Annotated in this window: 57 protein-coding genes (1 of these 57 only partly in view); 27 read left to right on the top strand and 30 right to left on the bottom strand. The window is 63.6% G+C overall.

All coding sequences use genetic code 11. The annotated features are described in order from the left end of the window. Positions 1-1,289, bottom strand: the 5' portion of a protein-coding gene (locus ACPXCG_RS17845) for a restriction endonuclease (RefSeq protein WP_425793357.1). It extends 100 nt beyond the left edge of the window; only the first 1,289 of its 1,389 coding nucleotides appear in the window; the start codon lies at positions 1,287-1,289; its stop codon lies off the left edge, out of view. A 195-nt stretch (positions 1,290-1,484) separates the two neighbouring features. On the opposite strand from ACPXCG_RS17845, the gene ACPXCG_RS17840 reads away from it, so the two are divergent. Further along, the gene (locus tag ACPXCG_RS17840) at positions 1,485-5,495 is read left to right on the top strand and encodes a DEAD/DEAH box helicase (RefSeq protein WP_425793356.1); all 4,011 of its coding nucleotides are present in this window, start codon (positions 1,485-1,487) and stop codon (positions 5,493-5,495) included. Between the two features lie 2 nt (positions 5,496-5,497). Next, positions 5,498-6,346: a DNA-processing protein DprA gene (locus tag ACPXCG_RS17835; RefSeq protein WP_425793354.1), complete on the top strand. Its 849-nt coding sequence runs from the start codon at positions 5,498-5,500 to the stop codon at positions 6,344-6,346. Between the two features lie 152 nt (positions 6,347-6,498). On the opposite strand, the gene ACPXCG_RS17830 is transcribed toward ACPXCG_RS17835, so the two are convergent. Continuing rightward, complete coding sequence (locus tag ACPXCG_RS17830; protein ID WP_425793352.1) at positions 6,499-8,493, bottom strand: SIR2 family protein; 1,995 nt, start codon at positions 8,491-8,493, stop codon at positions 6,499-6,501. 620 nt (positions 8,494-9,113) lie between these two features. After that, entirely contained in the window at positions 9,114-10,415 is a 1,302-nt protein-coding gene (locus ACPXCG_RS17825) for a hypothetical protein (protein WP_425793351.1), read from the bottom strand. A 469-nt stretch (positions 10,416-10,884) separates the two neighbouring features. Here ACPXCG_RS17825 and ACPXCG_RS17820 point away from each other — a divergent pair, with 469 nt between their 5' ends. The 3 genes from ACPXCG_RS17820 (at position 10,885) to ACPXCG_RS17810 (ending at position 13,789) form a co-directional block, all read left to right on the top strand. Further along, complete coding sequence (locus ACPXCG_RS17820) at positions 10,885-12,651, top strand: ATP-dependent nuclease (protein ID WP_425793349.1); 1,767 nt, start codon at positions 10,885-10,887, stop codon at positions 12,649-12,651. Between the two features lie 116 nt (positions 12,652-12,767). After that, positions 12,768-13,118, top strand: a complete 351-nt coding sequence (locus ACPXCG_RS17815) for a transposase (RefSeq protein WP_425793347.1) — start codon at positions 12,768-12,770, stop codon at positions 13,116-13,118. A gap of 50 nt (positions 13,119-13,168) precedes the next feature. Then, a complete protein-coding gene (locus tag ACPXCG_RS17810) occupies positions 13,169-13,789 on the top strand; it encodes an IS3 family transposase (protein WP_425793345.1) in 621 nt (206 codons plus the stop codon). A gap of 358 nt (positions 13,790-14,147) precedes the next feature. On the opposite strand, the gene ACPXCG_RS17805 is transcribed toward ACPXCG_RS17810, so the two are convergent. Together ACPXCG_RS17805 and ACPXCG_RS17800 are read right to left on the bottom strand one after the other, a co-directional pair. Further along, positions 14,148-15,365, bottom strand: coding sequence for a TY-Chap domain-containing protein (locus ACPXCG_RS17805; protein ID WP_425793343.1), 1,218 nt, complete (start codon positions 15,363-15,365; stop codon positions 14,148-14,150). 136 nt (positions 15,366-15,501) lie between these two features. After that, positions 15,502-16,374, bottom strand: a complete 873-nt coding sequence (locus ACPXCG_RS17800) for a hypothetical protein (RefSeq protein ID WP_425793341.1) — start codon at positions 16,372-16,374, stop codon at positions 15,502-15,504. A 149-nt stretch (positions 16,375-16,523) separates the two neighbouring features. Here ACPXCG_RS17800 and ACPXCG_RS17795 point away from each other — a divergent pair, with 149 nt between their 5' ends. After that, positions 16,524-17,459 (top strand): hypothetical protein, encoded by a 936-nt coding sequence (locus ACPXCG_RS17795; RefSeq protein WP_425793339.1) that lies wholly within the window; start codon positions 16,524-16,526, stop codon positions 17,457-17,459. A gap of 28 nt (positions 17,460-17,487) precedes the next feature. Continuing rightward, positions 17,488-17,886: a hypothetical protein gene (locus tag ACPXCG_RS17790; RefSeq protein WP_425793337.1), complete on the top strand. Its 399-nt coding sequence runs from the start codon at positions 17,488-17,490 to the stop codon at positions 17,884-17,886. An 18-nt stretch (positions 17,887-17,904) separates the two neighbouring features. On the opposite strand, the gene ACPXCG_RS17785 is transcribed toward ACPXCG_RS17790, so the two are convergent. Beyond that, positions 17,905-18,876, bottom strand: coding sequence for a DUF808 domain-containing protein (locus ACPXCG_RS17785; RefSeq protein ID WP_425793484.1), 972 nt, complete (start codon positions 18,874-18,876; stop codon positions 17,905-17,907). Between the two features lie 188 nt (positions 18,877-19,064). Between ACPXCG_RS17785 and ACPXCG_RS17780 the strand changes: the two genes are divergently transcribed. The 8 genes from ACPXCG_RS17780 (at position 19,065) to ACPXCG_RS17745 (ending at position 25,127) form a co-directional block, all read left to right on the top strand. Next, positions 19,065-19,526: a TY-Chap domain-containing protein gene (locus tag ACPXCG_RS17780; RefSeq protein WP_425793336.1), complete on the top strand. Its 462-nt coding sequence runs from the start codon at positions 19,065-19,067 to the stop codon at positions 19,524-19,526. A gap of 299 nt (positions 19,527-19,825) precedes the next feature. Continuing rightward, the gene (locus ACPXCG_RS17775) at positions 19,826-20,188 is read left to right on the top strand and encodes a hypothetical protein (RefSeq protein ID WP_425793335.1); all 363 of its coding nucleotides are present in this window, start codon (positions 19,826-19,828) and stop codon (positions 20,186-20,188) included. Between the two features lie 403 nt (positions 20,189-20,591). Next, positions 20,592-21,170: an Ltp family lipoprotein gene (locus ACPXCG_RS17770; protein ID WP_425793334.1), complete on the top strand. Its 579-nt coding sequence runs from the start codon at positions 20,592-20,594 to the stop codon at positions 21,168-21,170. A 301-nt stretch (positions 21,171-21,471) separates the two neighbouring features. After that, entirely contained in the window at positions 21,472-22,656 is a 1,185-nt protein-coding gene (locus ACPXCG_RS17765; protein WP_425793333.1) for a TY-Chap domain-containing protein, read from the top strand. An 85-nt stretch (positions 22,657-22,741) separates the two neighbouring features. Continuing rightward, positions 22,742-23,809, top strand: a complete 1,068-nt coding sequence (locus tag ACPXCG_RS17760; RefSeq protein ID WP_425793331.1) for an HNH endonuclease — start codon at positions 22,742-22,744, stop codon at positions 23,807-23,809. A gap of 321 nt (positions 23,810-24,130) precedes the next feature. Continuing rightward, the gene (locus ACPXCG_RS17755; protein WP_425793330.1) at positions 24,131-24,595 is read left to right on the top strand and encodes a hypothetical protein; all 465 of its coding nucleotides are present in this window, start codon (positions 24,131-24,133) and stop codon (positions 24,593-24,595) included. A 22-nt stretch (positions 24,596-24,617) separates the two neighbouring features. Continuing rightward, entirely contained in the window at positions 24,618-24,911 is a 294-nt protein-coding gene (locus ACPXCG_RS17750; RefSeq protein ID WP_425793329.1) for a hypothetical protein, read from the top strand. A gap of 69 nt (positions 24,912-24,980) precedes the next feature. Then, positions 24,981-25,127 carry a hypothetical protein gene (locus ACPXCG_RS17745; RefSeq protein WP_425793328.1) on the top strand — a complete coding sequence of 49 codons (147 nt, stop codon included), beginning with the start codon at positions 24,981-24,983 and terminating at the stop codon, positions 25,125-25,127. A 147-nt stretch (positions 25,128-25,274) separates the two neighbouring features. Here the strand turns inward: ACPXCG_RS17745 and ACPXCG_RS17740 are convergent, their stop codons facing one another. The 8 genes from ACPXCG_RS17740 to ACPXCG_RS17705 form a co-directional block, all read right to left on the bottom strand. Beyond that, positions 25,275-25,739: a hypothetical protein gene (locus tag ACPXCG_RS17740; protein ID WP_425793327.1), complete on the bottom strand. Its 465-nt coding sequence runs from the start codon at positions 25,737-25,739 to the stop codon at positions 25,275-25,277. A gap of 321 nt (positions 25,740-26,060) precedes the next feature. After that, positions 26,061-26,489: a hypothetical protein gene (locus ACPXCG_RS17735; RefSeq protein WP_425793326.1), complete on the bottom strand. Its 429-nt coding sequence runs from the start codon at positions 26,487-26,489 to the stop codon at positions 26,061-26,063. Positions 26,490-26,577: 88 nt separating this feature from the next. Next, positions 26,578-26,934: a hypothetical protein gene (locus tag ACPXCG_RS17730; protein WP_425793325.1), complete on the bottom strand. Its 357-nt coding sequence runs from the start codon at positions 26,932-26,934 to the stop codon at positions 26,578-26,580. Between the two features lie 7 nt (positions 26,935-26,941). Next, complete coding sequence (locus tag ACPXCG_RS17725) at positions 26,942-27,535, bottom strand: DUF3558 family protein (protein WP_425793324.1); 594 nt, start codon at positions 27,533-27,535, stop codon at positions 26,942-26,944. Continuing rightward, positions 27,517-28,770 carry a hypothetical protein gene (locus tag ACPXCG_RS17720; protein ID WP_425793323.1) on the bottom strand — a complete coding sequence of 418 codons (1,254 nt, stop codon included), beginning with the start codon at positions 28,768-28,770 and terminating at the stop codon, positions 27,517-27,519. Before ACPXCG_RS17720 ends, ACPXCG_RS17725 begins: the two co-directional genes overlap by 19 nt. Before the next feature lie 340 nt (positions 28,771-29,110). After that, a complete protein-coding gene (locus ACPXCG_RS17715) occupies positions 29,111-29,509 on the bottom strand; it encodes a DUF3558 family protein (protein WP_425793322.1) in 399 nt (132 codons plus the stop codon). A gap of 164 nt (positions 29,510-29,673) precedes the next feature. Further along, positions 29,674-30,324: a hypothetical protein gene (locus ACPXCG_RS17710; RefSeq protein ID WP_425793321.1), complete on the bottom strand. Its 651-nt coding sequence runs from the start codon at positions 30,322-30,324 to the stop codon at positions 29,674-29,676. Between the two features lie 204 nt (positions 30,325-30,528). Then, positions 30,529-30,786 carry a hypothetical protein gene (locus tag ACPXCG_RS17705; RefSeq protein ID WP_425793320.1) on the bottom strand — a complete coding sequence of 86 codons (258 nt, stop codon included), beginning with the start codon at positions 30,784-30,786 and terminating at the stop codon, positions 30,529-30,531. 507 nt (positions 30,787-31,293) lie between these two features. Between ACPXCG_RS17705 and ACPXCG_RS17700 the strand changes: the two genes are divergently transcribed. Beyond that, a complete protein-coding gene (locus ACPXCG_RS17700) occupies positions 31,294-32,160 on the top strand; it encodes a hypothetical protein (RefSeq protein ID WP_425793319.1) in 867 nt (288 codons plus the stop codon). A gap of 13 nt (positions 32,161-32,173) precedes the next feature. Here ACPXCG_RS17700 and ACPXCG_RS17695 read toward each other — a convergent pair whose 3' ends face one another. From ACPXCG_RS17695 to ACPXCG_RS17680, 4 genes are read right to left on the bottom strand one after another with little or no spacing between them, the layout of a single operon-like run. Beyond that, positions 32,174-32,683, bottom strand: coding sequence for a DUF2247 family protein (locus tag ACPXCG_RS17695; protein WP_425793318.1), 510 nt, complete (start codon positions 32,681-32,683; stop codon positions 32,174-32,176). Continuing rightward, positions 32,680-34,011, bottom strand: coding sequence for a hypothetical protein (locus ACPXCG_RS17690; protein ID WP_425793317.1), 1,332 nt, complete (start codon positions 34,009-34,011; stop codon positions 32,680-32,682). The genes ACPXCG_RS17695 and ACPXCG_RS17690 overlap by 4 nt, the downstream gene beginning before the upstream one ends. Continuing rightward, positions 34,011-34,310: a WXG100 family type VII secretion target gene (locus tag ACPXCG_RS17685; protein ID WP_425793316.1), complete on the bottom strand. Its 300-nt coding sequence runs from the start codon at positions 34,308-34,310 to the stop codon at positions 34,011-34,013. The genes ACPXCG_RS17690 and ACPXCG_RS17685 overlap by 1 nt, the downstream gene beginning before the upstream one ends. Further along, a complete protein-coding gene (locus tag ACPXCG_RS17680) occupies positions 34,310-34,630 on the bottom strand; it encodes a WXG100 family type VII secretion target (RefSeq protein ID WP_425793315.1) in 321 nt (106 codons plus the stop codon). The genes ACPXCG_RS17685 and ACPXCG_RS17680 overlap by 1 nt, the downstream gene beginning before the upstream one ends. Before the next feature lie 350 nt (positions 34,631-34,980). Here ACPXCG_RS17680 and ACPXCG_RS17675 point away from each other — a divergent pair, with 350 nt between their 5' ends. Next, entirely contained in the window at positions 34,981-35,946 is a 966-nt protein-coding gene (locus tag ACPXCG_RS17675; RefSeq protein ID WP_425793314.1) for an alpha/beta fold hydrolase, read from the top strand. Between the two features lie 5 nt (positions 35,947-35,951). Here ACPXCG_RS17675 and ACPXCG_RS17670 read toward each other — a convergent pair whose 3' ends face one another. The 4 genes from ACPXCG_RS17670 to ACPXCG_RS17655 are packed head-to-tail and all read right to left on the bottom strand — an operon-like array spanning position 35,952 to position 39,984. Continuing rightward, positions 35,952-36,260, bottom strand: coding sequence for a DUF202 domain-containing protein (locus tag ACPXCG_RS17670; RefSeq protein WP_425793313.1), 309 nt, complete (start codon positions 36,258-36,260; stop codon positions 35,952-35,954). Beyond that, complete coding sequence (locus ACPXCG_RS17665) at positions 36,257-36,655, bottom strand: YidH family protein (RefSeq protein ID WP_425793312.1); 399 nt, start codon at positions 36,653-36,655, stop codon at positions 36,257-36,259. The genes ACPXCG_RS17670 and ACPXCG_RS17665 overlap by 4 nt, the downstream gene beginning before the upstream one ends. Beyond that, positions 36,652-38,547 carry an alkyl/aryl-sulfatase gene (locus ACPXCG_RS17660; RefSeq protein WP_425793311.1) on the bottom strand — a complete coding sequence of 632 codons (1,896 nt, stop codon included), beginning with the start codon at positions 38,545-38,547 and terminating at the stop codon, positions 36,652-36,654. Before ACPXCG_RS17660 ends, ACPXCG_RS17665 begins: the two co-directional genes overlap by 4 nt. Before the next feature lie 48 nt (positions 38,548-38,595). Beyond that, entirely contained in the window at positions 38,596-39,984 is a 1,389-nt protein-coding gene (locus ACPXCG_RS17655; protein ID WP_425793310.1) for an MFS transporter, read from the bottom strand. A gap of 204 nt (positions 39,985-40,188) precedes the next feature. Between ACPXCG_RS17655 and ACPXCG_RS17650 the strand changes: the two genes are divergently transcribed. From ACPXCG_RS17650 to ACPXCG_RS17640, 3 genes are read left to right on the top strand one after another with little or no spacing between them, the layout of a single operon-like run. Further along, positions 40,189-41,514, top strand: a complete 1,326-nt coding sequence (locus ACPXCG_RS17650; protein WP_425793309.1) for a PucR family transcriptional regulator — start codon at positions 40,189-40,191, stop codon at positions 41,512-41,514. Positions 41,515-41,571: 57 nt separating this feature from the next. Continuing rightward, positions 41,572-43,191 (top strand): long-chain fatty acid--CoA ligase, encoded by a 1,620-nt coding sequence (locus ACPXCG_RS17645; protein ID WP_425793308.1) that lies wholly within the window; start codon positions 41,572-41,574, stop codon positions 43,189-43,191. A gap of 29 nt (positions 43,192-43,220) precedes the next feature. Continuing rightward, positions 43,221-43,703, top strand: a complete 483-nt coding sequence (locus tag ACPXCG_RS17640) for a hypothetical protein (RefSeq protein WP_425793307.1) — start codon at positions 43,221-43,223, stop codon at positions 43,701-43,703. Between the two features lie 21 nt (positions 43,704-43,724). On the opposite strand, the gene ACPXCG_RS17635 is transcribed toward ACPXCG_RS17640, so the two are convergent. Next, entirely contained in the window at positions 43,725-45,023 is a 1,299-nt protein-coding gene (locus ACPXCG_RS17635; RefSeq protein ID WP_425793306.1) for a lipase family protein, read from the bottom strand. A 204-nt stretch (positions 45,024-45,227) separates the two neighbouring features. Between ACPXCG_RS17635 and ACPXCG_RS17630 the strand changes: the two genes are divergently transcribed. From ACPXCG_RS17630 to ACPXCG_RS17620, 3 genes are all read left to right on the top strand, one after another. Continuing rightward, positions 45,228-45,512 (top strand): hypothetical protein, encoded by a 285-nt coding sequence (locus ACPXCG_RS17630; RefSeq protein ID WP_425793305.1) that lies wholly within the window; start codon positions 45,228-45,230, stop codon positions 45,510-45,512. A 78-nt stretch (positions 45,513-45,590) separates the two neighbouring features. Continuing rightward, entirely contained in the window at positions 45,591-46,049 is a 459-nt protein-coding gene (locus ACPXCG_RS17625; protein WP_425793304.1) for a PASTA domain-containing protein, read from the top strand. Between the two features lie 27 nt (positions 46,050-46,076). Then, positions 46,077-46,394: a hypothetical protein gene (locus ACPXCG_RS17620; RefSeq protein ID WP_425793302.1), complete on the top strand. Its 318-nt coding sequence runs from the start codon at positions 46,077-46,079 to the stop codon at positions 46,392-46,394. 20 nt (positions 46,395-46,414) lie between these two features. On the opposite strand, the gene ACPXCG_RS17615 is transcribed toward ACPXCG_RS17620, so the two are convergent. Continuing rightward, complete coding sequence (locus ACPXCG_RS17615) at positions 46,415-46,951, bottom strand: helix-turn-helix domain-containing protein (RefSeq protein WP_425793301.1); 537 nt, start codon at positions 46,949-46,951, stop codon at positions 46,415-46,417. Between the two features lie 94 nt (positions 46,952-47,045). On the opposite strand from ACPXCG_RS17615, the gene ACPXCG_RS17610 reads away from it, so the two are divergent. Both ACPXCG_RS17610 and ACPXCG_RS17605 read left to right on the top strand, forming a co-directional pair. Then, positions 47,046-48,203 carry an aminotransferase class V-fold PLP-dependent enzyme gene (locus tag ACPXCG_RS17610; RefSeq protein ID WP_425793300.1) on the top strand — a complete coding sequence of 386 codons (1,158 nt, stop codon included), beginning with the start codon at positions 47,046-47,048 and terminating at the stop codon, positions 48,201-48,203. A 15-nt stretch (positions 48,204-48,218) separates the two neighbouring features. Continuing rightward, positions 48,219-49,766, top strand: coding sequence for a Na+/H+ antiporter NhaC family protein (locus tag ACPXCG_RS17605; RefSeq protein ID WP_425793299.1), 1,548 nt, complete (start codon positions 48,219-48,221; stop codon positions 49,764-49,766). 122 nt (positions 49,767-49,888) lie between these two features. On the opposite strand, the gene ACPXCG_RS17600 is transcribed toward ACPXCG_RS17605, so the two are convergent. The 5 genes from ACPXCG_RS17600 to ACPXCG_RS17580 all read right to left on the bottom strand — a co-directional run bounded on the left by ACPXCG_RS17600 (position 49,889) and on the right by ACPXCG_RS17580 (position 54,150). Further along, the gene (locus ACPXCG_RS17600) at positions 49,889-50,377 is read right to left on the bottom strand and encodes an enoyl-CoA hydratase (RefSeq protein WP_425793298.1); all 489 of its coding nucleotides are present in this window, start codon (positions 50,375-50,377) and stop codon (positions 49,889-49,891) included. Positions 50,378-51,149: 772 nt separating this feature from the next. After that, positions 51,150-51,692: an enoyl-CoA hydratase gene (locus ACPXCG_RS17595; RefSeq protein ID WP_425793297.1), complete on the bottom strand. Its 543-nt coding sequence runs from the start codon at positions 51,690-51,692 to the stop codon at positions 51,150-51,152. A 146-nt stretch (positions 51,693-51,838) separates the two neighbouring features. Next, positions 51,839-52,324 carry an enoyl-CoA hydratase gene (locus ACPXCG_RS17590; RefSeq protein ID WP_425793296.1) on the bottom strand — a complete coding sequence of 162 codons (486 nt, stop codon included), beginning with the start codon at positions 52,322-52,324 and terminating at the stop codon, positions 51,839-51,841. Between the two features lie 305 nt (positions 52,325-52,629). Then, complete coding sequence (locus ACPXCG_RS17585; protein WP_425793295.1) at positions 52,630-53,112, bottom strand: enoyl-CoA hydratase; 483 nt, start codon at positions 53,110-53,112, stop codon at positions 52,630-52,632. Between the two features lie 105 nt (positions 53,113-53,217). Continuing rightward, positions 53,218-54,150: a hypothetical protein gene (locus tag ACPXCG_RS17580; protein WP_425793294.1), complete on the bottom strand. Its 933-nt coding sequence runs from the start codon at positions 54,148-54,150 to the stop codon at positions 53,218-53,220. A 992-nt stretch (positions 54,151-55,142) separates the two neighbouring features. On the opposite strand from ACPXCG_RS17580, the gene ACPXCG_RS17575 reads away from it, so the two are divergent. Beyond that, on the top strand, positions 55,143-56,096 hold the full coding sequence (locus tag ACPXCG_RS17575) for an esterase/lipase family protein (protein ID WP_425793293.1): 954 nt from the start codon (positions 55,143-55,145) through the stop codon (positions 56,094-56,096). A 347-nt stretch (positions 56,097-56,443) separates the two neighbouring features. Beyond that, positions 56,444-57,145, top strand: coding sequence for a GNAT family N-acetyltransferase (locus ACPXCG_RS17570; protein WP_425793292.1), 702 nt, complete (start codon positions 56,444-56,446; stop codon positions 57,143-57,145). Here the strand turns inward: ACPXCG_RS17570 and ACPXCG_RS17565 are convergent. Further along, positions 57,127-57,528 carry a hypothetical protein gene (locus ACPXCG_RS17565; RefSeq protein WP_425793291.1) on the bottom strand — a complete coding sequence of 134 codons (402 nt, stop codon included), beginning with the start codon at positions 57,526-57,528 and terminating at the stop codon, positions 57,127-57,129. The genes ACPXCG_RS17570 and ACPXCG_RS17565 overlap by 19 nt on opposite strands. Between the last annotated feature and the right edge of the window lie 143 nt (positions 57,529-57,671).

The raw sequence follows: 57,671 nt of genomic DNA, 5'->3' as shown, positions 1-57,671 counted from the left end.
TTGGCCTCGATCATCCTGACCACGGTTTCAGCCAACAGACCACCTGCGATCAGGATGACAGGGTACTGGTCATCGATGATCCCGATCTGGGCCTGCCTGGAGAAGGAACCTGTCGTGACGTAAACGCCGATCCAGCCACGTCGTAGGCGAGCCACGACTCGCGCCACCTGCTCGGGCGAAACGGTAGAACTCGGGATAATGCACTTGGCCTGCCCGAGGACGACCACGGGGGTGCTTGCGCTGATTGATCCCATATCGATGCGGCCGATGAAGTCAACCCCTCCATCGCCCGACGGACGAGATAACCAGCCTTCCTTGTATTGAGCCCCCGACTTGCGGAGAACCTCGGCGGCGACCCAAGATGCGAGCAACTCGAATGCGTGCTTCTGTCCGTCATAGAACCTGTACAGGGTTTTGAGGACTTCGGCCTCCTTGCTCCCCGGATCAGGCTGCTGCTCTGGCGCGCTTCGCACTGTGCTGGCCAGCACCCGACGCCTGATGCGCGGGATTGCAATCGCGCCCTCGCGCACCCACCGTTTCCACGCGGCCGGCGCGTATCGGAGAGAGTCCGCCGAAGTCATCGATACGTTTCGTCTGTCGTCAATCCACCGGAGGTCGATTCCATCTATGTCGGTCTCGGCGACGACAGCGAGATCGAGGACGAGATTCGGGAAACTCCGGCCCGACTGAGGATCGCGTTGAACGACGTGCTCCAGGCGTTCGATGATCGACGCGCCACAAAACTCGACATGGCCCTTCACCACAGCACGTCCAGCGCGGTAGACAGTGATCGCCCGAAATATCAATATCGGCGGCGCCAGAAGCCGCTCCTCCATCGTTGTTCCCGAATGAAGCCTGGCCGCTTCGAGCAGAAGTCGATTCCCTTTTGTGGCACCAGGTAGCCCGATGGTCGACGGTTTGTGATCACCGTAATAGCGAACGTGCCCGTGATCGAGGTCGAAGTCGTCGTGCCAGGGGTTCGACTCGTGTCCCGCCTTCCATGGGCTGCTTCTGATCGCAACCAGTGGGCGTCGGTTTCCGTCTGGCGCGACCAGGTCGGCCGGGGCGTTTATACCGGCTTCGAGCATGACCTTCGGCAAATCGAGGGCTGACGGGCTCATCAGCCAGTGGTAATTCGGCAATCCGTCTATCGACAGATCGCTCTGGTCAGCGCCTTGTGCGTAACGCAGTTTGTCGTGCACAGCCACCACCCGAGGGGCCGCCAGAGCCATCTCGGGCGGACTCCAGACGACGTCTGGGCGCTGCTTTTCCTCGAACTCGTCAGGCACGTGCATTCTCCGACCTTCTCGTGAGCGACGAGCACATCCTACGAGCAATCCGACTGACGGCGAGCCTGTCAGTCTCCGCATCTTGACCGCGGCCACTCCCGCGAGGACGAGCAGGTCCCTCACGCGAAATCTTCGAGCTCGCAGTCGTAGCCCGTATTGTTCGACACGACGACTATTGCTCATCGGGGAGGCAACATGACGCCCTTGTTCCGCGACCGAGATCGACGCGGCGGCAAGCCTGAGAACATCCTCGGCTACTGGAGGGCGATAGAACTCTTCACGCCGAACTCGATCCCCAAGATCGAGCGACATAGTCCGGTACGCCAAACCCACCTGCTACAAGACGGCCTGCCATGGGGGCCCGATGCAATTCGGCGCACGATACGCATACCGAAGAAGCACCATGTGCGCCATGCGATCTACCTCGGGGTCTACTCGGTGCCCGAGGCCTACGAGATTCTCGATAGGGTCTTCGCTCCCGACGATGAAGGGCTGGATAGCCACCCCGGAGGCGAAAGCGCCTGTGCAGCAATGCTCGTCGACGACGACGGCTATGCCGACCTGAACTCACTGGTGGTCTCCGGGTGCTCCTGGGCCGTCGGCGCCGTGAACTCGTTCGGCCAACGACAGAGCAACCGTCTGACAGGCCTCGATTGGGTAGATGGCTACGAGGAGGCCGCCGAGCAGGCCTTCCAGCTATCGGATCGAATCCTGTCCCATACTGCCTCAGCGGCCGGATCGGATACCGGCCCGGTACCTCTCACGGAGCAGACGATCCACAAACTGCGCGCAGCTGTCGGCCAGGTCTTGCAGCTGAACTCCGGCGTACTTGATCACAACGAGATACGGATCGAGACGTTTACGATCCCGACTGCGCAAACGGGGCAGGACAACCACGACCTGCTGAACAGCTTCTACGTGACGGATCTCGGTACAACGCGTGCTGCTGCCAGGGCCGGAGACATCGGTGATGGACTGCGGCAATACCTGGCTGCGGATCGAGCCGACTCGGATGAACGCATCGATGTACGCCACGACCTGGATCGTGTGTTCGACGCCGTAGCGCCCAAAATGCTGCCAGCGGGCCGCTGGCCCTCTCCAGCCGACCATCCGGCCGCGCTGAGTCAACAACTCGCGATCAACCTTGCTCGGGCCGAATTAACCGCCGGTGCGGGCCTGTTTTCGATCAACGGCCCCCCGGGGACCGGCAAGACGACCCTCCTGCGCGATGTGATCGCCTCCGTCATCGTGGACCGAGCGGACGCGCTGGCCGAGCTGCCGCGGCCGACCGCAGCGTTCGATGGCAGCCTTACGTGGCAAAGCGATGGGTTTCGAAAAACTGCTCCTCGGTGGATCCCGTCACTCACCGGTCACGAGATGGTAGTTGCTTCGTCGAACAACGCTGCGGTAGAGAACATCTCCGAAGAGATCCCCGGGGCAGCGGTAGCCGACACCCAGTTTGTCGATGGCCTCGACCACTTCGTCGACATCGCCACCGCGATGCTCAATCGAAGCGATGTCGTCGACGAATCAACGCGACCGGCCTGGGGGTTGATCGCAGCTCGACTCGGAAACAAGGACAATCGCTCGAAGTTCCTCACGCACTTCTTCTTTGATTCCGTGTCCAACCGCTTCCGTGAGGACGGCGCCCGCGACCGCGAAGGTATGAACACACTCTTGAAGCGCATGGCGGAGTCCAGCGCTGACAAGTCGTGGGAGGAAGCTGTCGCTGACTATCAAACAGCGCGTGAAAGCGTCAGTCAGATTCTGGCGAAACGGCAGCGTGCTGCGGATGACCTTCTCCAGCTTACTGCTCTCCACTCACGTCTACAGGCCGCCACGGTGGAGCTCGATAGCTCATCATCGATTGCCCACGACATGGACCTGCAGCTGGACAGGCTGCGCGACCGTATCACTGAGCTCGACAACCAACGCGCGGAATTGGAGGCCCAGGTACAGGTACACGACAAACAGCGACCCGGCTTGGTCGCTCGTGCAATTCGCAGGCAGGCGTTCATTGACTGGCGAAAAGTGCGATCTGGAATCGACGACGAAATCGCGATACGAATCGGGTACCTGACCGACGCTGCCGCCGAAGCCGACGCAATCGGAAATTCCTGCCCTGACCTCGAGTCACTCCGTGCCGAGATCATGGAGCTGGACAGCAAGATTGCCGAGCTGCGTCGGAGGGCGACCCGCGATGCAGAAAGATGGGGAGTATTCGCCGTAGACCGCACGTGGTGGAAGGACACAACTCGCCGGGAACTCCAATCGCTCTGGCTCGACCCAGAATGTTGCGCTGCCCGCAGTCGGCTCTTTGTGGCCGCAATCGAACTCCATCGCCACTTCTCAGCCCACGTCCCAATGCAGCTCCGCTCCGGTCTACTCGCAGTCAACGACATACTCGCCGGTACCGCACCAAGCGATCTCCCCGTCGAGAAGGCAAGAGCCGCATGGCAAACCTTGTTCTTCTTCGTTCCGGTTGTGTCGACAACGTTCGCTTCCTTCGCACGAATGTTCAGCCACCTGGGACGCGAGGACATCGGATGGCTGCTCATCGATGAAGCCGGCCAAGCCACGCCCCAAGCCGCCGCGGGCGCGATCTGGCGCTCCCGTCGATCGATCATCGTCGGCGACCCCCTCCAACTCGAGCCGGTCCTCACCATTCCGGTCCGGCTACAGAAGGCGATTTCGAACACCTTCGGAACCGACGACAAGTGGGTACCGGCCCGGAGTTCTGTACAGACACTCGCCGACTCAACCAACCACTGGGGAACTCTACTTCCCCAGGGCGACAGCGATATTTGGGTCGGTGCACCCCTACGGGTGCACCGGCGATGCGAAAGCCCAATGTTCGACATCAGCAACGGAGTCGCTTACGACGGCATGATGATCAGTGCGGTGGCAACGCGTCCACCGGTCACACTTCCCGAAAGTATGTGGATCGACATCAGTGGGCCTTCGCGCGGCCACTTGGTCCCATCTCAGATCGATGAGCTTCGCCGAATTCTCGACGCGCTGGTGGATGCCAAGATCGATCCCGACGAGATCTTTGTCATCAGCCCTTTTCGGGCTGTTGCTCAAGTCGTCCAGCGTATCTGCGGGCAGGCGATCCGCGCCGGCACCATCCACACTGCGCAAGGACGCGAAGCCGATGTAGTCATACTGGTTCTCGGTGGCGATCCGAACCGGCCGGGGGCAAAATCGTGGGCATCCAAGACTCCGAACCTGCTCAACGTCGCGGTGAGTCGCGCGAAGCGACGCGTATATGCCGTCGGTGACCGGGAGAGTTGGCGCACCTACCCCTATTTCGACACTCTCGCAGCGTCACTTCCAGTTGTCGCTGCATTCCCCGATCCGGTGGCCAGCGATGCCGCAGGGGGCTTCACCTACAGCATCCAGCAATCGGCAAATCCTCGCGGACGGATCGCTCTCGTCGAAGCCCGGCCAATTGAACCAGGCGCTATCGCAAGCCGACTATCGCTACGTGGGAGCGACTCCGCCATCGCCCAGATCACCTCGCTGTTCCGTGAGCAGTTCAACTATCCGCCAGATTCTTACACCGCGGAGGGCGACGAACTTCGACTTGACTGGCCGTGTGGGGTGTCAACGGGATGCCGACACCTTGCCAAGATCCTGACGGAATACGTTGCGTTGGAGACTCGCCAGATGAGTCACGTGGATCTGGCCGTCGCAATTGATTGGTACAAAGTTCTCGATCCATTACTCGAGCCGGACGAGTGGGAGAACACAATCACAGGCGAGCGGATCAACATCTTGAAATACCGGAAGCCTGACTCCCGAGCGGCCGAACACTCACCCGAGTTTCTCGCGTTGAGCACATCCCTCACCGCCGTAGCCCGGCGGCACCCGGCTTTCGCATCCGCTGAGGTGATCCTAAGTGTGCCGGGCTCCAGTGGAATTGGAAGGAGTCTGGGCGAACAGCTGGCAAAATCGGTGGCGACGAATACGGGCAAGCATCTGGTGCAGACATGGGGTCCAACCCGTCCACAAAGCAAAGGATTGAATCGTCCCAACCTAGATGGTCTGTTCAGAGTCAACGAACCACTGACCGGAAGCTGCATCGTCGTCGACGATGTGTTCTTGTCCGGTCAGACGCTCGACGAGACCGCCCGCGCAGCATGCGCCGCGGGAGCCGGCCGAGTGGTCGGCCTTGTGGCAGCAAAGACGATGCGTAGCAACTGAGTATGGAAGACGCCGCTGGCACAACCTTCCGTGTACTCGCCGCATTTCACCGTTTCCGCACCCCCGCCCGGGTGCGCGATGCGCTTCTCGATCACCTAGTAGTCGACAGTCTCGTCGCTGGTCTGAGCGCCGACGGCCGAGCTGCCATCGAGGCCGAGGTTGGTAGTCTCACATCGGCAGGCGTACGGACGCTCGCTGTGGATGAAGCAGGCTTTCCGGCCAGACTGTTCCATCGCGGGCGAGCGATGGTTCCCGCACTGTTCTATAGCGGAAACATCGAACTGCTTCGCGAACCGTGCGTGTCAGTCAGCGGTTCGAGAGACGTCAGCGACGCAGGTGCCTCCGCCGCTACGAGACTGGGCGAGATCATGGCGGCAGAACGTGTGTGTCTCGTGGCAGGCAACGCCCGGGGTGTCGATTCACTCGCCGCCCGGTCGGCACTGATGCATGGAGGTCGATCGATTCTTGTACTGCCGGAAGGGATTACATGTTTCCGTCCGAGCCCCACCCTGGAGCGAATGTTCACTGCGACCAACCACCTCATCGTTTCCCAGTTCCCGCCGGGTCAGAAATGGGCTACCCGCAACGCGATGGCACGCAATCGCGTCATCTGTGGGTTAGGTGAGCAGCTGATCGTCGTGGAGGCCCGCGAGCGGGGGGGTTCCCTCGCCGCTGGGCGCGAGGCCTTGAAGCTCAACAAGCCCGTGCTCGCGCTCACTTACGGGCGCGATGAACCGCGGGGTAATGCGATGCTGATCGAAGACGGCGCAGCTCCGATCGACACTCCTCAGCAGCTCCGATACGAACTGGCGAAGCCGTGGCAGCCTCCCGAGCAAGGCACCTTGCTCTAGGGGGACCCTGCGGGCCAGGTCGGCTGTTAAGTTGTTCAGGTCGAGCAAACAGACGCAGACAAACTGCCACGGCTGCTCCCGAGCCTTTGGACCACGAGACTCGGCGCTCGCAAACGGCCACGATGCGAATGCACCAACGGTCGATGTCGCGGCTACGCCTCGCTGCTGACTGATGAGATAGTAGTTCCGTCCGGAACCGGACGATCAATTGGTAGGCAACAGCTTCGCAAGAGTTGTTCCACGCCACTGGAGTCACCCACTTCCTCGATGACCAATCTGGCCAGTTCCTCGATAGCTTCGTTGGCAAACGCGTCATCTTTGGTGACTTCGCTCCACGCCTCTCGTGATAGACCTGCCTTCGAGTAGTTGGCGATCACGACACCCGCTTCGTCGGTGACACGGAACTCCCACCACATCGAGCTATTCAGACGTTCCCACGGGTCGCTCGGCTTGGGCGCCGCTTCTTCGCCAACCCTGAAGGGCAATAGTAAGTCTGCGAGTTCAGAGCGCACTTCGCTAAACACCGCCAGCCTCTCATTCCCCTGCTGTGCCCTCGTGATCGCCCACACGAGCAGGACATGCTTGTATGGCGCACGGCGCCCTTGGCTTGTGGCCCACGGCAACTCGCGGAGCTCCGTCAAGAGAAGTGCGCGCGGGTCCTTCGAGCGATCAGCACCGAAGGTCGCCAGGCCATCCCTCAGCGGCAGGAGGAGCCGACTGTCGCTTCTATGCGCGGACTGGTACGCGCGGAGCGCCGTCTCCGTACAGTCACTCTCTTCAGGAGTGAGCAGCCCGGCAAATCGGTCGTCGAGCAGCCACGACGCGTCGCGGGCGGCGAAGGTGGCCACAGCGTCAAGGAAGATCTCCATCTGCCGGACACGTTCGGCAGGCTTTTCACCGGCACAAACGTGCCAGCGAAAGCGGCCTGCCCACAACTGGGCTCGAACCGGAGCGCCGGACACATCGATAAAGGTGCCGAACTGCTTCGCCCGTGAAATGAAGTCGTCGACCTCGACCGCCAGACGGATAACGTTGTCATCGGTCATCGACGTGCCGATCACGAGCAGATGCCGGGTCATCATCAAGGCTTGCAGCAGCGAGCCAGCGGGTCGAAACGTCGCATCGTAACGGACGAAGCTCCTCCTGGTGAGGACTATCGAGTCCGGCCGCTCGACATCCCCATGCATCTTCAGAATCCAGGAACGGTTTCCCTCCACGGGTTCCCACGGCAGCAAGGAGGGCCGGCTTCGGCCTGCGAACTCCACGGCATCCTCGTACAGACGATCATAGTTTGTCGTCACGGCTTCCTGGCAGTCCATGCCGGCAACCAACGCGTGCGCAAGAGAGACTCGATCGGCTCGACGCGCAATCTCGGCTACGAGACTTCCGAGTCGGGAACCGAGCTTCTGCGCGATCAACTCGGCCTGGTCGAGTGGGCTACCGTTGAGGCTATTGAAAGTCTCCTCACCGAGATCCGCATGGCGCGCCAATTCCGTCAGCAGTTCGCCCCAGCTCGGTAGGCCGGCAGCAATACTCACTCCGGCACCGAGGAGGACGGCCAATTGGCCTTGCTGGGCTTGGTCGCCGACATCGCGAGCGACGTCCAGCTCGGCGTCACTCAGCTCCCACCCTTGTCCGTTACCCGCGCGTCGCAAATGCTGAACTGCACTGAAGGCGGCCTGCTCGTTCGTTACTAGCACTACATCGATGCAATGTTCTCGGGCGACCTTCCGCAATGTCTCAACGAGAAGCCGGATGACCTCGCCCCGCTCGTCACTCTGCCCACCCTTGCCGATACCGAGAACCGGTACGGCAATTAGTGGTAACGCACGGTCGTCAGGGCGTTCGGCGACGTCGGCGATATCGGCTACAAGCTTCCTGACCCGGGCAGTCAGACGAGGGCCTCTCACCGGTTGCCCATCATTCACGCTGACAAACCACACCGAGCTTCGTTCATTGGCTCGCTGATATCCGCCGGTCCAATTTACGGGCTTCGCGGGCGCAACGCCGCCGAACAGCGGATGCCAGTATGACTTGACGTTGAACCAGTCGTCGGTCGGCACCACCACTGCATCGAATCGAATCTTCTGAATCAACCCTTGAACGACGAAGAGATGGCCGGGAACTCGGTTGCCAGTGTTGGTCACAAGTCCACTGTAGGAGCGGAGTCGTACAGCCACATTGGATCCGTCGAGAGAGATCGCGCACCCGATAACGTGATCACACCATGGTTCGCCATGCGCCACATTTTGTCTCTGGTCCGGCCGCCTTCCGTGCCAGGGCGTCACTCCAGCCGTCTTGAGTCCCGCTCTTACCACCGTCAACAGACGGGTGACCCCGATGACTTGTTCCGTGCTCACGTTGCCAACGGCAAGAATGACCGGGGCTTGTTGGCGCCAGCCACGCCGTCGCCCCCCAGGGAGTACCTCGCCACCACTAACGTCGCTGTGGCGCAGCATTTGTCGCCGCTTTCGATTCGTTGAATCAGACCTCAGCGAGCAACACCGCGGAGTGACGACGAACCAAGCTTTCGACAACAGCAGGTCGCTGGCCCCAAGTCGAGGCTCGGCCTACCAGCGGCGCGAGTTCGTCTGACCGCGCATCCTCGGTTCCGGCGCCATGGTGACCTGCCGGCGGTGAGTTCGTGCGGGACCGCTGCGAGCCGCTGATATCAGTCATACCGGTGAGCCCACTGAACCAGCTTGCGCTCGTAATCGTCCATCATGGCAGCTGCTTGTCAGACACAGAAGGGCGAGCAGATCCATGCCTAGTCGCTCTGGCCCCACACCGAGCTATCGATACCCTCGTCGTCACCCTTGGCAGACTCACGTGAGGCCGCGACGCCCTGCATCCATTTACCCGCCCTACCCATACCGACGAAGCCGAAGTCCACCGCTTTGGCCCCGAGGGCTTTCGCATTTCCGGCGGCAAGCTTTGCGCGATCACCGATCTCGGCCATTGCCTCCTGAATCCCCGGATCTTCGGCGTCGGTCCAACCGATCACTTGGCTCCGCCTCGCTGTGGCGAACTCGTCCAGATCGTCGCGCAGGGAAACCATGTTGGTCTTCAGCTGATCAGCGGACATGAACCGAACGATCTCGAGCGGTCGAATACGAGCAAAGTCGGCTAGGTTCTCGCGAGCATGTGCCAGGACCTGGCCGTCGTGCTCGACATGGCTTCGGAGCAATTCCCGTGCGGATTGGACGACATTGTCGAGATGCTGAGGCTCAGTGGCCTCCACGCGCGCGATCCGCAGTCGCTGCCACTGGTACAGGGTGTCCTCCGCGATCACGAGGAGCTGCAGCGTTTCGCCGAGCCGGTTCGACGTCACCACCTTGTCCAGGTACTTCGCGCGGTCCTGAATCGGTTTGTCAGGCTCGAACCCACTCAAGGCGTCCTTGATGTGAGCACGCAATCTTTCGATGGTGACCTCGAGCTCTGGGCCCAGGGACGCAACAGCGTCCCAATCGGCGGTGGGGAGCGAGCCGTGTCGATCCAGGTACTGAACCAGACGCGCCACGGACGCGTTTTGCCCCACCACGTCGCCCGCGCGGTCGGCCTTGGCCAGCGCGAGGACCTCGTCAACCTTTCCTTCCACGCGCTCGACGGCCTGTTCGACTGAGGCAATTGCCGACTTCAAGGCCATCTGAACAGCGAACATCTGCAATGCCATCGCCTGCGAAGGGCCCATGCCCACACGCTGCCATTGCAGTTGGCCTGCGAACTTGCCCTTCGAGTTCACGACCATCATGCGGTTGAAGCCGTCGGTACCCGGAATGACCTTGTGCGCCTTCAGAAGATTCATACTCGCGGGAGAAAGGCGTACGAACTCTCCGCGCTGTGCCGTCACCCCGGCGATCCCCGCGGCGGCGGCCGCTGCGTTGGCTGCCTTGCTCGAAGAGAGCTCGACGACATCCGCGGCGTCGCCGGCCACGGTTCGAAGCCGATCGATGTAACGCTGGACAGATTCCCGGTCGCCGGCCAGCACGAGGCCTTTCTCATCAACGAGCACTGCGAGCTCGGCCCCGTCCTTCGAAGCGGCCTCGAGCATTCGCTGATCGTCATTCACAACCGGAATGTTGGCAGACTATTGCGTGACGCGCGACGTGGTCGCGGATTTGCGGCCTTACCTCGTACTTGCCGGCTGGGGCTGAACAGTTTCTCGCCGAGGCCCCGTGCAGCCTGGGACTCTCGGCGGCGAACCCGACAACCGGTCCCGTTCGCGGCAAACACCCCTGCGAGTTTCTCCGCCTGGCGGTGGGGCGGACAAAGGCTCCGAGGTACGTCAGCACCCGCCGCGATATTGGGCGCCCGTGGTAGCTGTCACGATTAATCGAGATCATCAACGCAAATCTGCCCAGTACTGTCGTCGGAGTTGCTTAGACTGCCCTAAGTCGATCGATGGGACAGGAGAAAAGGACGTGATAGGGCATCACTGAACTCGGTTGAATCTCGACCGCTCCGCAAGCCGGACCCGGACTGATCGCCATTGACGTCATCACCGTCTTTGTCGACGAGGTAATGGAAGCTGACCTGGTATGAAACTGACCCACATCCGCATCAAGGATCTTCGAAGTTTCTCCGGCGAACACGAGTTCGATGTGTCATCCGGAGTGAATTACGTAGTTGGGCCGAATAACTGCGGCAAGTCGAATTTGATCCGGGCACTTGAGTTGGCACTCGACCCCGAATCCACCTATTCGCCAGCGCGAGACAGACCCAGCAGAGACGCGGTCGCGGTCGGCGCCCCTCCTGCAACCCGCATAACTCTCGCGTTTCAGGCAGGGAGCTCATCCCCCGAGGAGACGCTGCTTCGGCGCGCCCAGTCGTACGAGATCGCAGTTCGGAAGTCGCGCAATGCGTCAACCAAAGGTTCGGTAAAGACGTACGCGGCAGATCGCGAGGTTCGCATCGTCACAACATTTGCCGGAGGCGGCGCACGCCAGACTTCATTCCAGGCAAAGGGTTTTGGCGCTGCATCGCTGCCAGTACAAAGCAACGAGCACACCAAACTTGAGTCGCAGTTTCGTTCGGTCGTTCGGTTTGCTGTCATCCACAGTGGGCAGGACCTCGAGTCTCTCCTGAAGGGCAAGTTCCTCGAGATCCTTCAGCTGGTGATCGCCGATCACCTAAGTGAAGAAGTCATCAAGGCCGAAGCCGCTCGAGCCTCTTATCTGTCTTCGCTACAAACGGAGCTGCTCGAGCCCCTTCGCGGTCTGATCCAACAGCGAGTCGGGGGGATGTTCCCTGAGATCTCCAATGCTGAACTAATTCCCGCAGTTCCAACTGTGGACGATACACTCTCCTCAGTTGACATCCGCCTCGGCGATGCAGTGACGACTCCTCTCTCAGAGAAGGGGACAGGCATTCGTGGAGCCGTACTTGTGGCGATGCTCCAGTACTTGGCCGAGCAGAGTAAGCGGTCCCTTGTGCTGGCCGTGGAAGAGCCCGAGGCCTTTCTTCACCCAGCCGGGCAAGAAGGAATCAAACACCAACTTGAGGAATTAGCAACACGTTCCGATGTCTCACTCCTGGTGACGACCCACTCTCCGTACGTAATCTCACGGGGAGTGACTTCTAGAATCAGTGAGCTTCGCAAGCGGTCAGACGGTTTCACGGAGAAAGCCGCGAGTGTCCGCGGAGACGAGAAGAGGGCCGCTCTGCTTGGCTCGCTCTATCGCGACGCTGGGCTCGCATATGTTCTCGAACGTAGTCTTGAAATCCCAGCGGGCACGGAGGTCGTCGTTGTGACCGAGGGCTACACCGACGGCCGTTTCATCACGCAATGTTGCGCCGCTGCAGCCCGGTCAGACCTTGCAACAGGGATACATTTCATCCCCGCAGGCAAAGCAGCCAATGTTGTCCCGCAAGCCTTGCTCGCAGAGGCCGCAACAGAGGTTCCTGTGATTGCGCTTCTCGACTTCGACGAGCACGGGCAGGCTGCGGTCAAGAAACTCAAGAGCTTCAATTGGGAGCCGGCAAGACGCGTGCTCAGCCTGAGTCAGTGGGACCACGCTTGCAATAAGCACGATGTGGAGATCGAGGACCTACTTCCACAAGCCGCAGTTGGGCAGCTCGTCGAACAGCTCGGCGAGGACGTCGCGCTTGACAGCAAAGAGAAATGCGGATCCGGTTGGCACCTGCGGGTCAGCAAGGTTTGGAAGGAACACGCCATCGCGACGCTGGAAACCGTTCTGACGAACGACGCCGGCGGAATGGTCTGGCTCGCGGAGGAAATCAGGGCGCGCGCAGCCAAGATCGCGGCCGCCAAAGCGGCCGCGGCGAAGGCGGCGGCAGCAACATGAGGGAGAGCGGCTACCCACCTGGCGTAATCAAAGCAAATAGACGACAATCCAGCTGGTTTGATGGTGTGCTTGTTGGCCTCGGAGACCATCCCGGCGTCGGCTGAGGCCCCCAGGTAGTGGACACCGAGATAGCGGGATTGAAGGTCCCGCTGGGAGGAGGTTCACATGTCGCGGAAGCGTCGGTCGTTCACGACCGAGCACAAAGTCGATGCAGCGCATCGAGTGATCGATTCAGGTCGATCGCCGAGGTCGCCCGCGACCTCGGCCTCAACGACGGCTTGCTCGGCCGCTGGGTGGCCGATGAACGCCGGCGCCTCGGCGCTGCCAGTCAGACCGGCCAGGAGCCACTCACAGCCGCCGAGCGAGACGAGCTGGCCCGGTTGCGCCGGCAGGTCGCCGAGCAGGAGAAAGACATCGCTTTCTTGAAAAAGGCGTCGGCGTACTTCGCGGCGAACCATCAACGGTAGAGAAATACGCGTTGATGGCCGCGGAGTGCGCCACCACAGCAATCGGTCGCATGGCCACCCTGCTGGGTGTGTCGGTGTTGGGCTATTACAAGCACCTCAAGTCAACGGTAACAACAGATTTGAGCCCCAACAAACAGCGCCGCGAGGAGTTGGGTGTGCAGATCACGTCCATCCACAAAGACTCGCACGGAGTGTACGGATCGCCCCGCATCACTGCCGAGCTGCGCGCCGAAGGCCACCTGGTGACCGAGAAGACTGTTGCCAAGATGATGGCCGAGCGAGGGATCGCCGGGACCAGCCCGCGCACGTTCTCACCGCCGACCACGGTCGTCGATCCGTTCGCCACGTTCCCGCCTGATTTGGTCAACCGTGCCATCGTCATCGCGTGGCCATGGATGATTGGCACGCATCTTGCGGTCCCACTCGGCGCAGGCAGCCCCTCGCCGGCCCGCTCAGTGGTTGGCTGGGCGTTGGAGGTCCCATGGATCGTGCTCCTTCTGTGCGGCGCCTACCGCGCGGTTCGCGTCACGGGCGCGCGGAAAGCCCAGCTCGCAGAGTTCCACGCGGTCCGCGAGGAAACAGATGCGAGGGGCGCCACGTCGTTTCATCACGGTGCCTGCACAATCAGACATCGGAGCCCAGAGGCAGCATCGAGGTGTCGTCACGGTTGACACTCAAACGGTGCTTAAGATGCCAGATGGAAACGTAGGTCTGCGATCGCACTGCTGATAAAAAAACCACTCATCCAACTGCAGACTCATCCTATTCCGTCGGCCGGGTGCCGTCCGACACGCGAACCGATGCGGGCGACGAGGTGGCCTGGCTCCCGCGTAGTTCTTCACGTAGGTGATATCGGAGGACCGATCGTGAGTCAGTGGGGGACGCGATGGAGATCGAGGATTGCGAAGTCGACAAGCTCCGTGTCCAGGCACACGACTCTGTACCCGGCACAACCACAGTCGGCGCCAACGACTGACGCGTCACCACGACGTCGATCATGCATGACAGCATGCGCCTCCGCGGCTCACATCACCTTCCCCGCCTCATCTCCGACGCCACATTCAATTCAGCCGCAACCCCGATCGCTTCCAGCAGCACCGGTACAAATCGCTGTACTTCGCGAGGCTCCGGCATGCCCGGCTCATCGCATCCGGCAGCCGGTTCACCGCCGGGCCATTCCTCAAGCCACTCTTCGCAGATGCGCGCATACCGGCGCAGCATCGGTGCATTCGCTCTGGTGTCGCAGGCGATCCGGGACGGGGTGACACCGTTGGGGTCAGCCACGAACCGTCTGATCAGGTCGACAAGGTCGGCAGGCATCTGCCCGTGCCCGGGGCCGAAGTGGCCGGTCGCGTCGGGATGGAGTTGTTCGACGATGTCGATCGCGCCGGCGGCGCAGAATTGTCGCCACGCGTCCAGCGCGGCCAGCAGGTTGGTGGGATAGAAGGTGGCGCACTCGAGCGCTCGAACCGCGAAGATGTGGTCCTTGGTGACCAGGATGGAGACATCGGGCCATCGCGAGGAGTGCTCGGCGACAACCGCGCCGAGCAACGCCATGTCGGGCGTGCAGTGACCGACAATGGTGCAGAACTCCAGGCGCATCGCGTGCGGAGACACCAGCAACTTGGTGTAGAGGCCGTCGACGTCGGTGAACCGGATGGCGCCGTCGTCGATCGGGACGTTGCAGCCCCAGGCGGTTGCCAATGTGTCAGCGGCCATCGTCAGCAGATGTTCGGCATCGCCGGGGATCACGCCGAGTGATGCCGTCCCGCTGAGGGTCAGCGTCCGTTCCTTCGGCCGGGCTTGCGCTCTCAGGCGCTGCGCCTCCGGACTGAACGGATCGTGCACGTGCAACACCGACGGATGCGCGATTTGCCACACCTCGCGCAAGGCCCGCTCGGCGTCGCGCATGAGCGCATTCGCATTGCGCTTGCCCGTCTCACGAATCATGCTGCCCGACCGCAACTCTCGCCATCCGAGGCGATCGACGGCGGCTCGTTGTGCACGAGCCGTCGCTGCTTGTTCGGGCGGCCAGAAGTTGGTGAGCGCACTGCCACCGATCGTGCACCGCACCCGGCCGGACCCGGTCACCGTGAAAATCAGCAGGGGTCGCCCGGTCTCCCCTGCCCGGCTCACCTCCACGAACTCGTCACGGCCCAGCCTTGTCACACTCTCGGCGAGCCGCTCCCAGAACCCTCGCCATGCCGCATCCGGATTGCCATCGGCTGCACCCTGACCGTCGGACATGTACATCTCCCCCTGGGCCGTCGGCCATCGGCGATGACCGGATGCGTTGCACGGTAGGAAGGAACTCCGACAGGCCGGGGCGAATGCAGTTCAGTTGTCCACAGGGGCCGCCGGTTTTGCATCCGACGTCGCCTCGTCACTCCTGCTCGAGCTTTTTCGCCAGCGGCGCAAGCGCATCCAGGTAGATGGACGCCAGCATCTCCGACTCGTCGGCGCTGGTGCGAATCCGGTCGGCCTCGGTGGCGTCCCACTGGGCGTCGACCTCGTTCTCGAATTCGTCGATGGCGCTGACCCGGTCGAGCCACTCCCGCTTGTCCTGTCGGTGCTGGATGGCGGCGACGATCTGCTGGTACTCGCCCAGCGCACCGAGCCGTTCGACGAGCCCGTCGAGTCGCCGCGACAGCAGCACAGCCTTGGCGGTGTAGGTGTCGACGACGTCGTCGTCGGTCCTCAGGTGTGTGGGTGGCTCACTGAGGAGCGCGACCTGGTCGTGGACGTTGGCCGCGGACGTCGTGAGCGCGGTGACCTCGGCCGCGAGGTCCACGCGGACGCCGTGCCGATCGAAGAAGTCCAGCTTCCAGGCCGGGTAGTCGCTGATCCGGTCGGCGACCATGCCCGCGGAGATGGCGATCTGTCCGATCGGGTCGTTGCGCAGTCGGGTGCTGTCATCCGAGCCCGCGGTCCAGGTGTCGACCGCGAGGTCGAGGTATCGGCGAGACTCGGTGGGTTCGGCGAGTTCCTGGATCGCCCGGCACTGCGACCATCGGCGGGCGCGGGCCGCGCGCAGATCGTCGGCCAGTTGTGCGAGGGGATCGTCGAACACGGCGTCCGCATCTGCATCGACGGTCGGCAGTTCGGGCCGCGCCTCGCCGGCTGCACCGCTGCCTCGCGCCAGGCGTCCGAGCCCGACGCCCAGTGATCGGACACCGCTGACCACCCAGGAACCGATCACGACCAACGCAATCGCGATCGCCGCCGCAACGACGACAATCACGAGGAGCTTGATCATTTCTCCAGTACAGCACGATCCGAAGACCCATCAAGCCCGCGAACGCCGTTAACGCCGGCAGCGACGACCGTTGTCGACGCGATCGATGTCGGTTGTCTTGTCAGACCCCGCTCCTACTCTGATCGCATCCCTTCACGCATCGGAGCGCCATGACCGTCACCACCGGCCCGCAGGCCATCGAGTTCTCATTTCCGGATGTCCATGCCGACGCCACACTGCGCATCACCTTTCACCAGACCCTGCGAGTCCCCGACGACCCCACCACCTACGGGCTGCCACCGAGCCTCGGCACCCTCGACGTGCGCTCCACGCGCGAGATCAGACCTCGCGCAGTACCGGCAGCCGACGGCCTACTCCCGCTGTGGCAATCCGAGGCGACCTGGATCGACTTCAGCACACCCCAGGACTATCCCTTCCTGGTGAAAGTCGGTGTTGGTGGAATCAACGCGATCACCGGGAACTCCTACGTCCCGCAGCCCGACTTCGATGCCGAGGACTACCTCGAGGCTCCGACCCAGCCATGGCTGGATGGATTTCGGGTCGACGCGACCACTGTGCGGCAGTTCATCGCCATGCCGCTCGGCGAGGGATACACCGCAGCCGAACAACTGACAGGCACCGACGACGGGCTCATCCGCTTCTCCGTGGCCCCGCTCAAACCCGACGTGTGGGCTCAGCGGCCGCCGATCTCCCGGATGGTCGTCGACGGGTGCACTGCCGCACCGGCCGGTATGGGCCTCGGTGCCGGTGGCACGATCCACCAGTCCATCGCCACGCCGATCGAGTCCCACGAGAACTGGGATGTCGACGCGCGGAGAGAGGTCAGCGTGAGGATCGTCAATTCGGCTGTGTGGCAGACACTCACCGACACTCCGCCGCACCGGCCACCGCTGACGATCGACGAATACCTGACTCACGGATACCCGTGGTTCGAGTGGTACGACGACTCCCTGGCGCGCCAGGGTGGCAGCGCCTTCAGTGAGGTGCAGACCGTCCGCCAGTTCGGCAACGAGAAGGGTGCCGAACCACTCCCCGACAACACGAGCTTCACGCCTCCGACGCCGCACATCGTCGGCAGCGCCTGACTGACAATCTGAGTCCGAGGAGGGACGAATGCCGAAGGACGGCTGGGAGTTCTGGCGCCTCGCACGTGTCGACGACGGTTCGTTGGAGTGGCTGGCCGGCACGAGGCCTAACGCGCGGGCGACGATTGATCAGCACAAGGTGTGGACGTTGATCCCGAATCGCTCCATATTCGTCGCGAACTGGATCGTGACCGAAGACCACCATCGCGATTCAGGATTCCGGTGGACCCACGAGAACATCGACATTGACGACGCACGGAAGGTTGCGCTGGCTGTTCCCGAGATCGGTGTCGACGAGTTGCAGCGGATCAGCAAACCCGAATCCGAGTTGACACTCGACCAGGTCGACCGCTACTCGGCCGAGAAGGTGCTCGGGAAGCGTGTGGCAGACGCGCTGAGTGATCGGCGGTTCGAGGCAAGGGAGTAGTGGCGAGCCGTGCGCCCATCACTCCGGTGATTGGGCGGCTGCTTCTTTCTTCGCACCGCGCTTCGGGATGAGGTGCATGATCGCCACGACGATCGCGCCGATCACCAATCCCACGAGCGCCGAGACCACTGTCCCCGCGGTCCATGACAGGACGCCGCCGAACCCGTGGGAGAGTTCTGCGAACCCGTGCTCGACGTCGTGCAGACGGTCAGCAGGCCAATGGAATCCGGCTTCGCCGACGTTGACGATCAGGATGTGGCCGCCGACCCACAGCATCGCGGCGATGCCCACCACGGTCAGGGTGGACATGATCTTCGGCATCGCCTTGACCAGGCCACGGCCGATCTTTTGACTCGCCGTCGACTGACGCTGCGCCAGGGCCAGCCCCACGTCGTCCATCTTGACGATCAGCGCAACCACCCCGTAGACGAGTGCGGTGATGAGGAAGGCCACGACGATGAGCACCAGCAACCGCGTCAGGAACGGTTCGGATTCGACCGACGACAGTGAGATCACCATGATCTCCGCCGACAGGATGAGGTCGGTGCGGATGGCGCCATTGACCATCGACTTCTCGAACTCCGGTCCCTTCTCCGCCGCCGGCACTTCGTCGGTGTGGCCGTGCCCATGCCCGCCGCCGAAGGCCTCGTAGACCTTCTCGGCACCCTCGTAGCAGAGGAACAGGCCACCGGCGATCAGCAGATACGGCAGTGCCTGCGGTAGGAACTGACTGAGGATCATCGCCACTGGCAGGATGATCAGCAGCTTGTTTCGGATCGATCCGACCGCGATCTTGCGGACGATCGGCAGCTCGCGGTCGGGGGTGAAGCCGTGGACATACCGCGGCGTGACAGCCGTATCGTCGACGACCACCCCGGCCGCCTTGATACTGGCCTTACCGGCTGCGGCACCGATGTCGTCGATCGACGCCGCAGCCACCTTGGTCAGGGCCACGACGTCGTCCAACAGAGCCACGAGGCCACCGGCCACAGAAACCTCCAGATAGAGAGCACGAGTCACCGATCAGTATGCCCAACGATGAGCCTCCTCGGAGATCTGTCGACGGGGCTCCGGCTGCGCCGACACGTAGCGCCGCAAGCCATCGGAGCATGTCGTACCCCGCTCGTATCTTCGTCGTCATCGGCAGCTGCCGGTCCGCCCATCGACCCAGGAGGACCATGACCACCGAGACGTATGCCGACGATGTCGAGGGATACGACGATCAGATCGCCGAATCCTGGCGCGAGTTCACCGCGGACCTTGCGGCGCGTCTCGGTGATCTGCGGTTCGGTTCGTTCGAGTTCATCGATCTGGCGCACCCTGTCGGCAATCGCGAACAGCTGCTCGTCACCTTTCGCGCCAACCGGGCAGGTCGTGTCCGCGCGACAGTGCCCACGAGTCCGCTTGTTGGCACGCGGCAACCCGACTGGTCACACACGCAGCGGACCTTCGAGGCGCTCGACTGGCGCTACCTCTCCCGCAAGGACGAGTACATCCGGGAGTTCGGCCGCCGGCAGCTGTACCGGGCGGCGGTCCAGTCGATCACCCTGCTGCGCGGCCAATGGGGTGTCACCCATCCGTCGTTCCTGACTCTCACCGACCCGATCAGCACCGTGCATCCGTTCTCGCTCACCGGGTGACTTACAGTGCACCGTGATCTGTTTCTGCCACGGCCGCAATGCGCCGGCAAGGTCGCGCACGGAGTGAGCACCTCAACTGGTGGGGTTCGGCCAGGACCGAGCGACATGAATACGCTGCACGGCAGCCGATTTCGCGCCTACTCGCTCAAGCTTTTCCTGATCTCCATACCGGTCAGCTACATCGGCTTCATGATCGTTTTCTGGGGTGTCGGCGTCCTGCCCCACCGCACACCCGACGGTCCTGGCGTGGCGTCCGGCTTCGCTGTCGTCAGCTGGTGGTACGCCATGTCCTGCTACGTGTGGATTCCCCTCACGTGGCTTGTCGGGTCTCTGGCGACCGCAATCATCCGGCGACGTTCGCCGTAACGGGTCGCGCCGAACGCGACGCTCAGCGCGTCGTCAACTTCCCGTTCGCGAATCTGAAGCCTCGCGCTGCCGACGAGCAGTCGATTCCGCCACGCACCAGGGCGGTGCACGAGTTCGCGGTGCTCGACTCGACGCAAGCCATCTCGCTGGTCAGTGCCCGGCCACAACTGGGTGATCGATGCATCGGCGCCGACATCGGCCGCACCGCCATCGACGCCCACGGCAACGCGATCATCTGCGACAACTACCTCTGGCGCCTGAACCGCGGCGAGCGGCCACGCCATCCCGTGGGCTGACGACCAGACCGCGTGGTCGAACTGCATCCTGCACCATTCCACGGCGGAATGTCGGCAGCGGCTCAACCACTGATCACGACGCCTCCACAGGGCGCCTCCGCGAATGGGGCATGCCCCGGCGCTGGCACGTCCGATCGATGGTTCTGGGGCCGGGTTCGAAACTCCATGGTCAATCCGCACCCGCGACCTTTTATCAGCGAGGTTTGGACGCTTGCTGGATGGAGTCAGTTCCTCATCGAGACAGGGTTACCGCCCGCCGGCGGGCTCTCGTCGTTGATAGAGCTGATTCAACTACTCGGACTACTACCGGTGAGTAGCCGAAACGCAACTGAGCACTAGCTCGATTAACTGTGTGATTTCACATCGAACATTCAACATTTACTCGGTCCGACGGAGAAGTTCTATGAAGCGTTCCACCAAAATCGTTGCCGGAGTCGGCGGGGCCATTGTGGCCATTGGGATCATCTCAGCCCTCAGCGGAGGGTCATCCGATGACACAACAACCAATACAGCCCAGACCAGCACCGTCACCAGCACCACAACGCTGATTTCGACGCCGGAACAAACCCCTGTCGAACCCCCGCAGACACAGTCGACCCCCGTGCCCCCCGTCGAGACTCAGGTCGAGGCACCGCCGACTGAGGAGACTCAGGTCGAGGCACCGACCACTGACGTGGCCGATGAGCCCGAGGTCGCCTCGGGCCAGCGCAACGCACTCAGCAAGGCTCAGGATTACCTCGACATGACCGGATTCAGCTACTCAGGCCTTGTCGAGCAGCTCCAGTACGAAGGATTCTCGACGGCTGATGCCACCTATGCCGCCGACAACTGCGGGGCCGACTGGAACGCGCAAGCAGTACGAAAGGCCAAGTCGTACCTGGACATGTCCGCGTTCAGCCACTCCGGCCTGGTCGAGCAATTGACCTACGAGGGTTTCACCGCGGACCAGGCCGAGTTCGGCGCGACCGGCGCGGGCGTCTGAATGCGTCACGGGAACCGTCGCCAAAAGGCGCGAGCTCCAAAATGGATTGGGAGACGGCCGGATCGCTCATGTTCCAGGAGGCTCCATCTGGGACATGGTCGGCGACCGCCAGCCAGTCTTCGGGCTCCCGCGCATCAGCGCCGACCCTTGCAATACTGTCGTACCCCTCCCCTACTCTGCAGGTGAAAGGTGATTCGCGGCCACCGCGAAGCGCCGCCACTCCACGCGAGCACCGCAACGAACCCCGCGCTCAGCCGCCTTCAAGGGGCGCGCGCGAGCGTGCTCACAGAGAGGAGAAGTCATGTCCGACTTCGATTTAGACGCCACTGTCGACGGTGCTTGGCGTGCGTTTCGCGCCAACCTCGCTGACCGTCTCGCCGGGATGGCCATCGGCAACAGCCACACGGTCGCACAGTCCGAGTTCCCGGAGGGCCCACACGGCGCCATCGCCTTCACGGTCACACGCGCCCACCGGGTGCGGGCAACGGTGGACGCCGGCGACCTGCACACCACGCCCGAGTACCTGCGCGAGCAGTTGGCTGCGATGGTCGGCGCCGGCTGGCGGCTATTGCGCGACGGCCGGCTCATCTACGAGGTCGGGCAACGTCGCGTCGACAAGCTCGCCCAGGTCGCGGTCGACACGCTGCGGGACATCTGGGAGATCGTACACCCGGCCTTCCTCGAACACTCCGGGCCTACGCCGCGGGAGGCCAGCATCGCGGTCGGGACAATCCCGGAGACACAACGTCAGCTGGGGCGTCTGGTGGTCGAGGCCCTCGAGAACATGGCCGGGCAGCGCATCGTCGTCGATGACGACGGTGACATCCCGCTGCCCACCGGGCGGACTCCGTCCTGGCTGCGCGTGCTCGCCGACGAGGCGACCGTCGAGTTCTTCGGGACGGTCGTCGACGTTGTCCCGAGCGGTTCGACGGCAGCCGAGTTCGTCGCCACCGAGGCACCTCGCTGGCCGGGCATCACGCTGGTGCTGCGCCGAAAGACGCTGATGGCGTTCCAGACCATCGAGATGACGGCCTTTCACCGGGAGAACCTGACGGCCGGCCTCGGTCGGTGGTTGCAATTCATGCACGACGAAGCACCACAGATCATTTCGGCGATCACCGGCGCCGAATCCCCCGAACTTTCGCCGCCTCCGGAGGGCGACCTGCTCCCCGATCCGCTGCAGACGCTCATCGTCCTCGACGAGGACGGCAGCACCCTCGACCCCCACGAGGTCGCGGAGATCTGCCGTCACGATCAGTCCGCCATCCTCCGCTACATCCGCACCAGCCAGGAGCAGTACCTGGAGTGGAGCAATTCCGCTGCGGAAGCCGACGCCGCCGACGATGCTGACGAAGCGGCGGCATGCCGACATGAGGAGCAGGCATGGCGCGCGACAACCGCCCAGCTGCGTGCGGCGCTACGGATCGTCGCACTGCGCGGCGACGGCAACATCGCCGACCGTGATCCGCACGCGACCACACAATGAAAGAGTCGACGATGACCGAGACATGGGACAAGATCGTCGCGCATCTGGTCCCCATGGCGTGACAGTCTGCTCCGACACTGAGCCCGTGGCCCACCCTTCCGATCCGCTGACGCTTGGTCAGCAGTTGGTGGCGCTCCTCGAAGGTGGGCGGCGTACCGCAACATACAAACTCGCAGTTCTGATGGCACTGCTGGACCTCAGCGTCGAATCCGTTCCCGACGATCCGGACGCACCCGTCGACATCGACCTCGACGATCTGACCAACCGAGTCGTCGAGCTGTACTGGCGTCAGCTACGACCGCTGGACGGTCACCAACTGCGGCAGTCGAGCGGGTCCTCGCTCATGATTATTGACGCCATCAGTACCCTCCGGGCCGAGGTGACCCATTCTCGACGTATGTTGCCCCTTGCCAGAGTGATGGACTCCGACGCGTACACGACGACACGCCAAAACATCAAACGGCGACTGGTGGCAATGCCTCTCAAGCGACTTCAGAACGTAGGCACAACGACCCCTGAAGAACGCTTCCTCGACGACGACTCCTGGATGGGCACCGGCTCCTTGCGGACGATCGCCGATCACGGCAACAAGCTGCAGCTCTTCCCCGGTGTCTGCACCACCCTCGCCCGTCTCGCCCCACTCCTGAAGCCCACCTTCCAGCTCGCGTGGGTCGACGACGTCCGCCGCATGAACAAGACCCTGCTGGCCGACGGCCCCGACATCGCCGACCAGCTCTTCGGCGCCGACCGCGTCTCCCTGCTCAAAGCCGGCGACGTCCTGGCGAGCGAGTTCGGGCCGCACTGCTTCTACTGTGCGACACGACTGACCGCCACCCGCCACGTCGACCATGTGCTGCCGTGGTCTCGGGTCGGCATCGACGGTCTGGCCAACCTTGTGCTCGCCTGCCCGGCCTGCAACTCCAACGAGTCAGACCTGCTGCCCTCCCCCACGCACGTCGATCGGGCGTTGGATCGTGGCCAACCGCTCCTCGATACGCTCGCCGCCGACATCAACTGGACCAGTCAGTTCGACCGTGTGGTGTCCGCAGCACACGGGCTGTACGCCACCCAGCCTGAGAGCACACCGGTGTGGTTGGGTCGCAAGAACATCGACGTGCTGGGACGAGTTGACTTCGAGTGGCACGCGCACTGAGCCACACGTTCGGGACCACCCTGACCTGACCAGATACTGATGGCGTAGCTCACCTGCTGCAGCCATTTCATTCAACGCGAGAATGTCCCAACCGGCCGCCGCTCGCCGCTGCCTGCCCTCCAGCGACCTACATGGCGCCGGTTCCGGCGACAGCGGCTTCGATAGTCGGGTAAGCACTTTCGGCCCGCATCGGCCCCACGATGCTTCGCGCCGATCCGGACGTCGGTCACGAGTGGACCTGCATTCACCTGAACGACAACGACCCTCCGTGTCAGTTCTGCCGGTATAGGCTCGGCCGCAACAACAACCACGGGGGGATCGATGAAGATGTTGAGCAGAGGCCTGGCCAGTATCGCCGTGACCGGAGCGATCACACTAATGAGCAGCATGGGTGCGTCGCACGCAACTGCTGCACCCACGCCGGCCGCCACTGTCGGAACGCTGACTTGTTCCGTCGCGGTGGAGAATCCGCACTTCTCGAAGGGCGCCGGACAAGCCTACGTGATCGCCAAGGCGCGGGTCAGATGCACCAGCGCCGGCGCCGCTCCGGTCGGCACGCTCTGGGTGACCGGCACTATGTTCGGACCCGGCGTTCCTGAGGTCACCGTTCGATCGTTCCCAGCTCGCGGCGGACTCAACGAGACCATGTACATCCCCGAGGGCCACGGGCTGAATACGGCCGAAGGAAACTACCCGGCTACCGCAGTCGGCACCCTGATGACGAACGGGCAGCCCCCGCTGAGCATCACGCAGGCCTCGCGAACCGCATTCGTGAAGCGTCGATGACACCGCGCGGGATGATGGACCCATGCACATCGAAGCGATGACACCGCAGGCCATCACCCAGGAGCTGGGCGCGCCGTTGTTCTTCGTCTACGACTGGTACCGGCATCCCGCGGACGAGGGCGACCAACGGTCCCTCGCGCGCGGCTACCGCATCAGTGACACAACACTGGATGAGGTGCTCGAGTGGCTCCACCGTGTGCCACCTGTCGATGAGCCAGGGTTCGCGGCCACTTCCCGCGAGCTGTACGCGTTGGTCGAGCGATCGGATCGGCCGGGTGAGTTCGCGGCGGCGCCGTTACTGACGCGGACACTGTGACCGAGTTATTCGTGAGTTCGCGGGCGCGATGAAGGCAGCCGCCGAAGGTCGTGCTCCGGTACCTCCTCGGTGCACAAGACCAGCTTCCTCGTCTCGGTCGAGCGGCGTTCCGACACGGTCGCACACCCCGAGCTGCCCAGAATCGTCTCCGGCACTGCCTGGTTCAACGTTTCGTTCAAGGCGGCCAAGCAAATCACCATCGCCACGCTGTCGTAGGTAGGTGCGGCGGGGCGCAGTAGCGTCCAGCTTCCCCTGTCCGAGCGGTCTCGCGTCGGCCACGCCGGGGCCGATTATCACCGGTGCCTTTACTTTTGGTGCACCGCGGTATCGATCACAACACCGTGCACCAACGGCAGCGACGTCTCAAGTACGTTTCGGCGTTTCGTCCACCCGGACTCCAAGCGTCACGGTCTCGCCGATCTCGACATCGGTGGGCGTAGACACATTCAGCATGGCGTGGATCTCCGCAGGAGTCGCCCACCGCCCCTGGGCATGCCACACCTGCAGTTGCTCGATCGTGGACAGCATCGTGTTGAAATCGACGTTGTACGGGCGGTGCAGCAACCGTCGCGGGCGTCCACGCCTCACCTTCGCAGATTTCAACTCGATCGCGGGGACTCCGTTGCTCATCACGAGGAAGCCGACCGTCGTCGATCCGAAGTCGAACCGCATCCCATCACCGAACTCAACGCCACCATCGTCAATGACAAGCGGGCCACGCTCGCGGTAGCTCACCGTGAGGAGTACCGGCACAAGCGCCACGCCCATCAGTGCTGGCAACAGCATTCGCCCAGCGCCGGAGTATCCGAGAAGGAAGGCACCGATCATCCCACCGGACATGACCCCGCACAACACCGAGATCGTGACCCCTGGGTTCGCATAGAAGCGTTGCCGATACGCCGCGACGCGATCGCACCGCGTCACCAGTTTCGTGCGCAAAGGGGCCTGCGCCGCAACCGGTATGAGTGCCACGCAGACAAACGTCAATGCAACCATTGGAAGTGACATCGCCACTGACCCAACGAACCCCACGACACCGATCCCGACCAGAACGAACAACCCATCCCGCGACGGTCGGTATTCGTATGCGGTGCGCTTGGTCCAGCGCAGTGTGAGAGCGCTGCTTTCATGCTCTGGTTCCATGGGCAGTCAGTGACCTTGGAAGTGCGAGAGGAGACGCGGGCCTCGGGCGGCCCCGTCGGCAGAGCCGTTGGTACGGCCTCGTGTCGCGGCCACAACACACGCAACCACCACAAAGATGGTCACGCGCATTTCAATCCCCCAGCCGAAGGCACCCGTACCCGATCCCCTGAAATCGATTGACCTCGCTCGTTTGATTGCATCGTCCAGATCGTGCATCGCGCTGGCCAGCGACGACAATGCGCCCTCGCCGCCAGCCGGATATGCTTGCGGCACATCGCTCCACGTGCCCGGAACATTCCCGTCGAGAATCGCGCCGACAGCGCTCGACGTCGTGTCGCGTCCGTGGGTGGCGTCGAGACCGTCATCCAAGGATATTGAGAAGGGAAATCGGCCCTCCCACGATCGGTACTCGACCTCATTGCCGATCCCGATCACGGCTGCCACCATGACCGTCTGCAGCGCAACGATTCCCAGCGGAGTGCTCCACCGCTCGAGGAGCAGCAGGGCCCCCGCCGCCGACTTGCTAGACACTGCCGAAGCGACGCAGCTGTGCGAGCAGGTTCGCGCGCACATCTTCGACGATCTGGGTACGCCGCTCATCGGTGAGCCAGCCGCCCCGACCATCGATCTCGGCTTCGAAAGCCTCGTCCACCCGCCGGCGGAACTCGGCATTGCGCGCGTTCTCATCTGTCGCCCATCGACGCAGATCGGCGAGCTCATCGCCGGTGCGCCCCGGATCAGCGTCGGGTTCCGGCGGTGGCGAGGTGAACTCGACGTCAGGGAACTCGATGTTGCGCGCTCGGATGGTTGCGGTGGCGAGGTGATTCAATGCGCCCTGCAGCTTGTGAAGTGCTTCGTCAAAACCAGCCGGGTCCGTCATGGACATGTCACCAGCCCAGTGCCTTGAGGACCTTTTCGGTCTGCGGGATGGCGGACTCGCAGAGATTGGTTTTGTCCAGTTGTCCCATCGGCGCGTCGAGGCTGATCCTGAGCCCGTAACCCTTGGGAGCTCCGGGTACCTGAATGTATGCCTGGCACGTCGCCAGTCCTTCCTCGAACTGTTCGTACGCAGTGCCGCCCCCGACCTGGTAGTTCGACTTGGATGCCGAGATCAGGGCAGTTTCGTTCGTGGGCTTGGATACACCGATGTCCAGCCATCCCCATCCATCCTGGACGGCCCATTTGCATCCGGGAAGCCCTTGAGTGTCTGTCGGTTTCGGGCTGTCAGTGACCTTTCCATTGGTCAACGGCGCGACATCCTCCGGCGACAGCACCGCGCAGATGTCGGCGCCCGAAAGTTGCGTCGGGTTCCCAACCGGCGCTGCCTGCGCTGCTGCTCCCGTCGGAATCTGGGTTGACGACGAGGCGGCGTTGTCAGTCGCGGGGTCGTCGCCGCATGCGACTGCACCCATCGCCACCAGAGCGGTGGCCGTAATAGTCCACGACAGCCTACGAACCAGTTTCACGATGCGTCCTCCCATAGTCGACCCTCCAAGCCCGGGTCGTAAGGCGTGGTTGGCGTGCGCGTTACACGCCCAACGTCAGTTGCGGTGGCCGCGTCCGTGGCAAGCTGCTGATAGCCTTCCACCTCGCCAACGAAGTCAGTGAACGGCTTCAGCTCTTCCTTGACTCTGCCCTCGGCACGACCTTTGGCAAAACCGACCGGATCTTGGCAGAATTCGATGAAAGTCATCAGCGCTTCTATGCCCTGCTGGAGCTCCAGTATCAGCTTCCTGGTTTCCGTGGCCACTTCAAGCAGCAATCTGGTCACCTCAGCGACTGCAGCTGTGGTCCCAACGCCTGGTACGACTTTCGCAGCCAGTTTCAAAGCGCCGGTGAAGCTGTCCACCTTGACGATTCTTGAAAGGCCCTTCTGGACGAGTTCAATGATCGCCTTCGCGGTCTCTTCAAGCTGGTCGGCACACAGTGACAGCCCCTGCTCCACGAGGCGCCCGACGGAGCCTTCCCAGTTGAGACCCTTGACCATATCAACGGAGTAGGTGGTAAACGCGGCTGCTGCCTCTCCATTCCAGTGCTCGTCGACCTCTTTGTGTCCACTCGACAGATCCCCAGCAACCGTGTCGAACGCGCCGCCCGACTTCCCGTATGTCTTGCCGATGCGCTTGAGTTCCATCCAATTGCCGGCCACCGGTTCGAGCGCCTTCTGGATGGGGCTCCAACCGTTCGTCAGGTCCGCGATGAACGAATCGGCGTCAGCCAGCCACCCTGCAGTCTCCTCGATGAGAGCATTCCAGTCCACGCTCTCACTCGGCGGCGGGGCGACATCGATCTCACGAGGTGCAGTCAACGCCCGTGCACCAGGAACATCGTCGACCACGGGTATCCGGATCACCGGATCACTGGTAATGCCGAGCATCACTTCCACAGGCGGGATGAACGGGTTCGTGTTGTATTCCTCGGTACGGGTGTGGGCGATTCCCAGAGCGACTTCGTGGTCGGTGCTGGTGTAGTTCCACGCCGCTTGCTTGAGGTTCACACTGGTCCCGTGCAGCGCCGGACTGAGCGTGCCCTGACGGCGCACTGTCGCGTCACGCAAGGTGTCGACCGGGCCTTTCAGGACGCCCATCAACCCTTTGAACTCGCCCGTGGAGCCCGAATGGCTGCTGACGAGGCTGACCGTCCTGAGGACATTCGCGTTCAGGGCCAGGACGTGATTTCCCAGTCCACTGATCCACTCCGGCTCGGCCTTGAGCACTTCCCCCACTCGACGACCCCCCGATCGCTGTCCCCACCTGCGTATAGATCGGTTCGACCGTAGCAAGTGGATCGACCGACTCGATCAACCGGCGTCGGTCACGTGGATGACTTCGTGTCCGGATGGTTTGGCGTCGCCCAGATCGTGCATCGCGTCGGCCACCGACCTGCTAGACACTGCCGAAGCGTCGCAGCTGTGCGAGCAGGTTCGCGCGCACATCTTCGACGATCTGGGTACGCCGCCGGCTCCGTCATGCGCGTGTCACCACCCCAGTGCCTTGAGGACCTTTTCGGTCTGTGGGATCGCGGACTCGCAGAGTTTCGATGCATCTGCTTGGCCATCAAGTCTCACCCGCAATACGAAGCCCTTCGGTGTATCGGGCGTCTTCACCAGCGCCCGACACGTCGAAAGGCTTGAAGACATCCATTTCCAACGACCCGTAACCGTCGCTGACCGGCCAATCGCATCCAGGTAGACCGCGGTCGTCCGTGGGTTCCGGCTGCTTGGTTACCTCACCATCGGCAAGAGGCGCGATATCTTGCGGAGTGAGCGCCGCGCAGATGTCTTCAGCGGTCAAAGCGGTCGGGCTCTGCACAGGATCTCCGTGAGAAGCGGCCGTCTCACTGTGTCCCGTTGTCTGCTGAGCAGCATCGTCGGGCGAATCATCCCCACATGCAGCTAGCAGCAGCACCACCGACAATGCAGAGATCCCCAGCAAAAGTCTGGGTCCGTACTTCATGGTTCGTCCTCCCAAATTTCTGTGGAGCCCAGCCATATCGTGGCGGGTTGGCCCGGCCACGTCGGCGCGGACGCGTCGCATGTGGAAAGGCCGCAGGGTAATAGCCGAACTCCGATGGGTCCGGCAGCGGCGTGAGAGTTGAGCCGGGAGCGGGCTCCAACGCGTCAACGATGCTCACTGCCCTCCTCCACCGGGACTTCGATCTGCACGGATTCCCCGATCTCCACATCGTCGGGCGGAGTGACGGTGAGCATGGCCTTGATCTCCGCCGGAGTTACACGATGGCCGTGACTGTGCGACGCCTGCAATTGTTCGAAGGTCGAGAGCATGGTGTTGAAGTCAATGTTGTACGGGCGGTGCACCACCCGCCGCCTGCGTGAGGCCTCGCCTGTGGTGTGAGTGAACTCGATCGCCGGCACACCATTACTCAGCACGGAGAAATGAGTGGCCGCAGAATCAAACTCATAACGTGCGCCGTTCCCAAAAATGACCCCGTCGGCACGGACAAGCAGAGGACCGCGGTCCCTGAAGCTGACCACACCCAGCAGCGGCACCAGCACCAGACCGCCGAATGCCGGAATCACCAGTCGCCAAGCCTGCCAATACCCCAACGCGATCGCGGTTATCATCCCGGCCGATATGAGCCCCGACATCACCGCGATGATGAGCACCGGGTTGGAATAGAAGGGCTGACGGTGCACTTCGACTCCGCTGTCCTTAACAACCAACTTGGTCCGGAACGGAACCAGCATCGCGACGGGCAAAAGCACCAACGCGGCGAATCCGAACGCGACCATGGGCAACGACAGCGCCACAGATACAGCGCACCCCACTATAGCCATAATGAACAAACCGATTGCTGATCGGAGCGACGGTTCATAGGCGTACGCCGTGTACCTGGTCCAATGAAAGATGATCTTACGGTTTCCGATACCTAGCGCCACAGCCAGTCAACCCCCTTGAACGTGGCATAAGAGGCGAGGGCGTCCACGACAGCCCACGAACAAGTCTCACGCGTGTCACCACCCCAATGCCTTGAGGACCTTTTCGGTCTGCGGGATGGCTGACTCGCAAGCGTTGACTTTGCTGTCGACCGACCCGTCGACCTTCACTGTCAACAGGAAACCCTCGGGCGTGCGGGGTGTCTGTACCGACGATCGACACATGGAGATGCCCTCCTTTGTATGCCGGTACATCGTGCCGTCACCAACTGGATACTTGCCCGAGACCGTGTTTCCGAGAACGATATTCACATCAACAGGCTTGCTCACAGCCATCTCGAGCCACCCGTAGCCTTCTTGCACCGGTCACTTACATCCAGGCAGACCACGCTCATTGGTGGGCGTAGGTGGATCAGTGACCTCACCATCGGTCAGAGGCGCCACATCTTCCTTGCTGAGCACGGCGCAGAACTGGTCGGGCGTAAGGGCCGTCGGATTCTCAACCGGAGCGTTTGCCCAATCTGTCGCGCTGGTTCCGACGGTTCGCGATGACTGCTCGATATTGTTCGAGTCACCGTCGCATGCGCTCAGAGCCAGCACGGTCACTGCTGCAATAGCAGCGCACGGCAATTTGAGTACTTCCCCCACTCGACGACCCCCCGATAGCTGTCCCCACCTGCGTTTTGATAGGTTCGACCGTAGCAAGGGGGTCGACCGACTCGATCAACCGGCGTCGGTCGCTTGGATGACTTCGTGCCATGGGCGACCGTCAAGTTTCAGCAACCCTTCAGGTCCCATCCCGCACACTCGAATGGACCACCGAGAGCAACCCAGGGAGCCCGGATGAACCGGCACCAGCACGCCCGCATCCTGGCGACCGTCATGCTGACGCCCCTCGCCGCTCTGGCCCTGGTCAACACCCCGGCGGCCTCGGCGGCCGAGGCCGGTCCACCGCCCACCGTCGTGAACCCCGACGAACCAACGACGCCACCCCCACCCGGCGCCATCGTCACAACCTTCGCCGGCAACCAGCTGAAGTACTGCGCGCTCATCTGCCCGCACATCATCGACTTCGTGGTGGACGTACCGGTCGCCATCGTCCGCTCTCCGGGAGTCTTCGCCACAGCCCAGGCACAGACCGGATCAGCCGACCGCGCAACGGGTATCGCCGCCGCATCGATCACTCATCCCGCGAACTCGGCGATGACCGGCATCATCGACAATGATCTGAATCTGGTTCTGCCCCGGGCCCAGAATGCGCTCGAGGTGGCGGTCGTCGAGGGGCTCACCGTCGCCGACACCGTCCGGTCAGGCGCCGCACCTGAGGCCGTCGGTAAAGCCATTGACACCGGGCGGGCGAAGATCGTGGACGCGCTCAACGCGCCGATCGTCGCGAAACCGCCACAGATCGCAGCCCCCACCACACCCGCGCAGGCCGCAGTCCTCGACGCCATCGACGTCGGGTCGGCCGTCCTGTTCCAGGCTCCCGAGCTGCTCATGGTCGGCGCCACCGAAGCCGCAGACATCGCCGCACAACACCTGGCGACCACCGGTGACACCGACGGTGCACGATCGGCGGGTGTCGCACATTTCAACGACACCCTCACCGCCGCGAATGACGTGATTCGCCAGGCAACCACGAACCATCCTGTTCCAGAGCCACTCTCAGCTGAATCCCGACCAGGAAAAGCCGGTTCACACTCCGACTAGTGGCAGATTGTGCTCAGCCGGCCGAGCCACCAGGACGTCGTGCACTACCGAACCGAGCCGTACCCGCCGCCAGAAACTCCCGTAGGCGTTCCCACAAACCGTCGATGCCCGGGGTGCCACCTGGCGGCGTCGGCATATACGTGATGAAGCCCTCCATCTCCGCCGGGTACCCGAAGTCGGTGTAGAGCTGTTCGACAGTCTCTAGTGGCGCGCCAGCGAAGTCGGCGGGGTGCTCCACTACCCACTCTGTCGTGAGGTACATCCATACCGGCTCGGGATCCGGAGTGAGACATCCGATGAGCTCCGGAACACGATCGAGCTCATCGGAAAGCAGCAGCGATAACTCCTCCACAGCAGCCAGCGGTTCAGGGTCAGCGACAACGCTCGTCAACGTCAGAGCGACGACGTCCTCGGCCTCGACCCACAGATTGTCGTAACCCCAGCGAAGTTCAGCGGGCGTAAGCAACACCTTCTGCCCGATAAACCTGGCGGGCAGGCGGAAATCTACGAGTCGATCAGTCATGGTCTGTTGGGTATCCCGTTCAAAGTTCCGTCACGGATGAATCTCTCATGAGAGATTGTCCCATCGGTGTCGATGATCCACTCGAAGCGGCCGGGCACACCGTTGACCTCACCAGGCGTCTGCACGATCGTCCGAGTCACGCCATCACCACCTGTGAATTCAAAGACCTTCCCACTCTTACCGATCTCATCGACCACGTACGACGGAGCGCGATGATCGACGTCACTCTTTAACCCTGAGCCCTTTCGATCGGCACTGGAAATGATGTCCTGGGCTTCCTGGGTCGTCGGCTTGTGACCGCCGGCCGCGAGACTGTCCGGCGCCGGTCTCGCCTGCTCAAGGCCTTCCTCCAGATCGGTCGCGGACAGTTCACTTATCTCATCGAGTTTGGCGCCAGTAGTAGCGAGTGTGTCCTCCTCAGCCGCAGCGGCAAGCAGAGCGCGGTCGATTTGTGCGGCATCAACGGCCCCAGTTATCGCCGCCGCAGCGGTATCGACATCCCGGGCGGACTTCGCCAAAGTAGCTGCGTCAAGCACGATTCCAACGCCAGCGGTGACGAGGTCAGCCAGGATAGTTATCGCAAGGCTGACCGCGATGGCTTCCTCTAGAGTCTGGAGGATCTCCCTGATCTTCTCGCGCAAAGAATCGAGTGGCGCCTTGTGACTATCGCAGTCGGAGGATAGCTGAGTGGCCGACTCGTAGAGATCGTGTGCAGCACGTTCGATCGTTCGGAGATGCGCCAGTATGTCGAATACGTCGGGAGCATCGACACCTCCGAGAGAGTTCATGACACCGCTGATGTCGGAAGCCGCGTGAGCAACGGCTTCGGTCCCATGGAACTGTCTCCACGCTGACGACGCCTTCCCCAGCTTGTCGCTGTCTCCGTCCGGCACATGTACATGAATCTTCACCATCAGCGCAGAAATGCCCGAGACAAGTCCATTGCCGGGGCCACCCGAACTCGGGGCGCCCGCTATGCATGACGCGAAGGGAGGCGGCACCGTAGCAGGCTTGTGGGGTTCGGGCCCCCTGTCGGGACCGCTGTTTGCACGGTAGTTGGCGAGTTCATGGTTATATCCGGCCAATGCCATCAGGCCGCCGAAGTATTCCAGGGTACCGCAAAGTTTGATTGCAGAATCCGTGGCGCTTTGTGCGCGTTTGTCGTAACTCGTCGCCCACTTCTGCGCCGCACCGCTGCTTCCCGACATCGATCCGGTGTCGGATAAACCAGAGATCAGTTTGTTCGACGCGGTCTCAATTCCGTGGGCGATGTCTGTCAGCTTCTTCGCACCGTCGTAGTAGATCTGAGGCTCTACGCGGACGGTCATCAGCGACCTCGGAACATCGTCAGGTTCGCTTTGATCGCGCCAGCATACTGGGAATGTGCATCATTGCTGATGCGTTTCATTTCCTCGACTCCATCCGCAAATTCTGTTGCAGCAGAGATCCATTCCCGATGCGCCGCTCGATGCGCGGTCGCAGCAAGGCCCTCCCATCCGCGCTGGTGGACATGCGCGGCCTTGCGATCAAGTTCCTCAAGTCGCTCGCGCAAGTACGCGTGCAGGTCCGTGAGTCGATGGACAAGGTGGTCGAGTTCGTCTAGATCGACGGTGAACTCCCCACTCATCAGAGTTTCAGCTCAACGAATGTGTCCCGAATATCGTCATCCTGGGCGCGATAAGCATCTGCGCCGGCGCCCAGGGCGTCCGCCAGGGTCTCCAGCACATCGATGATGCGGTTACCACCGTGCCGACACTCGTTCCAACCGGTCCCGAAGCTGTCGGCTGCCGTACCGCGCCACCCACCACTGAGCAAACCGTCAACGTGACCACCGACACTTCCCAGCGCGGTTCGCATCGTTTCCGCGGTGCGCGCCGCGAGCCGCCCCAGTTCCACCACGTCGTCGGGCATCACGGAAAGGTCGGCCTCGTCCCCGTTGCTCTCCATCGGCAGAAAGTATCAAATTCCGGGACTGAACCGAATACACAGCGTCTGTTCTTCGCATTTGCCGCATTAGCGCGGTTTATGGGTCGGCTTGTCGAATGAGTCCGGGAGCCATCACGGGAACGTGCTGGCAGAAACGTCGCTTGCATCACCGACTCCTGCGCTCGGCAGGGTTTGCAGGAGAACAGTTCTTGGCACTTGCGCCCCTGCAACCCTGCGAAGCTCTCCAGCACCGCGGGACCGCGGGACTGGCCAGCTGCCACGACATGCAATATGCGAGGCCCTCCGACGCATGAACGGTTCCGACGTGGCTACTCTCGGCAAACGATGGCACTCCGCGAAAGGACGTCACGATGCATGAAACCGCCTCCACCAGAACTCTGCACGTCAACGGAATCGACCTGTTCGTCACCGAACAGGGTAGCGGTGTGCCCGTCATTCTCTGCCATGGCTTCCCCGGACTCGGCTATTCGTGGCGTCACCAGATCCCCGCGATCGCCGACGCCGGTTGGCATGCCGTGGCCCCCGACATGCGCGGCTATGGCCGCAGCAGCCGGCCCAGCGATGCGAGCGGCTACGACCGCGCCACCACTGTCGCCGACATCGAGGGCCTGCTCGACGCCCTGGACGCCGATCGGGCGATCTTTGTCGGCCACGATTTCGGCGCCGGCCTGACCTGGGACCTCGCCCGCTGGATTCCCGACCGCGTCGCCGGCCTCATCCAGGTGAGCGTCCCCCTCACGCACCGCGCACCCGTCAGCCCCAGCACCATCTATACGGCCATGGCCCGCGACCACTTCCTGCACTTTCAGTATTTCCAGCAGCCGGGGGTGGCCGAGCAGGAGCTCGACCACAACGCCGGGGAATTCTTGCGCCGGATCTTCTGGGCGCTCAGCGACGTCGACCGGTACCTCACCTGCTGGGAGCACCCGTCAGAGGGCAACGGCTACCTCGACGTCCTCCCGCCCGCACCCCCGCTCCCCTGGCCGTGGCTGAGCACCGACGAGTTCGACCACTACGTCACTGAGTTCCGTCGCACCGGCTTCACCGGCGGACTCAACTGGTACCGCGCGGCCGATGCCGTCTGGGAGCAGAACACAGAGATCGGCGATGCCGAGATACACACTCCGACATTGTTTGTCGTCGGCGATCGCGACCCGGTCCTCGGGATGATGGGCCGCGACCCACTCGGCTCCATGAAACAGCTCGTACCGGGTCTGCGGCGCATCGAGACCGTCCCCGGCGCCGGCCACTTCGTGCAGATGCAGGAGCCTGATCGCGTGAACACCGCCATCCTGGAGTTCCTCGACGGTATCTGACGGCGCTACCCGAGAGCCGACGCCACACCCACGCAACCGATCCCCACCGCGATCACGCACAGCAACACCGTCGATGCATGCTCGGCACACCGCGGATTCTCCTGGTAGCGGCGGGCGCGCTGCCGCATGCCGACGCACAGCGAGCACACCAGCGCGCCACTGAGCGCAACGGCCACCACATGCGCCACCGTGTGACCGACCGCCAGCGCACGACAACACAGCAGAAACACACCGACTGCGGTCAGAGTTGTTCGACGCCAGGCCAACAGCGTTCGCTCCGGCTGCAGTCCGGGATCACGCTCGGTCGCCGTCACAGGATCACGACCACCACACAGACCAGCGCGATGGCGCACACCCCGCCGACCGTTATCCGCACGATCGACGCCGGGGGCAATGGATCGCTGCGCCGCATCGCGGACTGCACCCGGCGCCACCGATGAAACGCGCCCAGCGACAACAGGGTCGCCACCACCACGCAGGTCACCGCCAGCACCGAATGGTCGATGTTTCCGGCGCCGCCACCGATCAGTTCGTCGGCGGCGACCCCGGCGGCCAGCAAGGCCAGCGCTGTACGAATCCAGGCAAGGAAGGTGCGCTCGTTGGCCAGCGTGAACCGGTAGTCGGGTTCGGTGTCCTGCACCCCCGACTCCTGCACCCCCGCTTCCTGCGCCTCAGCCTCCGAGACCTGCGACGTCGACTGCTGGCTCACGGGGTGACGATGTTGAACGTGCGGGCGAACGTATCGAGCAGCGCAAACAGCAGATACGCCGGTTCCTCGTCACCGGAGATCTCCACCTGGCCGGCGGCCACCGCGTCGGCCAGTGTCACTGCACCCAACGCCAACCCGGTCAATGCCGCCTTGGGCAGCCGCATCGTGGTATCCGCAGGATCGTCGGGTTGCGCAGGCGTGCAGTTCAATACGCCGTGCACGAGCTCCACGCGTCGGGACTCCCCGGTGTCGGTGAGCTGCACCTGCATCGCGAAGCTCTGCCCACCGGCCTTGGGACCGTTGAGCCGGATGGCCAGATAGTCGAACAGCATGTCGACGGTCATCGCGGCGATCACTTCGCCCGCACCCAAAGCCGCCTCGTCGCTGCGCGCCCCCTCCCGGAGATCCTGGGCACCGGTCAGGTAGAAGTTGCGCCACGGCGCCGATTCACTCTGATAGCCGAGCTGTTCGAGCGCATCGGCCTGCAGCTCGCGCGCGGCCTGGTTGTTCGGCTCGGCGAACACCACATGATTGACCACCTCGGCCACCCACCGGTAGTCGCCGTCGTCAAAGGACTTGCGCGCCTTGTTCAACACGGCGTCGGCTCCGCCCATGAACTCCACATACCGTTGTCCGGCCTCGACGGGCGGATGCGGATGCAGGTGCGCCGGGTTGCCGTCGAAGAACCCGAGATACTTCTGGTAGACGGCCTTCACGTTGTGGTTGAGCGACCCGTAATAGCCGCGCGCTATCCACGAGGTGGCCAGCCCCTCGGGCAGTTCCACCATCTCCGCGATCTCGATCATCGTGTACCCGTGCGCGGCCAGGCGCAGCGTCTCGTCGTGGATGTAGCGGTAGAGGTCACGCTGCTCGGCCAGGAACTCGCACACCGACCGGGTTCCCCACACCGGCCACTGATGACAGATGAACATCACGTCGGTCACCGCGCCGTAGCGCCGCAACGCCTCATCGATGTAGCGACTCCAACCCACCGCGTCCCGGATCTGCGCGCCACGCGGCGTGTACAGATTGTGCATGTGATGAGACACGTTCTCGGCCATACACAATGCCCGCATGTCGGGCAGGTAGAAGTGCATCTCGGCCGGCGCCTCGGAATCCGGGGTGTACTGGAACTCGAACCGCACACCGTCGAGCACCAGTTCCTGGCTGGTCCCCGAGATCACGTCGGTCGGTTCGAGCAGACTCATCTGACCCTTCGACAATGCGATCCCCAGACCCGTCGAGATCACCCCGGCCGCGTCGACCCGCAGGTTCTGCCCGTACATGTACTGGGCGCGGCGCGTCATGGCGTTGCCGGCGTACACGTTCTCACTCACCGCGTGCTCCAGGAAGCCGAGCGGCGCGACAATCCGCACCGCGCCGCCGGCCACGTCGTCGTCGGACACGATGCCCTTGACCCCGCCGAAGTGATCGGCGTGGCTGTGCGTGTAGATGATCGCGCGGATCGGCTTCTCGCCCAGGTGTTCACGCACCAGATCCATGGCCGCCCGGGCACATTCGACCGAGGTGAGCGGGTCGACGATGACGTAGCCGGTGTCGCCCTCGATGACGGTCATGTTGGAGATGTCGAATCCGCGGACCTGGAAGATGCGATCGGCCACCTGGAACAGGCCGTGCGCGGTGTGCAGCTGGGACATCCGCCACAGACTGGGGTTGACCGTGGCCGGCGCATCGCCCTGCAAGAAGGTGAAGCGTTCCAGATCCCACACCACGCGACCGGTGTCGTCGGTGATCACCATCGGATCCAGGGTGGCGATGAAACCGCGGTGTGCGTCGTCGAACGCCCGGCGGTCGTCGAAGGGCAGCTGATCGAGCACCGCCCTGTTCGCGGCGGCGGTGTGCGAGGTGGCGGTCTGGGTGTTGCTGGACAAGAGAACTCCGTTTCGAGAAGAGACAACAGTTACGGGCAGATGCCGCGGTCAGGAGATGGGGGAGCCGGCCGCGATGAGTCGGGCGGTGTCGCGTTCGGGACGGATGAGGGCGATGGCCAGTACCCCGCCGACCACCACGATGACGCCGGTGAGTGCGAACACCACGGTGTAGCCGGAGTGCGGATCGACGCCCGCGTGATCGATGAGGACACCGGCGACGAAGGGGGCGATCACGCCGGCCAGCGAGTACAGCCCGACGAACGCCCCGAGCACGACGCCGCGCTGACCGACCGGCGAGATCTCACTGCACGCGGTGGCGCCGGCGGCGAGCGCCACACCGGACAATCCCAGTCCGAGCGCCATGAACAGCAATATCAGGGCATTCGCGTGCACATAGCCGAACGCCAGGATGCAGACGCCGCCTACTACCACGATGACGCCCGGCATGATGCCTCGCGCAGCGCTGCTCGAACGGCCGTTACGCATCATGCGCTGGGTGGCGAATCCCTGGGCGAGCAAGGCGATCATCCCGACCAGCCACGGCAACGCCGTGAGCGTTCCGGCCGCGGACTTGCTGTAGCCCAGGTCGTCGGTCAAGAACGCCGGCACCCAGGAGATGAGCAGCGCGAGCGACCAGTACGCAGCAAAGGCACTCAGGGCGGCACCGAGCCAGGTGCGCGACGACAAAATCTTGCGCAGCGGCACCCGCACCTGATCGATAGGGCGCACGGCGTCGGCGGTCGACGCCGTGGCCTGTACATCGACCGGGCCGTCGCGTCCCACGAACAACCACACCACGCACCACGCCGCACCGATGACGGCCACGAGCACAAACGCCGACCGCCAGCCGTGCGCGGAGATCATCCACGACAGCACGGGCGCACCGATGATCACACCGATCGACGTCGCGGTACTCACCAACGCCGTCGGCATCCCGCGATCGGCATCGGTGAACCACTTGAAAACGGCGTGCTGTGCCACGCCGAACGCCGGTCCTTCGGCGGCGCCGAGAACGACGCGCGACATCAGGATCACCGTGAATCCCGCCGGACCGATGACCGGCAGCATCGCGACCGACCAGATCAGCGCCAGCACGAGCAGCACCTTGCGGGTGCTGAACCGGTCGGCAAGGTGGCCGACGACCAGCGCCGAGATGCTGAACAGCAGGAAGAACGCACTCGAGATGGTGCCGTATTGCGCGGCGGTGAGCCCGAACTCCGCCCGGATGCTGGTCGCGGCCAGCCCCATCACCGCCTTGTCGGCGAAGTTGATCATCATCAGCACCATCAACATCGCGGTGATGACCCAGGCACGGGTGCCGCCGACCGTCGCCGCACCGGACCGGGCCGGACGGCCGGCGCGGCCCCACCCGCCCGGCTCCGTGACGGCAGGCGGGAGATCCGGCGCGCTGCGCTGCCGGGTGGCCGATTGATCCATCGTGATTCCTTCGAGTTCCTCGTGGTCGCGGGCAGAGAGCTCGGTCGGTGCCTGAGACAGGACCGGATAAGCGACGACGAGGTGGTGCCCGTCACATTCGCTGCTGTGTCACCACGCTATGGTGGGCCCTTGACCATCGCAATATCCGATAATCACAGGTGACCTACCGATGTGATGTGCGATCGCACAATCTTGGAGGCAGGTATGGCCGCTCTGACATCGTCCTCGCCGCCCCCGGGGACGAGTGCGCTCCTGCATCGGCTGCAGCTGCGCGCCAACGACATGATCAAGGAGTCCGCGCTCGACAGCTCCGACGCGCTGCGGGCGTTGCCGTCGGAGATCCGGCTGACCGAATTGCCGTGGGTGACCCGCCGGACGCTGTCGACGGTGTTCCGAGCGCTCGGCGACAATGTGGCACCCAGCGCCCACGAACTGCGCCCCGCCCGTGAGATCGCGGTGCAGCGCGCCGACGAAGGGGTGCCGCTGTCGGTGGTGATCCGCAATTGGCAAGCGGGCTTCCAGCGCTTCTGGACCGAGGCGGCCGCCCTGGCCCGTCCGGAGGAGGGCGCGGAGGTCGCCTACCTGGGCACCGCACTGATCTCGCTGTTCGGCACCTTCTCGGCGACGCTCGTCGACGCCTACGAGCAGGAGCAGATGATCCTCGACAGCGAGAAGAGCAGCGCCGGGCACCTGGTGGCGCGAATGATTCTCGACGGTCAGGAAGCCCGGCCGTATGCCGATCGCTTCCGGATCGAACTGGCCGCCGAGTACCACGTGCTCGCGCTGGCGATCGCGCCGACGACGGACGAGCTGGTCGACGACGCGACCGGCCGGCTGGTGGCCGGGCGGCGCAAGATGCGCTCGATGCTGTCGTTGCCCGAGTTCCGGCGCGCCACGTCGATCCTGACGACGCTGGGCCCGGCGGGCGGTCATCTGCTCCTGCCGGCGGACCCGCACGCCACCGCGTCGACGCTGGCGGCTGCCGCCGAGCTGGTCGAACGCATCCGGTCATCGGTGGGCGTTGCGGTGCGGGCGGGTCTGGTGGAGACGGTGGCGATCGCCGACGTGCCGTCGGCGGGGACGTTGGCGGCCGAGGTGCTGCGCCTGTCGGCGGGACACCGCAGCGAGCGCAGCGTGTACCGGCTGGCCGATGTGGCGCTGGACTTTCAGCTGACCCGGCCGGGCCCGGCCGCCGACCATGTCGGCGCGGTGCTGGCGCCCATCGAGCCGTTCCCGGAACTGATCGCCTTTCTGCAGGAATACCTGCGCTGCGACATGGATCGCGGGCGCACCGCGAGAGCGCTTGGTGTGCACCCGAATACGATCAACAACCGCCTGCACCGGGTGGCCTCGCTGAGCGGAATCGATCCCAGCGGCTTCGTGGGGGTGATGGCCTTCGGTGCGGCACTGACCGTGGCTGCGAGCACGCCCCGCGACGAGGTGTCGGGCGGGTTCACGGGTAAGTCCCGAAAACCGGCCAACCAATCCGGCATTTCCGACGATGATGGAGACCGGACGCGACCGGCGTGACGGTGGTGACGCATCACCGTGACCCCCCGACCGCATTTACGACCAAGGAGTGAATCAGTGCTGAGCACCATGCAAGACGCCCCCCTGTCGATCGCCCAGCTGTTGCACCACGGCAGCACCTTCCACGGCACCGCAGAGGTGGTGACCTGGACCGACGCCGGTGCACGACGCCGCAGCTACGCCGAGGTCGGGCGGCGGTGCGCGCAGCTCGCGCACGCGTTGCGCGGGCTGGGTGTGACCGGTGACGAGCGGGTCGGCACGTTCATGTGGAACAACGCCGAGCACCTCGAGGCGTATCTCGCCATCCCGTCGATGGGCGCGGTGCTGCACACCCTCAACATTCGGCTCTTCCCTGAGCAGCTGGTGTTTGTGGCCAACCACGGCGAGGACCATGTCATCATCGTCGACGCCACTCTCGTCCCGTTATTGACGCCGCAGCTCCCACAACTGACGACGGTGAAGCACCTGATCGTCACCGGCGACACGGACGGGATCGACGCCCCCGACGGCATGCAGGTGCATTCGTACGACGCGCTGCTCGCCGACCAGCCAGAAGAGTTCGACTGGCCCGATGTCGACGAACGGTCGGCCGCGGCAATGTGTTACACGTCCGGCACCACCGGCGACCCGAAAGGCGTTGTCTACTCCCACCGTTCGATCTACATGCACTCGATGCAGGTGTGCATGACCGATGGGCCGGCACTCAAGCAGGGCGATCGTGCGCTGGCGGTGGTTCCGCAGTTCCACGCGATGTCATGGGGACTTCCGTACGCGGCGTTCATGATCGGCGCATCACTGATCATGCCCGATCGGTTCCTCCAGCCCGAACCCCTGGCCGCACTGATCGAAGCGGAACGACCCAACTTCTCCGCCGCGGTGCCGACCATCTGGCAAGGGCTGCATCAATATCTGGAGCAGCACCCGCAGGACATCTCGTTCATGCACGACGTCCTCATCGGCGGGTCCGCGGTGCCGCCGTCGCTGATGCACACCTTCGACAAGGATCACGGCGTCCAGGTCTTGCACGCGTGGGGAATGACGGAGACGTCGCCGCTCGGCTCGGTGGCACGTCCGCCTGCCGATACCGAGGGTGAGGAGCGGTGGCGCTACCGCTACACCCAGGGCCGATTCCCGGCGTCGGTGCGGGCCAGGCTCGTCGACGACGACGGCCAGGTGGTGCCCAACGACGGCGAGAGCATCGGCGAGCTCGAGGTTCGCGGACCGTGGATCGCCGCCTCCTATTACGGTGTCGACGCGCCGGACAAGTTCCAGGACGGCTGGCTGCGCACCGGCGACGTCGGATCCATCACTCCCGACGGGTATCTAACCCTCACCGACCGCACCAAGGACATCATCAAATCCGGTGGCGAATGGATCTCGTCGGTGGATCTGGAGAACGCCGTCATGGGGCACCCGGACGTCATCGAGGCCGCGGTGATCGGCGTGCCGGATCAGAAGTGGGACGAGCGACCACTGGTCGCGGTGGTCCTGCGCGAGGGCTCCGACGCCACCGCCGACACTCTGCGGGAGTTCTTGTCCGACAAGGTCGCCAAGTGGCAGCTCCCGGAGAACTGGACCGTGATCAACGAGGTGCCGAAGACCAGTGTCGGCAAGTTCGACAAGAAGCGTCTGCGGTCGCAGTACCAGGAGGGGGACCTCGACGTCACGCGGGTCTGAGGCTAGAGCACCATCCGAAAGGCGCGCTGATGGAGTTGTTCGTCGCAATCTGCGGGTACGTCGGGGCATGGTTGCTCGTGGCCGGCCCGATGTATCAGGGGGCGCTCGAGTTGAGCGAGGAGAAGATCGACCGCGGAACGATCCGAGAGCAATCACTGGCGATTCCACATCAGGAGCGGGTGTCCCCGTGGTGGTGGCTATTGCCGCCGGTGGCTTATGTGCTCATTCATCGCGCGCAGGAGGAGTGGCGACAACAGGTGACGGCGGCCCTGACGCTGGAACAGCGGGAGCAGTTCGTGTCGTATGCGAACAAAGCCACGGGCTGGTTCATCGTCGGGGCCGGTGCCGCCCTGATCGGCATCAAAGAGGCCTTCGAGCTCGTCGAGGCGCTCGAGTGGCCGGGGTGGGTCACAATCGTGCTGTGTGTGGTGGCCGGGCTTATGGCCATCGGATACACGACCGGCCGTATGCATCGCACCGATCATGTTCTGCACACGGAGGACTCGGCCTGAGGCTACGCTCTCGGCGCTCGGTCAGGCGGCCGGTCGCTCATCGTCGGTCACGGTGTTCTCACGATCCGGCCGTGCACGTCCCCCACCGAGGAGCTTCGCCCAACGCGGCGCCCGCTGACCGGCCACCGCCGTCACCGTCTTGTCCTGTCCCGGACGGCCGTCGAGCCGATTCGCCAACCAGGACACCGCCAACGGACCCGACAGCGGCAGCAACGAGTAGTGCTCGCTGAGCTGATCGCGCACAAAGGTCACCGACACACCCTGCTCGCGGTAGCGCTCGACCTGGCCGTCGATGTCGTCGACGCTGATCACCTCGTCGTGCACCGCCTGCACCACCAGCAGCGGAATCGTCGGGGCGTGCGTACCGAGTTGCAGGTCGTTCATCATCTCGACGATCTCGGGGCGGGCGAGCACGTCGGCCAGCGGGATGTCGAGGAAGCTGTCGATGTCGTGATTCTTGAAGCGCCGCAACGCTTCCACGGTGGGCATCTCGGCGATTTCCGCGAGATGCCGACGCCCACTTTCGGTGGCGTGGTCGACGATCACGCGGTCGAGCTGCGGGTAGACGCGTCGCAGTCCCTCGATGGCCATCACCGGCAACCCGGTGTGGAAGCCGCCGTTCAGGCGCATCAGTGCAGATGCCATGTCCCCCACCGGGGAGCCGAGAACCGCGCCGATGAGGTTCAGCTCCGGCGCGTACTGAGGCGCCATCTCCGCGGCCCACGACGTCGCCATGCCGCCGCCCGAATAGCCCCACAGGCCGACCGGTGTGTCAGAACGAAATTCGAAGTCGTCGAACGACAACGCCGCACGGATGCCGTCGAGAGTGCGATAGCCGGGCTCACGCGGGGCACCCCACGCGCCGACCATGCCCTCGTGGTCGGGAATCGACACCGCCCAGCCCTTGGCCAGCGCACGGCGGATCACCAAGAACTCGAACGGCGCAATCGCTTTCGCGGCTGAAGCGCCCTTGCGCAGCGCATACGACGGGAAGCACTGCGAGGTGACCGCGTCGATCGCGCACTGGAACGACAGAAGTTGGAACTGGCCGTCGCGCGCACGCTTGCGTGGCATGACGACGGTAGTGGCCGCGACACCCGCAGCGCCGTACAGATCGGTCGACCGGTACAGCAACTGCCACGCCTGGCTGCGGTGATGCGACGCCCAATAGTCCTTGAGCTCGACCTGCCGTGACCGGATGATCTCGCCCGGCCGCATGGCGCGGAGGTCGGCGGGCTCGTCGTAGAAGGAGTCTTGCGTGGGGAGCACCAACGGAACGGCAGCATCGCCTCTCGATATGTGATCAACGTGTGTGGCCATGGCCGCCCCCTGTTCCAAGCCTGGGTGGTCGTCGTCGGACGGACTTGCCCGAGCCGATACCTAAGCAAACGCTTACATGGCATTCCAACACTCTCGGGTTGGTGACCATTCCGTCGGGTCACCTGACGACGCTGCGACCTGCTGTAACTGTCGGTATGTCCTGCGACGATGTCCCCAACACGACGATCGTGAGGGAGCGACGAGATGGCCAAGTCAGATGGTGGCAACAAAGGCGCGGGTGCCCTGGTGATCGTGGTGCTCATCCTCATCGCCGTGGTCGTGAAGTTCTGGTACATCTTTGCCGCGGCCGCAGCCATCGGGCTGCTGGTGTTCGTCACGTCGAAGATGATCAAGGCTCACGACGCCCGCCGGGCTGTCGAGCGGGCGCAACGTACCGCACTGCTCGAACGCTGCGAGCGGGAGAACACGGCCTACAACCGTGACCCCGACAGCTACCTCAGGCGGTTCGAAGGGGATCTGGGGCTCTGATCGGCCCGGGCGTAACGCGGATCACACCCTCGGTCGATACAGAGACACACAGAGATGCTCGTCGACCGAGGAGAGCGCATGACGCACGTCCGGAAGGCCGCTGGTGCAGCGGCAGGAATCCTGCTGATCACTCTCGTGATCGCTGGATGTGGCGGCAGTGGAGACTCGGCGACGACCACCACCGTGACCGAGGCAGCGACCGCGGCGGTGGCCACCGAGACGGAGGCATCGACTACCGAGCCCCCGACGACCGAGGCGCCGCCACCGATGACGCAGGCGACCGCCACCACGGCCCCTCCCGAAGAACCGGCGATCATGCCCGACGTGGTGTGCATGAATCTGCAGGACGCGCAGAACAAGATCCAGGACGCCGGGGTCTTCTTCTCTCGGAGCACCGATGCGACGGGCCGGGGGCGATCCCAGATCCTGGACCGGAATTGGATTGTGGTCGCTCAAACACCCGATCCGGGAACGCCGATCGGTGAGGGTGACGCTGTGTTGTCGGCGGTCAAGATCGGTGAGTCGGATTCCTGCTAGCGGTGGTCGACGTCTACCGTGCTATCCATGCTGTTCCGGCTCTGGCTGCGTTCACTCCTGTGCGCAATCCCCGTCAGCGCACTGATTGCCATCGTCGGAACCGTTGTCGCGCTCGAAATCGCGGTCGCCACTGACGGCGAACCAAACTCTGCCACCGAGTACCGAGATGCCTTCTTCGGCGGCTTCCTCTGGGGGCTGCTCATCTTTATCGGCTTCTGCTACCTCTGGATACCCACGGTCGCGTTGATCATTGCAGTCGTGCGGTGGGCCATCCAATCGCGCCGATGGCGGCGAGTCGCCGGTCTGGGATCGTTGCCCCGCTCGGCCGAGCGAACGTGTCGGTGACCCACACCGTGATCGTCGGCTCAGAAACTTGGCGGCGACGCCAACACGAGAAACACTGTCCGCTCATCGGATTCGTTCAGATACCGATGCGGCAGCCGCGAATCGTAGGTCGCGCTGTCGCCTGCCTCTAGTTCGATCCGCTCCCCCGCGACCTCGACCACCATCGAACCGCTCTCGACGACCACACACTCGCTTGCCGGGTGTGCGTGCGGTTCTCGACTGGACACGTCGTTGGGCTCCAGCCGACCACGCAGCACCTCGAGCGTCGCGCTCGGCGGGGAGAGCTTCTCGTAGGTCAGCGAACCCGTCGGCGTGGTGACCGAGGCACGGTTGCCGGCACGCAGCACGTTCACCGGACTCGGCGCACCATCCTGGAACAGGTCGAACAGGGGCACCCCGAGCGCCTCCGCGATTCGACGCAACGTCTCCAGGCTGGGATCGGCCCGACCGTTCTCCACCTGGCTGATCAGGCCCTGCGAGACACCGGCCGACTCGGCCAGCTGCACCATCGTCAGCCCACGCGTCTTGCGCACCTCGCGAATCGTCGTACCCAGCACATGTGCATCATGGCAGGTGACAGGGCCGCCCCACGCACCGACTCTGATTAATACGTCTATTGACAGGGTTAATACCGTGCCGCACCATTGGCCAATGACATCAGTCCAGGAGGCCACCACACCAGCAACCGACCAGCTCGCCGACTTCCGCAGCCGGTTCCCTCACCTCGGCGACACCGTCCACCTCGCCAGTTGCAGCCAGGGCGCGTTGTCGGTCGATCTGCAGCGTCGACTGCAGGCCATGCAGGACGATCTGATCGCCGACCCGGCCCCGTGGGGACGCTGGATGGAGCTCGTCGAGACCCTTCGCGCGCGGTTCGCAGCCCGGATCGGGGCATCGCCGGAGCAGGTCGCCATCGCACCGAACGCCTCGATCGCCGCCTTCCAGGTCCGCACCACCATTGCTACGCGTGGCCGCAGGGCGCTGCTGAGCAGTGACCACGAGTTCCCGTCGGTCGGCCACGTGTGGCGCGCCTCCGCCGATGGCACCCCGATCCGGTCGGTGCCGTCGGACGACTTTCTGTCTGCCTCAGCGTGGTCATCGCAGATCGACGACACCGTCGGCGTCGTGTCGGCACCGTTGGTCTCCTACGTCAACGGCACGCGCCCACCGGTGCGCGCCATCGCCGACGCCGCGCACGCGGCAGGCGCGCTGATGTTCGTCGACGCCTACCAGGGCAGCGGTGTGGTGCCCTACACCGTCGACGAGCTGGGCTGCGACTTCCTCGTCACCGGTGTGCTCAAGTACATGCTCGGGCTTCCCGGACTGGCCTTCCTCTACGTTCGTCATCCCGAAGAGCTCGACAACCCGGCGCTGACCGGATGGTTCGGTCGGAGCAACCCATTCAATTTCGATCCCGCCTACCTCGAAACACCTTCCACTGCTGCGAAATTCGAGACCGGAACACCCGGTGTGCCGTCGGTGTACGCGGCGCTCGGTGGTCTCGACGCCCTCGACACCGTCGACGCCCAGGTGGGCTGGGCTCACGTGCAACGGTTGGCCGAGCGCACCGCCGCAGAACTCCGCGATCTCGGTGAGCAGGTCGATCGACCCGAAGATCCGACGTTCGCGGGCCCGCAGGTTGCGATCATCGACGACGATCCCGACGCCCTCGCGGCGTGGCTGCTCGCCGAACATCGCATCAGTACCGCGCCACGCGGCCGGCGCCTGCGGATCTCGTTCCACTACTACAGCACCGACAACGACGTCGACAGTATCGTCCAAGCGCTCGCGGCCTACCGCCGCCGCTGAAATCGGGAGTCCCCCATGGAAACCACCCCAACCGACGACCGTCTCGAGTTCCGCGGCGGCATGTACGTCGCATTTGTGGCACCGGTGATCTTCCTCGTCGGCGTCATCTCGTACTTCATCGCGTTCAACGTCTTCGACATGACGGCGCTGACCGCATCCGGACTGGTCGGTCTGCTCCTGGGCGCCTTGCTGGCGCGCAATTATTCGAGCTATTGGAATGCCGCCCTGCGTGGCCTCTCCTCCCCCACGGCGAGCACACTGCTGATGATCCTGCTGGCGGTCAGTCTCTTCTCGATGCTCCTCAGCTCGTCCGGCGCCGCGAACGGATTGATCTGGGCGGCACAGGAAGCCGGCGTGTCACCGGCACTGTTCCCGGCCATCGCGTTTGTGATCGCCGGTGTGATGGCGATGTCGACGGGAACGTCCATCGGGACACTGTTCACCGCGTTCCCGGTCATCTTCCCGGCCGGCGTGGTGCTGGGAGCCCATCCGCTCCTGCTGGCCGGAGCGATCCTCTCCGGCGCCTTGTTCGGTGACAACCTGGCGCCCATCTCCGATTCGACCGTGGTGTCGTCGGCGACGCAGCGCTTCCGCCGCAAGGAGGGTGTCGCCGACATCGCAGGCGTCGTGCGTTCTCGCACTCGCTATTCGCTGCCCACCGCGGGCATCACGCTCGTGCTGTACGTCGTCGTCGGACTGATGCTCACCACGGACTCGGGCGCCTCCGCCGCGCCCACCGATGTGGGGCCGAAGCCGCTGCTGATGCTCATCGCCGTGGTTGCCCTTCTCGGCGTGGCCTTCTGGAAGCGAGATCTGTTCCTGGCGACCACCTGCGGCCTGGTCGTCGGCACGGTCATCGGTCTGGCATCGGGGCTCATCTCGCCTGCCGACATCATCTCGTCGAAGGACGACGCCGCCACCGGCTTCCTCGTCGACGGCATCACCGACGTGCTGCCGCTCATCGGCCTCGGCATCATCGTGTTCGCCATCATCGGCGTGCTCGAGGGCTCCGGTGTCTTCGACGCCATCGTCGATGCGATCACCGGCTCACGCCTCACGAACACTGCGCGTGGCACCGAGACCGCGATCGCCGTCGGCGCCATCGTCTCCGGCGGGCTGTTCGCCGGCGTCAACGGCCCAACCATGATGTTCTACGGACCACTCGTCGACCGCATCGGCTCGCGGGCCCGCCTCCATCCGTATCGTCGCGCCAACATCATGGACTGCAACGTCCTCGGACTGGGATCGGTTGTGCCGGTGGTCAGTTCCTTCCTGCTGATCGCGAGCCTGCTGACCGAAGGCGCGAACCAGGTGTCGGCGTTGGCCATGTTCACCGTCACGTTCTATCCGCTCGTCCTGACGGTTGTCATGGCGATATCGATCGCCACCGGTTGGGGACGTCGGTTCGAAGGCGCGGATGGGGTGGCGGTGCGTGAAGAGGCCGAGGTAGGCGCGAGGGACCTCGATGCAGTTGAAGTTCCGACTCCGTCGTCGAACGCCGAGAATGGTGCGGAACGAACCGCGGAGTTCGTCCCTCCGGAGGTTGCATCCCAACACTCGTGACCGGTGAGCATGTACATGCTCTACGTGCCGGCCGTGCGGTCACAGGCAGTGGCGGACATGGAATCCGTGTACGTCTACTGGCCGGATGTATATGACACCGGGTCTTGGACAACGTCACCGCATCATGGGACAACGGTGTAGAAGGCGGAACCATAAGATTGCAACGCACGTACCGGATTGTTCGCCGCGTACGTAGCGACAGCAATCCACGCCACGCCTGATCCAGTGCGGAGGTCGCGTTGTACTTTCTGTCCGGGACGCGGACCGAATGCCACAGGCACAAACATGTCCTTGCTGAACACTGCTGACCCGGTGTGATTGAGGTTGACAAGAAAGCGGCATTTCGGGTTGCGCTTCCACCCCGGAGCATTGCCCGTGAAGCCGAACGAAGTGAGAGTCACCCTGACGATTCCGCGCTTTCCTGTCGGGGTCGACAAGCCCACGTTGAAGGCGCCATGACAGAAATCATGGTCACCGAACGTGCCAATGTTGTCGCTGTATTGCGACACCTTGGGAAGCGGCCTGTCCGCAGCAGCCGTGCCCACGCCGAGCCATGAGAGTGCACCCACCAGCATGACCGACAACAACACACAGATTTTCCGCAGACCCATCGAAATCCCCCCAGACCGCTTGCCAACGACGGGTCCAACCTACTTCATCTGCAACGGACTACCCTCCTGTCCCCTGCCTGAATGACACTCCAAGACACTTCGATTACCCGGGCCACGAGTTGGCGAACTGTCTCGTCCTCGCCCCGCGCGTCGCATCCCGCCAGCATTGAGCGAGTCGGTACGACCAGGTTTCCGCGAGAGGAGACACGGCAGCTGTGCCACAGAGCTTCGAGGCGTTGAGCCCGCATCCCTGACAGAGCGTGTAACAGGATCGAATGCTATCTGCTGATGCCTTGTCGCATAGTCAAAACACGCTGCAGGAACGGCGGGTGAAGTCGTCCGCGATCACGGAACCAGCACGTATGCCCCTGCCCCATTCTTCCCTGGCTCATGGGAGTCTGTCTCAACACACTGTCCACACTGTTCTGGGTTGCCACCATCAGCACCCGGCAGACAGGGTGCCAGCCCAACACGTTACCCACAAATCCGAACGCCGTCAGGGGTTACGCGGACGACGCCGTGCTTGCCCTTCGGAGCGTGAGTCCGAGATTGACCGTGCCGCGACAGAAGTCGTGATCGCCGAACGTGCCGAAGTTGTCGCCCGTGGTCGAGAACTTCGGTAACTGCAGCTACGAAGTGGCGCTACCCGCACCAACGCATGCCATGACGAAGACGTGGCCGCAGCAATCGGTTCGCGCCAAACCTTTTCGAGTCGCCCATACTTCTAATGGGTCAATCTGCTTCCGGTCTCACAGATTTCGAAACATGGACGTCACGGAACGACAGTGAGAAATCCCGAACCACCGTAGGTCTGCGGCACTCGAACCGGTTTGTCGAGGGCGTACGTCGCAACACTCATCGATACTGGGCCGGGCCCGGCGCGAATCTCTCGAACCACCTTCTCTCCTGGCCGCGGTCCGAACCCGACCGGATAGAAGAACTCCTTGCCCGCGATAGCCGAACCGCTGATCTGACTCATGTACAGAAGAAAGCGGCACTTGGGATTTCGCTTCCAGCCCGGGCCGTTTCCGGTGAATCCGAAAGAGGTGACGGTGACCCGAACGACACCGCTCTTCCCCCTGGGCGCCACTGCCCCCACGTTCAGAGCACCGTGGCAGTAGTCGTGGTCGCCAAAGGTTCCGAAATTGAGCGTGGAAAGCACGATCTTCGGTAATTGCGGTTCAGCCGAGGCAGTTCCCGTGCCAAGCCACGACAGCGAAACGATCGCCGCTACGAGCAGCAGTGCGCAAAGCCTCCGCATCTGGTCCCTCCCCAACGAAACTGCGTGAATCCCCGTACCGGCATCGGTCTGCACGAACGCAGCCGTTGCACATGCGCACTATACAGGTGGACAAAGTCGCGACACGATGACAGCTACTCCTACGCACACCAACCCCATCGAGCGACGGAACATGTCGTCCTTTCGGTCAGGCTTATGCGACGGCGACCAACGGTCCGTTCCTACTCACGGAACCACCACAAAGAAGCCGACTCCATATCCTGCCGGACTCGCACTGGAAGATCCTTCGAATAAGGAACGACGCCGAACTGGATCAATCCGGACCCTGTGTAGATATCTCGGGATACCTGCTCGCCCTTACGCGACCCAAAGGTGGCGGGAAGGAAGTGTTCCTGATTCCACGCGATTGAGCTGATATGACTCGTGCCCATCACCACACGACAATGCGGATTGCGCTGCCAACCGGCACCCGAGCCAGTGAATCCGAACGAGGTCAGGTTTACGCGAACAACGCCGCGCTTCCCCTTGGGCGGACTGAGACGGGCGTTCATCACACCATGGCAGTAGTCGTGATCACCGAAGGTACCGAAGTTGTCGCTCCCCAAGGTCGTCGACTGCAATGGTGCTGCTGTTCCGATACCAGCGCCGACGAAGGTCAGTACCGAAACCGTCGCGATCATCATCGAGGCCCTGAGCTTGCTGCTCAACAACTGAGGTCTCCATTGCTGTAACCCGACGAATCTGTGTTCATGCCGTGAGCGCTCACTCTTGCGGCCAGATGACTTCGCCGCCCGGGACGGCGGCCTTGAGTTGGCCACTCTGTTCCTTGGTCATGTCGCGCGCACACTTCTCGCACTGCTTCGCTCCTCCACCCATCAGCCCGTACGGCGCCAGCGCTTGGTCGACGCTCCAGTTAGCCTTCCAGTTGCCAACTTCATTGTCGCCAGGCACATCCCGTGCGACCCGGGTTGTGACTTGGCGCTGCCGGAGTGGTTCGCGAAGTCATCCGCGATCACGGAACAAGAACGTAGGCCCCTGCCCCATTCCCTTGGCTGATCCGAGGAAGCTTGGTCGTGTACGGGATCACGGAGATCAGCGCGACTCCAGGCCCCGTGACGATGTCCCGCGTTACTCTATCCCCGCGACGCGGACCGAAGGCCGCCGGCATGGGAGTCTGCTTCAGCACACTGTTCCCACTGGTCTGGGTTGCCACCATCAACACCCGGCAGACAGGGCGTCGGGCCCAACCCCGTCCGTTGCCCACAAATCCGAACGACGTCAGGGTGACGCGGACGACGCCGTGCTTGCCCTTCGGAGCCGTGAGGCCGAGATTGACCGTGCCGCGGCAGAAGTCATGATCGCCGAACGTGCCGAAGTTGTCGCCCGTGGTCGAGAACTTCGGTAACTGCGGCTGCGAAGTGGCGCTACCCGCACCAACACATGCCATGACGGCGGCCGCCACCACCACTGCCAGTATCGAGGCAATCCTGTGCATCTCGTACCCCTCCTAGTTGTCATGCAATCATCGCGATGCCCGGGCGCGAACCGCGTTTCAAGGACCCACCACCGTGTTATTGCCAGACGGACCCGCCATTGTCCGTCACCCGACAGTCGCGGTCTCCTGCGGCCAGGTCACCTCACCACCGGGAACCGTGGATTCGATCTGGCCACTGCGTTGTTTGGTCATGTCGCGGGCCGACTCTTCGCCCTGCTTCGCTCCGCCACCCATGAACCCGTACGGCGCGAGCGCTTGGTCGACGCTCCAGTTCGCCTTCCAGTTCCCGACCTCGACGTTGACGTCACCGCGGTGATTGACGACGTAGTTGACGGCCGGCAATCCCGACTTCTTCGCATCTGAGGCGGAGAGCTTGTACTCGAACTGGTTCGCACCGGGGTTCGGAAGCGGCTTGGCCTTAGGCGCCTGGGGCTTGCCCTGCTTCCACGGTTCCTTCGGGTGCGCGCCAGGATCTCCGGCGCCGAGGGCGTAAGCGAGTGCGCCTCCGGCGGTTCCTCCGATTGCTGCACCTAGCGCCGCACCCGCAGCACCAAGGCCAACAGCACCGGCAGCCGCTCCAACGCCAGCGCCGATAAGGGCTCCTTGCGGCACAAGCACACCCGTACCGCTAGATAGCACATATCCCGTTACCGCACCCACACCTGCGCCGACGACCGCACCCCCGGCCGCACCCATCACCGCCGCCGGAATACCCAACGTCACCGCACCCGCGGTACCCCCGGTCATCACGCCGATGATCGTCGAAGCCGCTTGCCGGGTCGCCTCATCTTCAGGCACCCCCACCGAGATTAAACCTTGGGCGATCTTGGCCTCACCGTAAGCCGACCACTCATTGACTGAATTCACGTCGCGCTGCGACATCCCCTTCGGAATATCGGTCACAAAGTTGCCGACACGAATCTTCTTCGGCGGCGGCGCAATCGGCCGCACCGGCTTCACCGCACGCGGCACCCGCAACGGCTGCGAAGGCAACGGCGTATACGCATTCTCATAACTCGTACCCGAATCCGGCGCCACATACGACTGATACGGCGCCTCCTGCGGCGGACCCGGAATCGACCCCGGACCCGGGTTATAGGCAGGCGCCACCTGAGGAGTCGGCGTCGTCCCACCCTGCTCCGGTGCCGGCGCATCAGGTGTCGTGCCACCCTGCTGCGGTGCCGTGTCGCTCGGGCTCGTGCCGCCCTGCTCGGGAGCCGCCTGAGCCAAACCCGCACCCACACCCGCCGCAATCGACGCCGCCAACGCCGCCGAGGTCACCGACAACAACAACGGCGAACGACGACCCTCCGGATCATGACGATGCCGCGACCGGCGCTCAGATGCGTAAGCCATCATGTGAAAGTCCCCTCCGTACCGACGGCCGGGGCGGGAAGATGCGGTGCTGGTTCGCCCGCTTGCAGTGCTGATCGCTCGTCGCTGCCGCCCGACCTCACGTGGCCGGGTAGCTCGCCGTGGATCACGGCTTTCCCCCCGAAACAGCATCACAACTCCACCCCGACAATGCTCGGTGGCATATTACCCAGCGAATCTGTTCTCGACCGCGCGGGGTAGGCCGTCAGCACCGATCTTGACGTGCCGATACGCGCCGACCTGGAGACGCAAGCGATGAAGACCGCAGGAATTCATTTGATCGGACTACAGATCTCGACCGCCGGGCGGGTCACGGCACGGTATGCGTGCACAACCATCCATCGAAGTAGCCATCCGAGTTCAGTGCTCCCGCACCTCGTGCGAAAGATTGGTCTCTACCTCCGGGCGGGGAAGGTCAATCTGACGGCCACCGGTGAATTGGCGGGTGCTCTCATTCCCGGGTGATTGGCGCTGCAGAATCAGCACCAAGTCCAATCGAACAACTGCTACCGAAAGGCTGGGCACTGTCGCGGGAGCACAGAAAAGTGCGCAGCCTCGCAGATCCTGTCCCCCAGACGATTGACTCTCAGTCGGTTCTCCGACCGACCGACCGCAAACTGACAACAGCTGTGTGCCCCATGCGCTATGGTCCGCCGATGCGCGCGCTCGTATCGATTTGGTTGACAGCTCTCGCTCTGGTCTTGGCGACGGGTCCGGCAACAGCCGTCCCATCCCTCGGCCCGGCAGGTGCACAACTGCCCGTCCCGAACAACTACTTTGCGGGCACATTCAACCAGCTCGCCGATCCCGACGGCGATCCACCGGGAACCAACGACTGGTCGTGCAAACCCAGTGCTCGCCACCCGAATCCGGTCGTGCTGGTGCATGGCGGGTTCGCCAATCGACAGCTCGACTGGGGCGTCTACGGGCCGGTCCTGCACAACGCGGGCTACTGCACGTTTGCCCTCAACTGGGGCGTGCAGGCCGGTGTGCCGAAACCGTTCAGCGGTATCGCAGGGCTGTCATCGATCGAGGCGGTCGGTGTGCCTGAGTTGTCGGCTTTTGTCCGCAAAGTCCTCGCCACAACGCACGCGTCCAAGGTCGATCTCGTGTCCCACTCGCTCGGCAGTCTGGTCACCGGGTACTTCATCCGCTACGGCGGTGGGCACACCGTCGTCGACAAATCGGTCTCGATCGCCGGCATCTACCAGGGCGTCGCCATTCCTCAGGAGATCCTCGACGCCAGCCCGCTGACCCGCAGCGGGAACTGCGCGCTCTGCCGAGAACCCACAACCGGATCGGCGTTCATCAAGAAGCTCAACGCCGGCGGTACCCCATACGTGCGGGACGTTGCATATACGAACATCGCGACCCGCTACGACGAGATGGCCGTGCCCTATACCAGCGGACTGGTGCCCGGGAAGCCCGGTCAGCAGGTCACCAACATCGTCGTCCAGGACTCGTGCGCCCAGGACTATTCGGAGCATCAAGCGATCGCCGGCTCACACCGCACCACGGTGATGGTTCGCAACGCCCTGGATCCGGAACACCCGCAGCGAGTGCCCTGCGAGCCGGTGTTGCCGAGCGTGGGCAGCACGCCCGGTCGGTGACCACACACTGCGACCCCGCCGCGACAGAATCGTCTACGACGGGGTCACACGGCACGGCATCGTGCCGGTCGGTTCGTTGGCACACCCCGACTCACCGTCACGAGCATGTGGGCCGTCAAAGCACACACGCCGGCCGCGGTGGGTCGCGGTCTGTCCAACGTCAGCTCGGATCCGGCATCGTCACCCTCTCGGTCTGTGAGGTCCGGACGTCTGCGCCGGATCGCTCGTTCACCGTCGACACTGCCCCGCCGACCTTGGGCCGAAATCATCTGCGCCTGAGAGGAATCTGCGAACCTCAACCCAGGGTCCGCAAGTCGCCCAATTACGACACCGGGTATCGTCGAGCCGTGGAAAGCAGTACCTCCAGCCCACTCGACAACCCGGCACTGGCCGCCTTGGCCGGGCCCCACGCACCTTTCGCTGAGCGTCACGGCAACGCGGTGCGCTATCAGCCGGATGTCTGCCCGATGGCCGCACTCCCCGACGACCCGACCGCCGCCGACTGGGCCGACGCCGCCATGCTCGTCGGGGCCGGCACCTCGATATTCCTTCCGGTCGTCGACGTGACGCCACCCGCCGACTGGGGACTGCAGATGCGGATGAAGGGCGTACAGATGGTCGACGACGCCGTCGCGTCGGCGCCCTATGACGAGGCGGTCGAGCTCACCGCCGACGATGTGCCCGAGATGCTCGATCTGGTGCGCCGTACGGAGCCGGGCCCGTTCCGGCCGCGGACCATCGAACTCGGCACTTACCTGGGTATCCGCCGCGGTGGGCGCCTCGTGGCCATGGGCGGTGAGCGCCTGCACCTGCCGGGCTGGACCGAGATCAGCGCTGTCTGTACCGATCCCGACAATCAGGGCCAGGGGCTGGGTAGCCGACTGATTCGCGCACTCGCGCATGGCATCCGGCTGCGCGGCGAGGTGCCGTTCCTGCACGCCTCGGCGTCCAACACCACCGCCATCCGCCTCTACGAGACGCTCGGCTTCGCCCTGCGTCGAGAGGTGATGTTCCAGTCCTTCACGGCGCCTCAGGAGATTCGCAAGTAGCTGAGCGCCGCGATCACCGCCGCCATCAAGGCCGACATCGCGAGCAGAAATCCCGGCCCGGCGTTCTCGTCGAGGATCGTCGCGGCCGTGACCCCGGCGACCACCGCGATCCCGACCATCACCAGCGCCAGCCGGCGGACCAGCACCCAGCTCAGCGGAGAGCGCGCGGCGACCAGGATGATCACGAGATATCCGGCGGTGTTCACCGATCCGATCAGCGCGCTGAACCCTGGACTGTGCGACACGTCGGCGAGTACCGGCAGCACTGACAGCGCGAGCGTCGACATCACACCGGCCAACGCGAGGATGATGACCAGGACCCGCTCTCGACTGTCCTTGTCGCCCAGACCGTTACGTGGCGGTAGGTCGTCGTCGGTGGTCATCTGGATTCTCACTCCCGGATTGGTCATCCCCTTCACGCGTTCGCCCTCGACGACGAACGTGAAGCTGACGTGTGGCGGTCTCAGCGTAGGCAGACGTCCCGACGAGAGGAGGGCTTCGCTCGCAACCCGCCGGCAGCAATCGC

The sequence above is a fragment of the Gordonia sp. DT218 genome (genome assembly GCF_049847105.1).
Lineage (GTDB): Bacteria > Actinomycetota > Actinomycetes > Mycobacteriales > Mycobacteriaceae > Gordonia.
The sequence above is the reverse complement of the archived record's forward strand: the minus strand, read 5'-3'. Positions and strand labels throughout refer to the sequence as shown.

Bases quoted from the DNA above. Each gene is read 5' to 3' on its own strand.
- ACPXCG_RS17700 (WP_425793319.1), top strand. From the start codon at position 31,294: ATGAACCGGCACCAGCACGCCCGCATCCTGGCGACCGTCATGCTGACG.
- ACPXCG_RS17805 (WP_425793343.1), bottom strand. From the start codon at position 15,365: ATGTCCGACGGTCAGGGTGCAGCCGATGGCAATCCGGATGCGGCATGG.
- ACPXCG_RS17750 (WP_425793329.1), top strand. From the start codon at position 24,618: ATGCACATCGAAGCGATGACACCGCAGGCCATCACCCAGGAGCTGGGC.
- ACPXCG_RS17565 (WP_425793291.1), bottom strand. From the start codon at position 57,528: ATGACCACCGACGACGACCTACCGCCACGTAACGGTCTGGGCGACAAG.
- ACPXCG_RS17675 (WP_425793314.1), top strand. From the start codon at position 34,981: ATGCATGAAACCGCCTCCACCAGAACTCTGCACGTCAACGGAATCGAC.
- ACPXCG_RS17780 (WP_425793336.1), top strand. From the start codon at position 19,065: ATGACCACCGAGACGTATGCCGACGATGTCGAGGGATACGACGATCAG.
- ACPXCG_RS17650 (WP_425793309.1), top strand. From the start codon at position 40,189: ATGGCCGCTCTGACATCGTCCTCGCCGCCCCCGGGGACGAGTGCGCTC.
- ACPXCG_RS17575 (WP_425793293.1), top strand. From the start codon at position 55,143: ATGCGCGCGCTCGTATCGATTTGGTTGACAGCTCTCGCTCTGGTCTTG.
- ACPXCG_RS17620 (WP_425793302.1), top strand. From the start codon at position 46,077: ATGCTGTTCCGGCTCTGGCTGCGTTCACTCCTGTGCGCAATCCCCGTC.
- ACPXCG_RS17810 (WP_425793345.1), top strand. From the start codon at position 13,169: ATGGCCACCCTGCTGGGTGTGTCGGTGTTGGGCTATTACAAGCACCTC.
- ACPXCG_RS17605 (WP_425793299.1), top strand. From the start codon at position 48,219: ATGGAAACCACCCCAACCGACGACCGTCTCGAGTTCCGCGGCGGCATG.
- ACPXCG_RS17640 (WP_425793307.1), top strand. From the start codon at position 43,221: ATGGAGTTGTTCGTCGCAATCTGCGGGTACGTCGGGGCATGGTTGCTC.
- ACPXCG_RS17755 (WP_425793330.1), top strand. From the start codon at position 24,131: ATGAAGATGTTGAGCAGAGGCCTGGCCAGTATCGCCGTGACCGGAGCG.
- ACPXCG_RS17820 (WP_425793349.1), top strand. From the start codon at position 10,885: ATGAAACTGACCCACATCCGCATCAAGGATCTTCGAAGTTTCTCCGGC.
- ACPXCG_RS17765 (WP_425793333.1), top strand. From the start codon at position 21,472: ATGTCCGACTTCGATTTAGACGCCACTGTCGACGGTGCTTGGCGTGCG.
- ACPXCG_RS17685 (WP_425793316.1), bottom strand. From the start codon at position 34,310: ATGAGTGGGGAGTTCACCGTCGATCTAGACGAACTCGACCACCTTGTC.
- ACPXCG_RS17625 (WP_425793304.1), top strand. From the start codon at position 45,591: ATGACGCACGTCCGGAAGGCCGCTGGTGCAGCGGCAGGAATCCTGCTG.
- ACPXCG_RS17730 (WP_425793325.1), bottom strand. From the start codon at position 26,934: ATGACGGACCCGGCTGGTTTTGACGAAGCACTTCACAAGCTGCAGGGC.
- ACPXCG_RS17835 (WP_425793354.1), top strand. From the start codon at position 5,498: ATGGAAGACGCCGCTGGCACAACCTTCCGTGTACTCGCCGCATTTCAC.
- ACPXCG_RS17610 (WP_425793300.1), top strand. From the start codon at position 47,046: ATGACATCAGTCCAGGAGGCCACCACACCAGCAACCGACCAGCTCGCC.
- ACPXCG_RS17800 (WP_425793341.1), bottom strand. From the start codon at position 16,374: ATGATCAAGCTCCTCGTGATTGTCGTCGTTGCGGCGGCGATCGCGATT.
- ACPXCG_RS17795 (WP_425793339.1), top strand. From the start codon at position 16,524: ATGACCGTCACCACCGGCCCGCAGGCCATCGAGTTCTCATTTCCGGAT.
- ACPXCG_RS17585 (WP_425793295.1), bottom strand. From the start codon at position 53,112: ATGCACAGGATTGCCTCGATACTGGCAGTGGTGGTGGCGGCCGCCGTC.
- ACPXCG_RS17705 (WP_425793320.1), bottom strand. From the start codon at position 30,786: ATGGCTGTGAGCAAGCCTGTTGATGTGAATATCGTTCTCGGAAACACG.
- ACPXCG_RS17655 (WP_425793310.1), bottom strand. From the start codon at position 39,984: ATGGATCAATCGGCCACCCGGCAGCGCAGCGCGCCGGATCTCCCGCCT.
- ACPXCG_RS17790 (WP_425793337.1), top strand. From the start codon at position 17,488: ATGCCGAAGGACGGCTGGGAGTTCTGGCGCCTCGCACGTGTCGACGAC.
- ACPXCG_RS17690 (WP_425793317.1), bottom strand. From the start codon at position 34,011: ATGACCGTCCGCGTAGAGCCTCAGATCTACTACGACGGTGCGAAGAAG.
- ACPXCG_RS17740 (WP_425793327.1), bottom strand. From the start codon at position 25,739: ATGATCGGTGCCTTCCTTCTCGGATACTCCGGCGCTGGGCGAATGCTG.
- ACPXCG_RS17715 (WP_425793322.1), bottom strand. From the start codon at position 29,509: ATGAAGTACGGACCCAGACTTTTGCTGGGGATCTCTGCATTGTCGGTG.
- ACPXCG_RS17695 (WP_425793318.1), bottom strand. From the start codon at position 32,683: ATGACTGATCGACTCGTAGATTTCCGCCTGCCCGCCAGGTTTATCGGG.
- ACPXCG_RS17770 (WP_425793334.1), top strand. From the start codon at position 20,592: ATGAAGCGTTCCACCAAAATCGTTGCCGGAGTCGGCGGGGCCATTGTG.
- ACPXCG_RS17680 (WP_425793315.1), bottom strand. From the start codon at position 34,630: ATGGAGAGCAACGGGGACGAGGCCGACCTTTCCGTGATGCCCGACGAC.
- ACPXCG_RS17630 (WP_425793305.1), top strand. From the start codon at position 45,228: ATGGCCAAGTCAGATGGTGGCAACAAAGGCGCGGGTGCCCTGGTGATC.
- ACPXCG_RS17600 (WP_425793298.1), bottom strand. From the start codon at position 50,377: ATGGGTCTGCGGAAAATCTGTGTGTTGTTGTCGGTCATGCTGGTGGGT.
- ACPXCG_RS17635 (WP_425793306.1), bottom strand. From the start codon at position 45,023: ATGGCCACACACGTTGATCACATATCGAGAGGCGATGCTGCCGTTCCG.
- ACPXCG_RS17840 (WP_425793356.1), top strand. From the start codon at position 1,485: ATGACGCCCTTGTTCCGCGACCGAGATCGACGCGGCGGCAAGCCTGAG.
- ACPXCG_RS17725 (WP_425793324.1), bottom strand. From the start codon at position 27,535: ATGGGAGGACGCATCGTGAAACTGGTTCGTAGGCTGTCGTGGACTATT.